Source organism: Flavobacteriales bacterium TMED191 (assembly GCA_002171975.2).
Classification (GTDB): domain Bacteria; phylum Bacteroidota; class Bacteroidia; order Flavobacteriales; family TMED113.
The window spans coordinates 1-43,039 of record NHIO02000033.1; the positions used below are offsets into that span (position 1 = coordinate 1).

The window sequence follows — 43,039 nt, forward strand, 5'->3', positions numbered from 1 at the left end:
AATGAAGGTGACGCTTCACGGTGGAGCAAAAATTTTATTGTATGACATTGGCTTAGGTTTTTTTCAAACTGGATTTTTTTCAAAATTTAATTTTCTAACTCCACACTTTATATTCCAGAAACAAGCTGAATCTGAACAAATTATTCTAGGAGCTCACATTGCTAGTAATGATTTTATGCTTGGTGCATCATATAGAAGAGGTTTTAACAACTCTGATGCAGTAATTCTTTTATTAGGATATGATTTAGAAAAATATAAAATTGGTTATAGTTATGACCTTACTGTATCACAACTAGGAATAAGCTCTGGTGGTGCACATGAAATTTCTCTACAAATCCAATTAGGATGTTTTTATAAAAATCCTTCACAAAATAATATACCTTGTCCAAATTTTTAATATATTAGTTAATTAATTAATTATCCTCTATAAATTATAGATCGGATTATATAAAATAAACACCAAACAGTTATGAAATTTTTATCATATTTAAAGTATTCTCTTTGTTTATCTTTAATTTTTGTTGTTGGATGTATCAACAATCCCCCTGAAGATTACTCTGTAACTACAGGATGGGCAACAAATTGGCAACAAAATGGAGGATTTGAAGCAAAGTTAAAAAATAGTAAAGGAGATAATGAAGAATTTATATACGATGGCATGGAGATTCCTTCAAACATGGTATTTGTTCAAGGTGGAACATTCGTTATGGGAAGAACTCAGGAGGATGTTATGCAAGATGGAAACAATATTCCTAAGGAAGTTACAGTGTCGTCATTTTGGATGGACCAAACAGAAATTACCAACCTCCAGTATCGTGAATACACTGATTGGGTGAAACGTGTATTTTGGGAGGAAGGAGAAGGCATGTATGCTTACCTCTACACTCATTCTCTTCCTGATAGTACAGTTTGGAGATCTCAACTTAGTTTTAATGAACCAATGGTTACTCAATACTATAGACATCCTGCATATCAGGATTATCCCGTTGTTGGTGTTAGTTGGCAACAAGCCGTTGAATACTGCGACTGGCGAACTGACAGAGTGAATGAAAGACGAATTATCGAATCAGGTGCATTGGGGAAACCTGAAAAAGCTTGGAAAAAATGGAAAGAAGGCTACTATGATATTGGTGATGATCAAGAAGGCTACTTTAGTACTCAAAAATACTTAAAATACAAAGAATATGATCTTGATAATTGGGAAAAGGGTAGCAAAGGTTTACGAAGAGGTGTTCCTGACTTATCAGCAACTCAAGAGGATGACCCAAATGCAAGAAGAAAACTTAGAAAAATCAAAATCGAAGATGGTCTATTTACAACCCCATATAGACTTCCAACTGAAGCAGAATGGGAGTTCGCTGCTGTAGCTGGGTACAACCATACCGTAACTCCTGATGGAAACATGCACGGAAAGTTTTATCCATGGAGAAGCGTTGATGCAGATAACCATATAAAGGATGGAAGTAAATCCGGAAGAATTTCGTTACGTCAACCATATAACAAAACAGCAAATATGCCTAACGTTTCTAGACAACAATATGGAACATTTAGAGATGCTGGTCTTATTCAAGCAATCACAGATGGTGCAACAAATGAAAACGAAACTAAAGATGGGACATATGGAGGCTACTCCTCTATTGGCTATGATCATTACATGAACACACCTTCATATAGATCTATCGCATTTGAAGAAATGAGAGCAGGTCAGTTTTTAGCAAATTTTAGACATGGACGAGGTGATTATGCTGGAGTGTCCCCTATAAATAATGATTTAGGTACAATGACAATGCCTGTCGGGTCATTCCCTCCAAATGATTGGGGATTATATGATATGGCTGGTAATGTCAATGAATGGGTAATGGATGTATATAGACCACTAACACCACTCAGCTCAAGTGATTTAAATCCATTTAGAGGCAATCTATATAAAGAAATTCCAAGAGGTGATGATGGATACGTAAGAATGTTGGAAGATTTAGAAGAAGAAGAAGCCCAAGCTCTAGGATTAATGGATGAAAATGGTGAATATATTTATCCTGCTGAACCAGGTTCGATGGTTCTAATCAATGAACAAATTGATGGAAGTGATGATCCTATAGGTGATGAAGATGGAGATGGATTTTCGGATGAAAATCCATATGCTATATATAAGGGACGTGATGTTCCAGGTAAGGAAAGTTACGAATATGAAAATGATAGATCTACGCAATCTGAATCAAGAAATGATGAAAATATAGATGCTTATGATTTTCTTAGTTCCGCAAAAGGAAGTAATCCAAGAACAAGCCCAAAAAGAAATTATAATAGAGCAAATAATATTGACTACAGAGATGGACAAGGATCATTACCATTAGCTCCAGAGTATGCTGGATGGGGGGTTTATGATTACGGAAAAGTTACTCTAATTAATAATTATACAAGAATCTATAAGGGTGGATCATGGCAAGATGATGCATATTGGTTAAGTCCTGGAAGTAAAAGATTCTTAAATGAAGACTTAGCAAGTAGTGATATAGGATTTAGATGTGTAGTTGATCACCTAGGATATGTTTCAGGTGGATATTATAAATTAGGAGAAGAAAAAGATGCAGAACGTACAAAGCAACTTTGGAAATATAAAGATGGTTCATACAATAACAACTTTAATCAATACCTTAATGATTAAAGTTATTACTGTACAATAATAAAAAACCCAAGTATAATAGCTTGGGTTTTTTTTATGCTAAAATGATGTAATGAGTCAAATAAACGAGATATATAAGCTATATAAAGAATGCGATCAAAAAATATCAATTAACTCCAGGTCTAATGATATAAAAAACTCTTTATTTTTTGGTATAAAAGGTGAGAAATTTGATGGTAATTTATTTGCAGAAAAAGCACTAGAAAATGGAGCAAAATATGCAATAAAGGAATCAAATAAAAACTCAGATAATCCTAAAATTATTCATGTAAAAGATACAATTAAAACTCTTCAACTTCTAGCTAAAAAGCATAGGGAAAATTTTAATGTACCAATTATTTCAATAACTGGCAGCAATGGAAAAACAACAACAAAAGACATACTAAATAATTTTTTATCTACAAGATATAACACATGTTGTACTCAAGGAAATTACAATAATCATATTGGAGTTCCATTAACCTTATTGTCATTAGATAATACTCATGATATTGGAATAATTGAAATGGGTGCAAATAGCTTAGGTGAAATAAAGTTACTTTGTCAAATTGCTCAACCTACTAGTGGAATAATTACTAGTATTGGGAAGGCACATCTTGAGGGTTTTGGTAACCTTGAAAATATTATAAAAGCAAAATCGGAACTTTATGAATTCATAATGAAAAAAAATGGCACCCTATTTGTTGACCAACAAAATAAAATACTACTAAAATTAACTAGTAATTACGAAAACAAATACTTTTATAATGCGGTACTAGAATCTAGGAATAAAAAGCAAACAAATGCATCATTATATTTTGAATGTAATCCCTTTATATCGATTCAATGGAAAAAAAATAAAATCAAAACTAAAATTATTGGAAATTACAATGCCAAGAATATTGCAGCAGCAATTAAAATTGCAAATTATTGTAATATAAATGATGAAGAAATATGTTATGTATTGAGAAAATTAGAATTACAAAACAATAGGTCTGAATTTATTAAGACTGACAAAAATGAAATTATTTTAGATGCATATAATGCTAACCCTACTAGTACAACTAAAGCAATAAAAAATTTTATAATTATTAAAGACGACTACCCACTTTTAAAACATACTGTAATAATAGGAGATATGCTGGAACTAGGTGAATATTCGATTAAATATCACCAAGAAATAGTAGATCTATTAATTAATTTAAAAATTAAAAAATGCTATTTAATCGGTCCTATTTTCCAAAAGACTAATTATCCAAAATATTTTAATCATTGTATTTCTGTAGAAGCATGTGAAAAGTTAATTGTAAAAAATAAGATTCTAAATTCATTAATTTTAATTAAAGGATCGCGAAAACTGAAATTAGAGAAATTGAAAAGTTTACTTTAATTAATACTTTTTAAATCTACCACCAGAACCTCTTTTTATATTTTTTTGTTGTGCTCTTTTTTGCTGTCTAGTGAGTTTTTGCTGATTTTGCGTATTTATAGCTTGATTTCTTGAGGGTGCTCGTTCTTCTTTACCCCTAGAGGCATGACCAATTAAATCTGAATTTCTTGAGATACTTTGTGGTTCTGATGAATTACCTTTAGGAAGGTTTGCTTTAAATAAAAATGAAACTGCATCTTTATTAATAATCTCTATCAATTCATTAAATAATTTAAAAGATTCAAATTTATAAATTAACAATGGATCTTTTTGTTCATAGACTGCTCCCTGTACAGACTGCTTTAAATCATCCATTGCTTTCAAATGCTCTTTCCAATTTTTATCTACACATGCTAAAATCACATCTCGAGTAAATGAAGTAATTAGAGAATCTCCTCCGGAATTAATAACCTCATCTATATTACAGACAATACCAATAGTATTTAAGCCATCTGAAAATGGAATTCTAACATTATTAAATTTTGTATTAGACTCGTGCATTCTTTTTATAACAGGGAAAGCCTCTTCTTTAATTCTTAATAGTTTGTCATTGAAAAGATTACGTATTTGATTTGTTAATAATAAACCTTGTTTTTCTATTGAATCATTAATTTTTTGCATATCAATAAAATTAATTACATCTTCATTGGAAAATGTAACAAGAAATTCTGATTTTAATTCATCAATATTTTTTTGGTCTAATTGTTTTTCTAATATAGAATATACAACATCATAAATCATATTTGAAACATCAAGAGATAATCGTTCACCAAAAAGAGCATTTTTTCTTCTTTTATATATTACCTCTCTTTGAGAATTCATAACATCGTCATATTCTAAAAGTCTTTTTCTAATTCCATAATTATTTTCCTCTATCTTTTTTTGGGCTCGCTCTATTGATTTAGTAATCATAGGATGTTGAATTACGTCTCCATCTTTAAATTCGCCTCCAAATCTTTTAGCAAAATTACTATCTATTATTTTTGCAATTCTATCAGAGCCCATAATTCGCATTAAATTATCTTCAAGAGAAACAAAGAATTGAGAAGAACCAGAATCCCCTTGTCTCCCAGATCTACCACGCAATTGCCTATCTACTCTTCTTGAGTCATGACGTTCTGTACCAATAATTGCTAAACCACCTGAACTAATAACTTGATTAGATAACTTGATATCCGTCCCTCTTCCAGCCATATTAGTAGCAATAGTCACAGTACCAGGAATACCGGCCTGAGCAACTATATCAGCTTCCTGCTGATGACGTTTAGCATTTAAAATATTATGTTTGATTTTTAAACCACTTAATAATCGACTTATTTTCTCTGAAATATCTACAGAAGTAGTCCCAACTAAAACCGGTCTGTTATTGTCTGTCAAGGCGACAATTTCGTCAATAACTGCTTTATATTTTTCTCTATTTGTTTTATAAACACAATCTTCTTTATCCTTTCTAATTACAGGCTTATTTGTAGGAATAGAAACAACATCCAGTTTATAAATATCCCATAACTCACCTGCCTCAGTTTCAGCAGTTCCAGTCATTCCAGAAAGCTTTTTATACATTCTAAAATAATTCTGCAAAGAAATAGATGCTAATGTTTGAGTTGCATCTTCTATTTTACAGTTTTCCTTAGCTTCGATAGCCTGATGAAGACCATCTGAATATCTCCTTCCTTCCATAATTCTACCAGTTTGCTCATCAACAATTTTGACTTTTTCATCTACCACAACATAATCAACATCCTTGTCAAATAAACTATAAGCCTTTAAAAGTTGTGTCATAGTATGCATACGCTCACTTTTTATTGCATAGTTTCTAATAATTTCATCTTTTGCATTTGCATCAGTAACTTCTCCTAACTCAACATTAATATCTGGTAATAGAAAAAAATCAGGATCTCCATATAAACCAGCTAAAAATTCTAACCCCTTATCACTTAGTTCTATTCCCTTTGTTTTTTCTTCGATAGTGAAATATAATTGATCATCAATAATATGCATATTTTTGCTTTGTTCTTGCATGTAAAAGTTTTCAGTTTTTTGCAATAAGGTTTTCATACCATCTTCACTCAAAAACTTTATTAGCGCAGGTGTTTTCGGAAGTCCTCTATGAGCACGGAATAAATTAACTCCACCATCTTTTTCATTATTATCTTTAATTTTTGATTTAGCTAAAATCAACTCACTATTAACAAGCTTCCTTTGTTCTTTGACTAATGCATCAACTGTTGACTTTAAACTTTGAAACTCCTGTTTAGTTTCTCGTTGCACTGCACCAGAAATAATAAGGGGAGTTCGAGCATCATCAATCAATACAGAGTCAACTTCATCAATAATTGCAAAATATGGATTCCTTTGAACTAAGTTTTTAACATCGTGAGACATATTATCCCGCAAATAATCAAAACCAAACTCATTGTTTGTTCCATATGTAACGTCACATTGATAAGCTTCTCTTCTATCATTAGAATTAGGTTGATACTTATCAATGCAATCAACAGTTAAGCCATGAAATTCAAATAATGGCCCCATCCATTCTGAGTCTCTTTTTGCTAAGTAGTCGTTAACTGTTACTACATGAACTCCGAGTCCTGTTAGAGCATTTAAATAAATCGGTAATGTTGCAACTAAAGTTTTACCTTCTCCTGTTTGCATTTCAGCAATTTTACCTTGATGTAAAACTAATCCACCTATCAATTGAACATCATAATGTATCATATCCCACTTCTTCATCACTCCACCAGAAACCCAGGATGTATTCCAGATAGCTTGATTTTTTTCAATCTTAATATGATCCGAATTCTGGCTTAGTAAAACATCATTGTCAGTTGCTTCTACCGTAATTGATTCATTTTCTGTAAAGCGTTTAGCAGTTTCCTTAATAACAGCAAAAGCCTCCTCCTTGATTGAATTTAAAACCTTTACAATTATTTCATCTTTTTCTACATTTAATTGATCTATCTGACTGTATATATCTTCTTTTATATCGGTATTTTCCTGCGCTTCTATTTCTTTTTTCAAGTCTTTTATTCTTAAATCAATAGGTTTCAACGAATCACTAATTGTAATTTTAAATTCAATTGTTTTTTTTCTTAAATCATCATAAGATAGAGATGTAAAATCATTTCCAAAGCTTAGTGTTTTATTTAAACCTGGAGACAACTCTTTCATATCTCTTTGAGATTTTGTACCAAAAAGGTTTAAGATGGTTGATAAAATGCTCATTTAAATTTTGTGTGAATAATATATACTAATACTCCTCTTCGTTCCAAAGAAAATCATCAGAGGACGGATAATCTGGCCAAACTTCTTCAATGGAATCATAACTTTCGCCTTCATCTTCCATTGACTGTAGGTTTTCAACCACTTCCAATGGTGCACCAGATCTTATTGCGTAATCAATCAATTCATCCTTGGTCGCTGGCCAAGGGGCATCACTTAAATAAGAAGCTAATTCTAAAGTCCAATATGACATATCTATTCAATATTCATTTAATATTGCAAATATAATTTTTTTAGTTAGAAATCAAAATTGTATTAACAATGCCATTTGATTTCTTTGATGTTTTTTATATTACCAATTTTTCTTGATAAAACAAATAAATAATCTGAAAGACGATTCATAAAAGTTATAATATTTGGGTCAACATTTATTGTTAAATTTAATTGTGTAATTCTTCGTTCAGCTCTTCTACAAACAGAACGTGCTATTTGCGCATAAGAACTCCAACGATCACCACCAGGTAATATAAAGGAAGTTAACGGCGGTAAATCTTTATCAATATTATCTATATATATTTCTATTTTTTCTATAGATTTATTAGTAATAGTCATATTAAGACGAGGCTGAGATTTAGATGCTAAAGAGGCGCCTATTATAAATAAATTGTTTTGAATATCAATTAATTCATCTTGATGTGTATTCATTTTAACATGATCGAATGATCTTAAAAGCCCTAAATAAGAATTTAACTCATCAACAGTACCATATGCCTCAATCCTCACATGGTGTTTGTCAATATTTTTTTCACCAATTATAGAGGTTTTACCTAAGTCTCCTTTTTTAGTATAAATTTTCATTACCTAGATAAATTTAAATTAAAAAATGGTGCGGATAGAGGGAGTCGAACCCACACACCTTTCGGCACTAGATCCTAAATCTAGCGTGTCTACCAGTTCCACCATATCCGCATTCATCATTTTATATATGCGAATATACAAAACTATATATACTAATTAATATATATAATTATTCAAAATGATTATTATTATATAGATTTGTTAAATCTTTATTCAAATTTGCGTTATTATGAACTTAGAAATTGAACCAAATAAAATTGCAACAAAAGACTTACACAAATACCTTCTTTCAAGTGTAGGCCCTAGACCAATTGCATTAGCCAGTACAATTGACTCAAATGGAATTAATAATGTTAGTCCATTTAGTTTTTTTAATGTATTCAGCGCAAAACCACCAATTGCAATTTTTTCTCCGGCAAGAAGAGTTAGAAATAATACAACAAAAGATACATTAGAAAATATTAAAGAGACTAAGGAGGTTGTAATCAATATTGTAAATGATAAAATAGTTGAAAAAGCCTCCATTTCCAGTACCGAATTTCCACCTGAGATTGATGAATTTAATGAATCAGGTCTAACACCAATTGCTTCAAAAAGAATTAAACCCTTTAGAGTAAAGGAGTCTCCTGTCCAAATGGAATGTAAAGTAAACCAAATAATTGAGCTTGGACAAAAAGGAGGCGCAGGAAATCTGATTATATGCGAAATTATTTTAATTCACATAAATTCAGAAATTCTAGATAAGAATAACCAAATTGATCAAAATAAAGTTAAACTCGTAGGACGGCTTGGAAATAACTGGTACTGTAAAGGTTTTGGTCAAAGTCTTTTTGAAATTCAAAAACCTAAATAAATTAAATAAAATGAGCAACTTATCAATAACAGGTACACTAACAAAAAAAAATCAAATAGAAAACATTGAAAACAAAGAGGGCAAAAAATGGATAAAACAAACATTTCTGATTGACATAGGTCAAGATTATAATAGTAAAATATGCTTTCAATTATTCGGGGAAGAAAAGGTGAAAATTCTTGAATCATATAACATAGGGGATAGAATTGAAGTTTTCTTTAACATATCTTCGAGAGAATATAATAATCGATACTATCACAATATAGATGCATGGAAGATTAATCCATCAAATAATTCAAATCTAAACCCAGATTCAGAAGAAAAAGAAGAATTACCTTTTTAAAGATGATTAAAAAATTAGAAAATACTATTAGAAAAACTCTACCAAGTCCTTTCTCAATTGCTGTTATTCTAACTATCATAATTATTTTTCTAGCCTTATTACTAACTGACTATAAACTATCATTTGTAATCACGGCATGGGAAAAGGGACTTTGGAATAATGCGCTAATGAATTTTGCAATGCAAATGATGTTAATGTTAGTATTAGGTTATGTTTTAGCATTAACAAATTTCTCAAAAAAAATTATAGAAAAAATCACACCTTTATGTAATAATTCAGCTAATGCAGCATTCTGGGTTTCTTTATCAACAATTCTTGTTAGTTTTTTTAATTGGGGATTGGGACTAATCTTTGGAGCTATTCTTGCGCGAAAAGTTGGGGAATACTCAGTCCAAAACAACTTACAACTAAACTACCCTTTAATTGGTGCTGCGGGATATTCTGGTTTAATGGTGTGGCATGGCGGACTTTCAGGCTCTATACCTTTGAAAATTGCAGAAGAAAATCACCTTCAAGATATTATTACTAATCCTACAATTCTTAAACAGATACCAGTTTCTGGAATAGACTTTTCTCAAACTGTTTTTTCTAACATGAATCTATCAGTTAGTTTATTACTAATAATCATTATACCCTTGATTTTATTTTTGCTTGGAATGAGAAATTCTAAAGGGTCAAAAATTAAATTTAAAAAGACTGAAATATTAAAAGAAAAAACACAAGCAATTGGAGCTGAAAAAATTGACCAGTCTAAAATTTTTTCTAAAATAATTGGACTATCAATTATACTTTTCGCTATTCAAAAGGTTTTTAATGCTGAATCATTAGCATTCATTAACCCGAATTTTATAAACTTGCTATTATTGGGGCTATGCCTATTTCTTCATAAAAACTTTAGTTATTTTATAAAATCTGTAAATACTGCTATTAGCAGTGCTAGTGGAATACTTATACAATTTCCTTTATATTTTGGAATTATGGGGATAATGAACTCGACAGGCCTAGTAGATATTTTTGCTGAATTCTTTATTAATATTTCAAATAAAAACACATATCCTATTTTTACTATGTTAAGTGGAGGCTTAGTAAATATTTTTGTTCCAAGTGGTGGTGGACAATGGGCAGTACAAGGAATAATTGTAATCCAATCTGCTCTCGAATTAGGGGTATCCATACCTAAAAGTATTATGGCACTAGTATATGGTGATCAATTAACAAATATGTTACAACCATTTTGGGCACTTCCATTATTAGGTATTACACAAATAAAAGCAAAGGAATTGTTACCTTATACACTAATAATCATGGTTATTGGAATAGTTATTTTTACAGTTAATTTAATTATTTTCTAGATTTTACACCTAACAAGTCCCTTAGTCTGTTACCTAAAAACATAAAGGATAATACTAACAAGACAATACATAAACCTGGTATTAAAGCAAGATATAATTTATCCATTATAATAAATCCATAATGATTTCTAATAATCATCCCCCAGGAAGGTATAGGCGGCTGAACTCCTATTCCTAAAAAACTTAATCCAGATTCTAATAAAATTGAGGTAGCAAAATTAGCAGCTGAAATTATGATAATTGGATTAATGATGTTGGGCAATATATGTTTGAACATTATATAAAAATCAGGAACACCAAATGACCTAATAGATTCTATATATGGCATCTGAGAAATTTTCAAAACCTCTCCTCTAGTTACACGCGCCACTTCAACCCACATTGTCAAACCAACCGCAACAAAAACTTGCCAAAATCCCTTACCTAAAACAACGCTGATAGCAATAACGAGCAATAATGTTGGAATTGACCACACAACATTAATTAACCAGCTAATAAAAACATCTAATTTACCGCCATAATAGCCTGATATCATCCCCAAAGAAATACCTATTAATAATGAAATAAATACCGATATAAAGCCTACTGAAAAGGATATTCTTGTTCCTAAGATAACTCTACTTAATAAGTCTCTACCATATCTATCCGTTCCTAATATATAAGTTTTATTAATTATGTGTTTGTTATTTTTATTATGATGTAATTTATCTAATGAAACTTTTTCTTTTCGAACATTATTAAAATTATACAACACATAAGATAATGTATCATCTTTGTAAGAGTAGCTATCAATTATTATCTCCTTGTAATGTTTTTTTTTACCAAAAAAAAACTGTGAAAAAATATTTTGAGAATTGTAAATAGAATCATTTTTTAACAACAAAACATTTGCACTAAAACCTGGAGACTTTTTTGCAATTGATAATTGAATATTATTTGCTAACGGAGTATTATCAGGCATAATTTGATAAGAGAATACTGCTAAAACAAAAAACAATACAACTAATAATAAAGCTAAGAGTGATGCTATATTAGATGAAAATAAATTAATTATAATACTTTTGAAATTCATTTAATTATTCAATATACTAAATATAGAATTGCTATTTATTATATTTATATAAAATGGAAAAAGATAAAATAATACTTGGTATTGATCCCGGAACTAATATAATGGGTTATGGACTTGTCAAAAAGTCAAAAAATAAAATAAAATTTTTATACCTGGATGTTGTTTTACTAAATAAAATTAAGTCTCATAATTTAAAGCTGAAAAAAATCTTTGAGACAACCAATAATATAATTCAAATGTACTCACCAGACGAAATTGCAATCGAAGCTCCATTCTTTGGGAAGAATGCTCAATCTATGCTAAAACTTGGAAGAGCACAAGGAGCTGCAATGGTAGCAAGTGCTGTAAATAAAATCCCCATTGTCGAATATGCGCCAAAAAAAATAAAGTTAGCAATTACAGGAAGTGGGACTGCATCAAAAGAAAAAGTAGCTGGAATGTTAATTAAGATGTTACAGATAGAAACTAAACCTAAATACCTAGATGCAACCGATGGTCTAGCCGCAGCTGTATGTCATGCACTTCAAAAGAGAATAATATTAAATAATAAAAAAGAAACTTGGAGTCAATTTATAAAAAATAACCCTAAAAGAATTAAATAAAGTCTAATAAATAATTTTTTTAGATATATCTCTAGACAATTTTGATAATTCTGTTTCATTGGAATTGAAACTTTTAGAAAAATTCATATCTTCTATATTGTTAATTGGCACTAAATGTACATGCGCATGTGGAACTTCAAAGCCTATAACACTAACTCCAATTCTATTGCAATTAATTGATTTTTTTAAACCTTTGGCGACGATGCGAACAAAAGCCCATAAACTTTGGTATTCTTCTTTTTTTAGATCAAATAAATAATTAACCTGTTTTTTAGGCACAACAAGAACATGACCTGTTTTTATTGGTCTAATATCCATAAATGCTATATTAAATTGATCTTCGGCAACTAAATGGCAACTATATTCTTTATTTATTATTTTTTTAAAAACAGAATCCATTTAATTTAAGACCTAGAAATACTTAAAATTTCAAAATTAATAACACCTGAAGGCACATTAATACTAGCTAATTCACCAACTTTTTTTCCTAGTAAGCCTTGACTTATTGGTGAAGAAATAGAAATTTTATTAACTGATATATCTGCCTCCGATTCTGGTACTAGAATATACTCAAGAATTGAACCTGTCAAATTATTTTTTATTCCAACCTTAGAATATAATAACACTTTATCTGTTGCTAGCTTTGAAGCATCAATGACCCGTGCTACAGATATTTTTGACTCTAGTTCAGATATACGCATTTCAAGTAATCCCTGTGCTTCTTTTGCGGCGTCATACTCTGCATTCTCAGATAAGTCACCTTTATCACGAGCTTCTGCAATCTGCTTTGATATGTTAGGTCTCTCAACTGTAGATAACTGATTCAACTCTGATTTTAATTTATCTAAAGCTTCTAAACTATAATATACAATCTTTGACATATACCAATACGTTTTAAATTAATATAATATGATTTTTCTAATTTATTATAAACTATAGTACAATTCTTGCACCAAAAGTATGAACAGACTGCAAAGGATCTGCGGGCCTATAAGAGTAATCTAATCCGAAATTTGTTTCATCTGAAAGAGGCAATTCTACACTAAAACCAGCTGACAAGCCTTTAAATGAGGTTGTTCTACCTTCATCAAAATCATCTAAAATACCACTCTCATAACCATAACCGCCTCTTAATGTAACCATCTCCTTCCAAGAAACTTCTAGACCAGTTAAAAATTGATCTTTAGAAAAGGAATTTGAAACAAATGTTTCTGAACATGTAATTCTAAACTCATCATTTAGTAAATAAAAATCATACGAACCACCTATATTAAGTAGAGAAGGTAATTCAAACGAGGCAGATCTGATTTCCATAGTCATATCATACCCATTTAATCCATTTACAGTAACATCATCTCCATCTCCGTTGAATTCCATTCTAGGACCAATGTTTTTTAATGTAATTCCAAATTTTGCCTCACCTCGTCTACCCGTTTCATAATGAACTCCTGCATCCAATGCAACACCGTTAGCAGATAATTCAGCAGCAGATTCAGAAATCATTTTTACAGTCAGACCTGCTGACATATTATAAGTGAATTTCTTAGCATATGACAAGGCTATATTCATAAATTGTGGAGAAAAAGTACCAATTCCACCATCAGGATTTTGATATGTTGTTCGTTCAATTTCACCGAAATCTAGAGACATAATAGATACTGACATTGCTCCAGTATCACCAATTTTCTGACCAAATCCAAAAGCATTAATTGAAATATCTGCAAACCAAGAGGCATGAGAAAATATTAATTCTGTACCCTCTATTCCAGTTAATCCTGCTACATTTAAAAAGGCACTTTCTAGTCCTCTGACAGAAGCAGTATTTGCTCCAGCCATTCCTGAGCTTTGCGCCCATGGATTTATTAATAGTTCAGAAGCACCAGCTTGTCCAGTTCTCTCGTCGCCCTCTGTTTGAGCGAAAAGTGCAAAAGATATTAAACTAAATAAGCAAATAAATACTAATTTTTGTGTTTTAATTTTCATAAATAATACTTTATTAATCTATATTATAATCCTAGAAACTATCTAAATCAGTTGGCCTAAGCGCACCAAACCATTTAAGTACCTTCTCTCCAATTTCACCTGCATCTACGTGTATGATATAAACACCTGATGCAATTGGAATACCATAATTATTTTTTAAATCCCACTCAAAAAAAGATATATCATTATCTTTTTTTACTTGTCTAATTAAATTTCCGTTAACTGTATAAATTGAGATCGTACATTCCCTAGGTAAATTTGTAATTTTTACTCTGTTATCTACCTGTCCTGTTTCATAGCCAGATGCACCATTATATGGATTAGGAACAATATTAACTTCCTTTAGACCTGCTTCTTTTGCATCCTTATTATCAATTAAAGTTAATATTTCAGATGAATTAAATGTATAGTAAGGATATCCTGAGTTTATTAAAGAATCTGAATTACTATTCGCAATTACACTTAAGTCTCTGTAACCATAATTTTCTTGAACACGAGCTCTAATCACTATTTCATTACCAAGAAATTCTTGATCTCGATTAGAGACCCAATTACCTACCCATTGTATATGTTCAATGACCTGTTTCTTTCTTAAAGAATTCCATGCATTTCCAGAAGTTGATCCAACATATGAATCATAATGTGGATTATCTTCATGATTATGACCTTGATATTCAGTATCTAGAACAAAAACAGCATGACCACCATTCATAGTAACAGAGTTAACCTCATCCCAGTTACTTTGGTCAATAAGATTAGGTTCACCTGCTCCATATATATATCCAGTGGGATTGTATAACATATCATCTCCATTGTGTTCTTCACCTAATGAAGAATTTTCTGAAAACATTAAATTTAATCTCCTACCAGATGAAACATCAATTGCATAGCCTGGAAACCATCCCCAGCCATTCTCAGAATTAAAACCTGATCCGGATAAATCTGGGTTTCCATCTTTATCAACATTACTATCTAATCTTAAATCCCACTTTTCTTCTCCATTTTCTCCTGTTCCAGAGCCTACATCCCATGAACCATAATCATCACCTGAAACCCAGTCATTACTGCTAATTTGATTATTATCTATTGCAGGTCCATTACCATTCCATGATAATTCTGTTTCAGACATATCTAAGACAGGACATCTTGTCCATAAGTCCTTATTAGGAGTTAGAACAACATCAACGTTATTTAAATTATTCAGGTCAGTCTCTGATTTCCATTCTTTCCAAGCTAATCCTCCACCAATTGTATCAATAGAATTGATTTCATTAGTTGTAGTTGAAGATGCTATATTACCCTTGTAATCAGTACTTACTAATTTATAAGGAACTAATGCTTGATTTTCATAAACACCATTTGGATCTAATGAAATATCACCAGACTCTAGCGGAGAACCATCTATACCAAGGTCACCAAAATCTTGGTATTGAAATAGCACTGCATCACTAGCTGTAAAAGAATTATTACCAGATCTAACCCAGTCTAAGGGCCTCAAAAAAGGAGCAAACTGCCATACATCGTCAACATCAGGAATAGGGGCTAACCATAGATTTTGAGTAGCAGAGGTATATTCTGTACCATTAAGAATATCATCTAAATCCTCGGAGGTGGTACCGTTTTCCATAGATGACCAAACTATCTCCTCCATTTGAGAGTTAGTTACAGTGAAACTAATCCAATCTGTACAACTCAAACATCCTAAGTTATCTACCTGTCCTGATTCTAGATCAGATATTTTCTGAAATTTTACTGCTAGACCCCACTCAGGAATAATTTGTTGAGCATTATCTTTTAAAGTGTTCTGTGACAATACCGAAATTGTATCACCGTCTTCTATTTTAGACATTTTCCATGTTACATCGTCAATATTACCTGAGTCGATATCAGTCATTTGAAAAATAAAATCAGCATCTGGGACAGACAATGGATCAATAACACTAATTAATGCAGGAGAACTATTGATCATATACGATAAGGTATCGGAAAAATAATTTTCAGCAATACTATTCCTAGAATTATCTGTTAATTCTAAAAAACCTCCACCATTACCACTTCCCGCTAAACCTGTCTGAGATGGAATTGTACCATAAGATGCAGTCGGAACATCTCCGAATGATTCAGTTTTGTGAGGAATAATTGTATAAGTTCTTATATTTTTTCTACCAGCTAAATATGGCTTCTTTTGTCCTAAAATACTAGGTGAGTAAGCAGATGCAGATGTAAATGGAATTTCTGTAGCATAAGGAATGTACTCATTATAAGCATATGCAATTGCCATATAATAATATGCTTTATTGTTAATTAGTCCAGGATCACCGGATGCAAATTTATCCTCAGTAATCAGAATTGAATTATTTATACCAGAATTCGAAGCACCTAATGTCATATTTTGAGGTAAATATACATTAGGGCCTATACTCTCATCAAGCGAATAATTAACTAAATTAGATATCGGTGTTGAATCATCAGTTGGTGTTGTAACAACATCTCCATCAGCTGTTCTATAATTTTCTATATCACATTGGTATATCATAAATGCCTTATCAGGATTATATAAATCATTCGATGTAACAGTGGCATCCTTAAGTTGAAAAACTTGATAACCTTCGAAAACATAATTTTTATTAATATCTAGGTTTTCAAATACGCCAGGGTTTATTTGTGATTCAACTAAAACATCCGAGATAAATGGATCTTCCTCTGTATACTGATTTGCATAATTATTAGAATTTTCAGCATTTGTTAAATTTATAATTATCTTTTGGTCTAATTCAACAAAATTAATATCTGGTGCACTTGGTCCGTCAATAACTTCAAAACAAATATCAAATAAAGTTTGGGCTTTGTTATCAGCAATCTTCATAAGTTCCACAGAGGCAAAATTATTACCTTCGGAAGCACGGGCCCAAACCACCCCAGTAGTAATATAATTAACAGCACCCGGTTCAAGTGTAAATGGACCAGCAGATTGTAAAAATCTTCTGTCTGCAGGATCATTACCAGCAGTTATTTCTGTCCACTCTTCAGTAAAAGAAGGGTCTGTATTACCAGGAAACATGAAATTGCATTCCGTATTTGAAGATTCCCATCCTGTCCCACCATATGTCATAGGCTGACCATTTTTCCATATTCCACGTAAATAACCATAGTAATGTGTGGCATTCTCTGGATTACCAAAATCAGAAAAATCATTATTGTAATAAACAAACTTGGACATTATAATTTGTTCTCCTGGTTCATCAATTTCACCATCCTTATCATTATCTATTCCATCTCCGATATCAGCTAATGGGCCTCTAAAAAAATCAACTCCAATCGCAGGCGGAGGATCATCAGAATCATAATTATAACCCGCCGTTCCATCATCATCTGCATCGCCATTGTAACAGTATCCCAATCCTAAACTTACATCACATCCAACATAATCATCTTGATAATTTCCAAGATCTGGATCTACCCATTGTCCAAAATAAGTTTCATTAAGAACTGATGTTGATCTATTCATTATTTTATAACTATAAAAAGTCATATTATTTATTTCATCATTGGTAGTAAAACCAAATGCTTGTGCCTGTATTTCAAGTCCAATAGCTGATTCTGAACCAGTTTCTGTGTGAATATTACCATTGTCATTAAAAACCCACCAAAGAGTTTGATCACCAAATAAAACGTCATCATTTTTACAATCTTTTGTCCCCTCTAAATCATATCCAGGATAATCAATCCCAACTGTATACATCCCATCAGCATTTACGTCTTCAAAAGGGGCTAAGTAATCAAATGTGCCATCTACATCAACTCTACTGGCTGGCCAATCAGAAATTACTTGTGCTTGAGAATAATTAGGATAAGAAGTAGCAACATCACAATTCGGATCAGATAAACATGTATTATATCCAACATAATCTTCTACCTCTTGTCGAGTAATGACAAAATGTTTGTCATACTCAGTACAAATATCCTGACCTACGGTACCATAGTCATCACTAGCTACATCAGCATTAAGTGGACCAGGCCAAAAATCATTTCCATCTTGTCTGTAAGTCATACCTGCAACCTTCAAATTTCCTTGATCATCTAGACCTCCAATCCATAAAGCACCAGCAAACATAGAATGTTTACCTCCGCCATTAGGAATCTCATATTTTCCATTATCTAAATCCCACCACATATCACCTCCAGCTAAAATAGTCGTCCTAACATTATTAATATTTAATTCTGTTTGAGCTGTGGCTGCTAAACAACCAGAAGCAATTATCCTATAATTATTATTGTTCGAATCATTTGGATTTGGAATATTTTCCTTTGCATTTAAGCTTGTAAAGCTTATAAAAATAACTAATATTGATACTAAATAATTTTTCATATATCTAAAAGTTTACTTGCATTCCTAATTTTATTAATCTCGGTCTAGTATAACTATCAGGACTATTTACCTTAACATCATATTGATCATAAAAAGCCATCGGATTTACCTGCTGTGAAACATATTGCTGACCTTCAGCAGAGGATAAATATCCATCATCATCTGGATTACCTGTGTACCTGTAAACACCCACAATATTATCTGTATTAAGAAGATTTTCAATTTGAACATATACCTCCATATTTAACTTTCTAGTATCGTTCATTTTAAACTGAAATGTTTTATCAAGTCTTACATCAGTTCTAAAAGTCCAAGGTTTTCGAGCTCCATTTACACTGCCTTCAAGAACGTCTCGTGTATTGACACCAAACATTGCTTGAGCCAAAATATTGGACTGTTGACTGTATGGTGTTCCAGAACCAGCAGCAAATACAAAATTTGCACCAAAATTTTCAAGAATATTTTTTCCAAATAAAACGGGTCCATCATAACGATTACCTGAACCATAACGATAATCAATATTTGCACTAATATTATGCCTTTGGTCAAAATCAAGAGGAAGTGTTGTTCTTAAATTTGGAAAACCATCATTAACTAACTGTTGAGCAGTAGTGGCAGAAGAACCTGATCCATCAGCAAACTGTAAAGTATAATTTGCCGTTAATGACATATTTTTAGTTCTTCTCAAATCATATCCAAATGAAAAACCTTTAACATTTCCAAAATCTATATTGTCAAAATGTGTATATGTCATAGGGTAAGCTTCTGTAACTCTTGCGGCCTGAATCATATCACTTAACTCTCTATAAAATGCCGAAAAAGTGATGGCTGAATGACCTGTTAATGCTTGAGTAAAACCAACTTCATAATCTGTTGTCTTTTCAGGTAATAAATTTGGATTCGCCACTTCAGTTGTATTAGCTTCTAAAAATAAATAGTCAAATGGGTTCATTATATTATTAGAGGGTGGTCGTTGTGTTAAGATATCATAATGTGCAAAAAACATAGCCTCATCTGAAATTGGAAAATTAAATGATATTCTTGGCATTACAGAAACCGCTGGTGTATAATCTTCAAATGCATCTCCAGTTAAACCTCTATTAGGATCTGATAAATGATCAGGGTTTTGTAAAAAAGGTATTACACCACTTCCAAGACTTAAGACAGAGGGGTCTGTTACTGGCAGACCTGTAGCATCATACCAATTATCACCATCTCTATATCCAGTAATCTGAGTTTGATCAGTTATTGAATTAGCATATACTACAAAATTATCACCGATATTGGATGGATGTGCTGGTGCACTTGCATCTACAGTTGGATTTAAACCAGGATTTACTTCAGCTGCTGTCCTAGTTGGATAAAGTGAATACTTATCTTTTAACACCTCCTGATTTGCATCATATCTATCTATTCTTAAACCAACATTAAATACAATGTCGTCAAAAGCAAATTTGTCTTGTATGTAGGCAGCTGAATATAAGGGCTCAAAAGGAGATATTCTTCTTGTATAATCACCATTATCATCCTTTTCATTTAAAAAATCATCAAAGGAAACACGCTCATTTATTTCACTCCCTGTATGATCATACCCATAATAATAAAGATTTAAATAGTCACCCTGAAGTAATTCATCAGCAGCAAACATATCTATGGAAAAAACACCTGGATCATACTGATCTATATATAAATAATCATTAACTCCAAGTCCAAGCTCCTCTCTTAAGTTTTGACCAAATGTAGTGTAATTTTCATTGTCTTCACTAACATCGTAGAATGTAGAAAATATTAATACATCTTCATCAAAATCCCATTGTACCTCATCATCTACATAGTACTGAGGATTTGTTAAGTGTTGATTTGCTAACTGTCTAGCAGTACTCCATAGTGCAGGTGTATAAACTCTATAATATCTTTCTTTCTTTTTTTCATATTCAAAACCAAAAAGAATTGAATGGTTACCTATATCAGCAGAAGCTGAACCAGAAAAGGTTTGCTTTTGTTCTGAGTAATCATATGAGAAGTAATTAGGGTATCCTGAATTCCACCATAAACCATAAACATCAGGCGGAGAATCACCATTCATTAATGCACTAAATTGTACATGTTCGCGAGTTGGATTTTGTCCTTCTTCCATAAAAGAGTGGAAAAAATCATAATAATCTTGAGTATAGTTAGCAAGTAGAGGATTAGCATCACTAGCTTCAAAATCTAAAGTCACATGCTCTTGCAAAAGCACACCTGTTTGTGTTTCCTGTTGCCATAATAAATTTCCGTTTTCATCTACATCTTGGAATCCATCCGAATTTAAAACCGGAACTTTATTACCGTTTTGATCTAACACATATACATCATATGAATCCCAAAAAAAAGGCGACGTATTTGTAAAAGTTGTGTCATCTATAGATGGAGTGAATTTTCCAACATAACCATATTTAAAATAATCAGTACCATGATTTGGGTTTTCTAGTTTTGCTTTGTAAGCAGAGTAATCAGCTTGTAACGTATAGAATACATTCTTAACTAAACCTTGTGCTTCATCACCACTTAATTTATGTTGGATTCTAGCGTAGAAATTATAATTATCCCTAATGTATTGTCTATTATTGTCAAAATTTAGTAATTGTTTTCTCCACCAAAGAGAGCTTCCCATATCAACATGATGTGAAAAATTACCACCAACAGTTAGATTGATATCTTTTGTAATTCTTGCATCTAATTTTCCCTGAAGTTGTAATTTTTCATCACTTAAGTTTTTTTTCACATCTTGAATTGTCCAATCGTCAGATGTCAATTGTTCTGCTGCATTTAAAGAATAACTAGATGCATAGTTTCCATAAGAGGGAGTTCCTATAAACTCTAAAGGATGATTTTGAATTTCCGATAACACACTATTTCTCAAAGCAGGAACACCAATTGCAGAGGGGTCAGGATCTAATTTATGATTATATTCCCCCGTAATTAAATAACCAAGTATTGGTGTCTTATCATCATCTTTTTTTCTCCAAATTGGACCAGACAAATTAAAACCAATTAAATTATGATTATAAGGGTCTGTAAGTTGAGATGAACCTATCTCAAATCCTCCTTTAGTAATTCTAGAGGGGCCCCTTGTTGTAATACTAATAATACCACCAGTTGCATCACCATATTGAGCAGGCAAGCCCCCAGTTACAACTGTCATTTGATCAATTGCAGACTGTGGCAAAACATTTGAATTACCAGTAATTTTTATCCCATCAATATAGTAAGATGTTGCATTACTTCTAGATCCACGCACATTAATAGAACCCTCAGTATCAGACTGATAAATACCAGCTGTTGTGGCAGCAACATTTTGCACATTTCTGGTTGGTAGGGACGTAATTTGCTCAGCAGTTTTGGTTGAACCAGACTTATCCGCATCAATTAGCGGAACATCATATTCAATCACCTGTACTTCAGTCAATTCATTTGTACTGACTTTTAATTCGTAATCACTAAATGTAATTTTATTTGGCGATATCAGTACATTATTTTGAATAATAGTATTATATCCAATAAAAGATATCTCTACAGAGTATGTTCCTGGGTTAATTGGTTTTATTGTAAAATTACCATCAAAATCAGATGCGCCTCCAATTATAGTTGCACCATCCATTTTAACCACAACATTTGCCATAGGTATAGTTTCGCCTGTCATCGCATCTGTTACTTTCCCTTTTAATGTTCCACTTTGAGCAAAAACATTTAAAGATGTAAAGAAAACAATGAGAAATAGTATAATATTTTTATGCATATAACTTTATTTATGAGATGTAAAATTATTATATTTTTTAATGCACCAAATATATAAGAAAATAACAGATTTACAAAATATAATTATTTATAATAAGTATATTTATATCATATGTTAATAAATAATCTTTCAAACCACAAATTATTCGCTTTCCTATCAATTATAATAATAGGTTGCAGTAATGACTATAACTTTCCTAATGTTGATGTAAATATTACAATCCCTGTGACAATGCCTCAATACAATAATATGTATGGCAATTTGTGGGGTTATGAGTATTTAAATGGCGGTTTAGGTGGAGTTATCATCGTACAAGGAATGGATGATTTTATTGCATATGATCGATCGTGTACATTTGAAGTTAACTCTGAGTGTATAGTTTCTGGTCAGTACACCAATGATCCTATTTTAACCTGTAACTGTTGCAATTCACAATTTATTATTACAGACGGATCCGTGACTGAGGGCCCTGCAAATCAAGCTTTAAAAAAATACAATACCTTTTTTGATGGAGAAATACTATATATTACCAATTAATATCTATAAGTGTCAGGCTTAAAAGGTCCCGTTTTCGAAACACTAATATATTTCGCCTGCTCATCTGTTAACTCTTCTAACTCTACATCTAGCTTCTCAAGATGAAGTCTAGCAACTAGCTCATCCAAATGTTTTGGTAACACATAAACCTTATTTTCATACGACTCAACATTTTTCCATAATTCTATTTGCGCTAGCACTTGATTTGTAAATGAATTAGACATTACGAATGAAGGGTGACCAGTTGCACAACCCAAATTAACCAACCTACCTTCAGCCAATAAAATAATTTGCTTACCATTATCCAAAGTATACAAATCAACCTGTGGTTTTATTTGTTCTTTAACAGCATTTGCATTTAACCAAGCAACATCTATTTCATTATCAAAATGACCAATATTACAAACAATAGCTTTATCTCTCATTAGTTCAAAATGCTCTTGAGAAACTACGTTTTTATTACCAGTAGCAGTTATAATAATATCACTTTTCTTAACTGCATCAATCATTTTTATTACTGGGAAACCATCCATTGATGCTTGAAGGGCACATATAGGGTCAATTTCTGTGACAATTACTCTTGCTCCCCCACCTACGAGTGACGCAACTGTTCCTTTACCCACATCGCCATAACCGGCAACTGTAGCGACCTTACCAGCTAACATAATATCTGTAGCTCTTCTAATTGAGTCAACAGCTGATTCACGACAACCATACTTATTATCGAATTTAGATTTTGTAACTGAGTCATTAACGTTAATAGCTGGGATTGGCAATGTGTTGTTTTTTTCTCTTTGATACAACCTTAGTACCCCAGTAGTAGTTTCCTCACTTAAACCATTAATATTACTGACAAGTTCTGGATATTGATCTAAAACCATATTAGTCAAATCTCCCCCATCATCAAGAATCATATTTAAAGGTTTTTTGTCCTTAAATGCAAATATTGTTTGCTCTATACACCAATCAAAATCATCTTCCGTCATTCCCTTCCAAGCAAAAACAGGAACATTAGCTTGAGCTATAGCGGCAGCAGCATGATCCTGGGTAGAAAAAATATTACATGATGACCATGATACTTCAGCACCAAGATCTATGAGCGTTTCAATTAATACAGCAGTTTGTATTGTCATATGAAGACAACCAGCGATTCTAGCACCCTTTAATGGCTTTTCAGATTGATATTTTTTTCTAAGCATCATTAATCCCGGCATTTCTGCTTCTGCTAACTTAATCTCTTTTCTTCCCCATTCTGCTAAAGAAATATCTTTAATTTTGTAATTCATATGTTGTAATTTTGTTTTCATAATTTACATTAATTGTTTTCATAATTTGCGTGAGTACAAAGTTAATACATATTTAAATTTTATAATCTTTATTATTAGAAATATTTATGCCAATAATTAAATTAGAAGAAACTAAAAATTATAATATTGCCTTGTGGTCTATTAATGAGAGCCTAGAGGATCTTATAAAAATTCTTAAGCCGACAAATAAAGAACTTGAAACAATTAAATATTACAAAAATATTCAGCGCAAAAAACAAAATATCGCTAGCAGAATTTTATTAAATAAATTATCTAAAAAAAAAGAAGAATTGTTATACATGCCACATGGTGCCCCATATTGCAATACATTTCAAAACATTTCCATAAGTCATTCAAAAAATTATTGCGGTGTTGTAACAAGCAATCAACCAGTTGGGTTAGACATTCAATTCAAAAAAGAAAATATACACGAGATAAGTAATCGTTTTCTCAATTTGATGGAAAAAAATATTACAAAAAATAAAAATGACAATATACATTTTGTTTGGTGTACAAAAGAAGCAATATATAAAACCTTAAACGGTAGCACGTGTTCTTTTAAAGAAAATATTATTATTAATAATATAAACAAAAACAATATAAAAGCGACCTTTGTAAAAAAAGATATTTTAATTAAATACAATGTAAACTGTCAAAAAATTGACAATTATTTTATAACAATTGCAACTATAAAAAAATGATTGAAATATATAGCTATTTGATTGACAACATATTTCAGTTTTTAGGTGTTGTACTGAGCATCGTATATGTTGTATTCTCAATAAAACAAAACATATTATGTTGGGCTGCATTATTTGCGGCTTCATTATGCAATATATTTGCATACAATCAAATTAATCTTCCTTTACAGGTTAGTATGCAGTTTTTTTTTATTGGGACTGCTTTTTACGGCTGGTATCAGTGGAAAAATACAAAAAACAATTTGCCGTTAAAAGTATCAAAATGGACAATTAGACAACATCTTTTTTGGTTGCTATTTGGTTTCATATTTACATTAATACTAAGTCTATTCTTAAAAAAACTTAATATAAGTAGCTATCCTTTTCTAGACTCTTTAATGTTCACTTTTAATTTAATACCAATGTATATGACTGGTAAAAAAATTATTGAATCCTGGTTATACTTTATAGCTATTGATATAATAAGTGGTATATTTTATTTAAATACTGGAGAATACTTTTTTAGCTTTTTGTTTTTCTGCTATATTGGTTTTGCAACATATGGATTTTTGACATGGAAAAAAGATCTTACATGAAAAAAATTATTTTTACTGGCCCAGAATGTTCTGGTAAAACTCAATTAAGCAAACAAATCGCAAAACACTTCGGCCTTATTTGGGTAAAAGAATATGCAAGACAGTACCTAAATAATTTAGGCAGATTATATAATTACTCAGACTTGAAAAAAATTGCTCAAGGCCAATTAAATTTGGAAAAACAATACTCAAATAATGATTTTTTAATTTGTGACACTAACTTACAAGTAATTAAATTATGGAGTATTATTAAATTTTCTAAATGCGATCCTTTTATTTTAAATAATCAAGACCATCAAGCTCTATATGTTTTATGTAAACCAGATTTTGAATGGGTATTTGACCCATTAAGAGAAGATCCAAAAAAAAGAGATCAAATATTTAATTACTATAAAAAAGAATTGAAAGAAAATGGAATGGATTTTATAACCGTTGAAGGAAGCAATAATAAAAGATTTGAGCTTTTAAAGAAAAAAATAAGCAACATGTTAATAAAGTAAGCTTGAATATTGATAATTTCTAATTATATTTATTATGCCTCTTAATAATACTATTAATAAAATGAAAAACTTTACAATTATTCTTATACTATCTTGTTTTATAAATATTCAAGCAAAAGAAAATAATTCATACACAAATACTAACAATGATGCTCATAAACGAATGCTAGGGGGAGGATGCTTAGACCCTTCATCTGAAGCCGAATTAAATATTGGAAATGTGAGAGCTAATATTTTAGGTGGTGGTGATATGTGGTGGAACCTAAGTGAAGCAAGATATGAAATCCCCAAAGATGAGGGAGTTCACTCATTATTTGCAGGATCTTTATGGATTGGTGGTATGGACAATCAAAATAATTTAAAAATTGCTGCCATGACATATCGTCAAACCGGAAGTGATTTTTATCCCGGTCCTTTAAATGCCGATACTGAAAGTACAGAATATGGATCAATTACGTTTGATGACTGTAACAACTACAATCAACATTGGGTAATTTCTAAAAATGAAGTAGAAGCATATGTAACTTATATGGATTGTGTCAATGATGTTAATTGTGATGCAAACATTTCTTTCCCTGATTATACTACGCCTGATGTTATTACAAATTGGCCAGCTAGTCATTTTTCCTTTGACGGAACAAGTGAATACTTAGCTCCATTCATTGATGTTGATGGAGATGGAGAGTATAACAATTCTGACTATCCTGGATATGATTTAGATGCGGTTGGAAATTGCGCTGAAGAAGATTATTTGTTTGGCGATCAAAGTATTTGGTGGGTATTTAATGATGCAGGAAATTTTCACGGCGAAACTGGTGGAACACCGATTGGATTAGAAATACAAGCCCAAGCTTTCGCATATAAAACTAATGACGCATTATCTGATATGACTTTTTATAATTATAAAATAATTAACCGTTCAAATGAAACACTGAATGACACATATTTTGGCCAATGGGTTGACCCAGATATAGGTAATTATGAAGACGATTATGTCGGATGCGATGTTAATTTAGGACTTGGATATTGTTATAATGGAGATGATGATGATGATGGATTACAAGGAAGTGCTGGTTATGGCATAAACCCTCCTGCAATTGGAGTAGACTTTTTCAAAGGACCACTCGCAGATGCAAAGGATGGAATAGATAATGACCGCGATGGAGAAATTGATGAACTAGGAGAACAAATAATTATGTCAAAATTTGTTTATTATAACAATGCTGCTTGGGATACTGATGGGAACGACTGGAATAATGATCCCGCTTTAGACATGGACTATTATAATTATCTGAGAGGAGTATGGACCAATGGTCAACCAATGACATATGGCGGAAATGGAGGAGACACAAATAACCCTGAATGTGATTTTATGTTCCCTGGCGACACCGATCCCAATTTTGATACAGATTGGGATGAAACAACTGCAGGCAACATGCCATCTGATAGAAGATTTTTACAATCTGCAGGGCCTTTTACTTTAGATCCAGGAGCCGTAAATTATATCACGGTTGGAGTTGTATGGGCAAGAGGGGAAAGCGGACCTTTATCATCTGTAGAAGCAATGAAAGAAGCAGATATAATGGCTCAAGATTTATTTGATAATTGCTTTGATATTAATTACTTTATTTATGGCTGCACATGTGAATTTGCAACAAATTTTAACTCTAATGCAAATGCTGATGATGGATCCTGTAATTATCCTGATGATCTCTACATTGACTGTGACGGAGATTGTATACTAGGTGACACTGATGGCGATAGTTACTGTGATGGCATTGACAACTGTCCTGAAGACAGTAATTTTAGTCAATCTGATAGTGATGGAGATGGCGTAGGAAACTCATGTGATAATTGCCTAACCGTTTATAACCCCGACCAACAAGATAGTGACGGAGATGGTGAAGGAGATGAATGTGACCTTACACCAATATCATTAAATGAAGAAAATATTTTTATCAATATTTACCCTAATCCAGCAATTAATTATCTTCAGATTCATTCTAATTCAATAATTGAACAAATTTCAATTTTAGACATTAAGGGAACAATAATACTTGACCAATATAATGATAAAGAAATAAATACATCTGATTGGGGAGCTGGTAATTATATTGTAAAAATAAAAACTAAAAATAAAATATTTCAAGAAAATATTATTATTCAATAATAATTAAGACCTGTAAATAGAGGGCAAAATAAATAAACTATTAACGCCCTCTATTTATATTATAATAAAGTATTAATAGTAGCGATTTTATCTGCATGAAGCTGTTTTTTTAAATCCTCAACACTTGAAAATCTTATTTCGTTCCTAATTCGCCTTACAAACTCAACAGAAATGTACTGACCATATATATCTTTATTAAAATCAAATATATGAACTTCAATAGAAGAAGTTAAATTAGCAAAAGTGGGATTTTTACCAATATTAAGCATGCCTTTAAATTTTTTTTTGTCATAAATAATATTTACTGCATAAACACCGTCAGATGGAATTATTTTATTTTTATTTTTGACACTTATATTAGCCGTTGGAAAACCAAGGTCTCGTCCTATTCCCTTTCCCTTTACTATAACTCCAGATAAACTAAAAGTGTAACCTAAGTAACTATTGGCTAAAATCATATTACCCTTACTAATACTATCCCTTATTTTAGTAGAACTAATTGATTTATTATTTAAAAGACATGGACCAACAGAATGAATTTCAAAATTGTATAATTCTGACAACTCATTTAAGTTGTCAACAGAACCTTCTCTATTTCTTCCAAAGTGGTGATTATATCCAATAACCATATATTTTAAGCCAATTTTTTTAATTAAAACATCTCTAATATATTCTAATGATGACATCCTAGAAAAACTTTTGTTAAAATTTTGAAAAATCAAATGGTCAACTCCATAGGTTTCAAATAATTTAATATTTTCTTCGGCTGTATTAATTAGTTTTAATTCATTATCTGGATAAAGAAAAATTCTAGGATGCGGTGAAAAAGTTAATAAAACAGTTTCGGCTTTATTTGTTTTACCTAAATTAACTAACTGACTCAATAATTGTTTATGACCTAAATGAACACCGTCAAAAGTGCCAGTTGTAATTACTGCACGAGATAGTTTTGGAAATGAATCAACACCATAGTGTATTTTCATGAAAGATTTAAATTGAATAATTTATATAGTCAAAATTAGTAAAATAAATTACATTTTTACTATAGGTATTTAAATATAAATAGGTATTTTTGGGTCAATTTAATTTCACTTATTTTGAACTACATAAAACACTTATAATGTCAGAAAACATAGGAAAAATATCACAAATCATAGGTCCAGTAATTGATATAATTTTTGAAAAATCAGGCCAAGAATTACCAAAAATATACGATGCTTTGGAAATTATAAAAGACAACAATGAGAAAGTAATAGTAGAGTGTCAACAACACATAGGAGAAAATACTATCCGTGCAGTTGCAATGGACTCTACTGATGGTTTAAAAAGAGGTCTTCAGGTTAAATCTACAGGCAACCCTATTCTAATGCCAATTGGTGACGACATAAAAGGGAGATTATTTAATGTTGTTGGAGATGCTATCGATGGAATCGGGACTGTCACAAAAGATGGTGGGTACCCAATCCACAGACCTGCACCAGATTTTGCAGACCTATCTACTAGCACTGAAGTACTATTTACGGGAATTAAGGTGATTGATCTAATTGAACCATATGCCAAAGGAGGTAAAATTGGTTTGTTTGGAGGTGCTGGTGTTGGAAAAACAGTTTTAATTATGGAACTGATAAACAATATTGCTAAAGGGCATGACGGACTATCTGTTTTTGCAGGTGTCGGTGAGAGAACAAGAGAGGGAAATGACCTGCTGAGAGAAATGATTGAATCTGGAGTAATTAAATATGGAGAGGCTTTTGAAAAAGCCCTAGAAGAAGGTAAATGGGATCTAAGTAAAGTAGACAAAAATGAATTAAAAAAATCGCAAGCCACTTTGGTATTTGGACAAATGAATGAACCTCCAGGTGCAAGAGCAAGAGTAGCATTATCTGGACTGACACTTGCAGAGTACTTTAGAGACGGAGGTGCTGATGGTGATGGTGATGGTGAAAAAGATGGGAAAGATATATTATTTTTTATAGACAATATATTTAGATTTACACAAGCCGGATCTGAAGTGTCAGCTTTACTAGGTAGAATGCCTTCTGCAGTAGGATACCAACCAACACTCGCTTCTGAGATGGGAGCAATGCAAGAACGTATTACATCAACTAAAAAGGGATCCATAACATCTGTACAAGCCGTTTACGTTCCTGCAGATGATTTAACAGACCCTGCACCAGCTACCACCTTTGCACATTTAGATGCTACAACAGTGTTATCACGAAAGATTGCAGAACTGGGTATTTACCCAGCTGTCGACCCATTAGATTCAACTTCTAGAATATTAAATCCTGAAGTATTAGGTGACGAACATTACAATTGTGCACAAAGAGTAAAAGAAATTCTACAAAGATATAAAGAGCTACAAGATATTATTGCAATTCTAGGTATGGATGAATTATCAGAAGACGATAAATCTACTGTACATAGAGCAAGAAGAGTTGCAAGATTTTTATCACAACCTTTTCATGTGGCAGAACAATTTACTGGTATACCTGGTGTATTAGTTAGTATAGAAGATACTATAAAAGGTTTTAATATGATAATGGATGGAGAATTAGATCATCTTCCTGAAGCAGCGTTTAATTTAGTAGGAACAATTGAAGAGGCAATTGAAAAAGGTGAAAAGATGATCAAAGACGCAAAATAATGAATATAGAAATATTAACATTAGAAAAAAAAATCTTGTCTATAGAAGCTAAATCAGTAATTGTACCGGGAAAAAACGGGAAGTTTGAAATGCTAAATAATCACGCACCTATTATTTCTATATTAGATAAAGGGACAATAAAAGTAACTGATATAAACAAAAAAGAACAATTTGTTGATATTCTTGGAGGCAGTATTGAAATGTTCAATAATAAAATTACCATTCTTGCGGAAACTGAGTAATATTTTTTCTTTTTTAATTATCATTCTAACAACAACTATCAGCTGTATAAAAACAGAAAAGTTTAACATTCAAAATGGTGACCTCTTATTTCAAGACCTAGATTCTAGTCCACTATGTGAAGGCATAGAAAAGGTAACAATTGGCTTTAGTGATATGAAATTTTCTCATATTGGCATTTACACCAATATAAATAATGAAGATTATGTATTAGAAGCTTTTGATGGTGTTGATACAGTCAAATTAGATGAGTTTCTCAATCGAAGTTTAAACAAAAAAAAACAACCAAAAGTAGTTGTCGGAAGATTACAAAAAAAATATCAAAACCTAATACCCAACAGCTTAAAACATGGAATGAGTCTCATAAATTTAGAGTATGATGAGGAATTTAAAATTGATAATGGAAAATACTATTGTTCAGAACTAATATATGAGATGTTTTTAATTTCTAATAATAACGAAGAATTTTTTGAACTACAACCAATGACATATAAATTCAAAGGTCAAACATTAGATGTGTGGAAGGATTATTTTGAGAAACTAAATAAAATAATTCCTGAAAATGAACCAGGTATCAATCCTGGTGGGATTTCACTATCCAAAAAAATTAAAATAATTTATAATTATCAAGACAATACTTATTAAATTATTCTCTTTGTTTAGTATCTAAACTTAAAGTAAACGGACCATCATTAATAGATTCGACTAGCATATGGGCTCCAAAAATACCTGTTTTAATATTAGTAGTATTTAATTTTTCAGTACACAAAGTAAGAAAATCATTATATAATTTTTTTGCTAAAGCAGGATTTGCTGCTTTACTAAATGACGGTCTATTTCCTTTCTTCAAACTAGCAAATAAAGTAAATTGACTCACAATTAATAATTCTCCACTTTTCTCAATTAAAGACATGTTGTTTTTAAAAATCTTCATTTTAGATAATTTATTAATAGACCATTCATAATCTGAAGTTGAATCAGTACTAGAAAATGCAACATAACAAATTAAACCCTCATTAATTCGTGTTGAATAATTATTTTCTACACTTAGAGATGCACTTTTAACTCTTTGAATAACCAGTCTCATAATTATTTATAATTATTTTTTCTATAATTAGTATTTTTATCTAACATCGACAAATAACTATCATATCTTGATTGTACTATTTCCTTTTTATTTAATGCATTTAATACTCCACAGTAAGGTTCATTGACGTGAATACAATTTTTAAATTTACAATGCTGACTATGTAATAACATTTCTGGGAAGTATTTTGACAATTGATTCATATCAATATCAATTAGGCCTAAACCTTTAATTCCAGGAGTATCAATAATAAAACCACCAAACGATAAAGGATACATCTCAGCATATGTTGTGGTATGAACCCCCTGTTTATGATAATTAGAAATGGTCTTTGTTTTCAAATCCAATTTTGGTTCAATTAAATTTACCAGACTACTTTTACCAACTCCAGAATGACCTGTCAAAACTGTTACTTTATTTTTTAGTAGGTTCTTGATTTTCTTTATATTTTTTTTTTGCGGAACTGATGAAGATATAACTTCATATCCTATCTCTTTATAAATTTTTTGATAAAATTCTAATTTATTATTTGTTGATTTATTAATTAAATCAATTTTATTGAACACTAATTTCGACTCAATCCCATAAGCTGCAGATTGTACTAAGAATCTATCAATGAAATTTAATGAAGTTACAGGATTGTCAATAGTAATTATTAATAATGCTAGATCAATATTAGATGCAATTAATTGACTTCTGTGGGAAAGATTAACAGATTTTCTTATAATATAATTTTTACGCTTATGTATATGTTCTATAAAACCAATATTGTTTTTTTTATTAAATTGAAAATCTACATAATCACCAACAGCAATAGGATTAGTAAAGTCAATTTTTTGCAATCTTGTTTTTCCTTTTATTTTACAATCAAAAATCAAATTTTCATCTGACAAAACCTTACATAATGTTCCTGTTGTTTTTATCACCAAGCCTTTCATTGTAATAAAGTTAAACTTCATTAAGCATAAAAACTACATTAACAAATTAAAATTTATAAATTAGATAATATTATGAGTATAAAAGTTAATAACATATCAAAAAAAATTGGTCAACAGACAATTATTTCAAAAATTAACTTTGAAGCCAATCCAGGTGATATTGTTGGCATTTTGGGACCTAATGGAGCTGGAAAATCCACTATTATGAAGACAATAACTGGTTTATATACACAAACATCGGGGGATATATATATATGCGATAAAGAGACTATTTCGAATCGAATTTTTACGCAATCAAAAATTGGATATTTATCGGAAGAAAATCCTCTATATAAGGACATGTATGTCATTGAGTTTTTAGAATTTATCTGTGATATACACAAAATAAAATATCACAATTGTAATCCTATTATGGAACTCACTGGTTTACAAAAAGTGAAAAATCAAAAAATAAGCACGTTATCTAAAGGCTTTAAGCAAAGAGTTGGAATTGCTCAAGCATTAATACACAATCCAGATGTAATTGTTTTAGATGAACCAACATCAGGACTTGACCCACAACAATTGATAGAAATTCGTAATATTATTAAAAATCTTGGTAGAGATAAAACAATTTTATTATCTACGCATATTATTCAAGAAATTGAAGCAATGTGTAATAGAATTATTATAGTTAATAAAGGAAAATTGCTAGCTAATAAAAAAATTGAAAAATTCAACAACAATATTATGAATGAATTTTTACAATTAATAAAATAATGAAATTAGTAAAATTGTATATTTGACAACAATGCCTAAACTATATACAAAATAAAATGTGTGCAGTTATATTACATAAAGTAGGTTTTAATTTGCAGTAATAATTTAAATAATAAATTAAAAAATGTCATATTTTTTTACATCTGAATCTGTCTCCGAAGGACATCCTGATAAAATTGCTGATCAAATTTCGGATGCTATATTAGACAAGTACTTATCTGCCGATCCAAATGCAAAAGTAGCTTGTGAGACATTAGTAACTACAAACAAAGTTATTATAAGTGGTGAAGTAAAATCAAAACTAAATGATGTAAATATTGAACAAATCGCAAGAGAAGTCATTGCTGATATAGGCTACACTAAATCTGAGTATTTATTTGACTTTAAAAGCTGTGAAATTGATATATATATTCATGAGCAATCACCAGACATTAACCAAGGAGTAGAAGAAAGTCAAGGGCTACACAAAGTACAAGGAGCTGGTGACCAAGGGATTATGTTTGGCTATGCAACTAATGAGTCTGAAAACTATATGCCGCTTTCATTAAGCCTTTCTCATATGATACTAGAAGAATTAAGCCTTATTAGAAAAACTGAATCACACATAATTAATTATTTGAGACCAGATGCTAAATCACAAGTAACTATAGAATATACTGAAAAAAATGTACCTAAAAGAATAGATAGTATTGTTATATCTACTCAACATGACCCATTTGACAAGGAAGCAGAAATGCTAAATACTATTAAAAATGATATGACGCAAATTGTTATTCCTAGGGTAAAAAATCGATTATCGATTAAAACACAAAGTTTATTTAATAATGACATTAACATTCATATAAACCCAACTGGAAAATTTGTAATTGGTGGTCCACATGGTGACACAGGATTAACAGGAAGAAAAATTATTGTAGATACATATGGAGGTAAAGGAGCCCACGGTGGAGGTGCTTTTTCTGGAAAAGACGCATCAAAAGTTGATAGATCCGCTGCTTATGCCACTAGACACATTGCTAAAAATATGGTAGCAGCGGGATTGGCCGATGAAATTCTAGTACAAATTGCTTACGCAATTGGAGTTGCTAATCCGATTAGTATATATATTAATACTTATGGTACTTCAAAAATACACTTATCTGACGCTGAAATTAGTCTCGAAATAAATAAAATATTTAGTCTTACGCCTTCTGAAATCACTAATAGATTTAACTTATTAGATCCAATTTATAGACCTACTGCATCATATGGACACATGGGAAGAAAATCTCAAATTATTTCCTCGAAATTAAACAATAAAAAAATTGAACTATTTCCATGGGAAAAATTAAATTATGTTGAAAAGATAAAATCCCATTTTAACTTAAAATAAGTATATTTTATTCAAAAAAATATACAATTTATTTTTTTCTAAAAAACAATTGAATTGGAACCCCCGTGAAATGATATTTAGATCTAATACGGTTTTCTAAAAACCTCTTATAACTCTCCTTAACATACTGCGGCAGATTACAGAAAAATACAAATGTTGGCTTTTTACTTGGTAATTGTGTAATATATTTAATTTTTACATATTTCCCTTTAACTGATGGTGGTGGAGTAGATGAAATAACATCTAATAAATATCTGTTCAACTCACCTGTTGAAATTCTAAAATTAATTCTCTTGTAGACAGCCATTGCTTCTTCAATAACCTTTAAAATTCGTTGTTTTTCTGTTACAGAGATAAATAAAATATTAACATCTACAAATGGAGCAATTTTTTCTTTTATTACTTCAGAGTAATCCTTGGTGTTATTTTTGGATTTATCAACCAAATCCCATTTATTTACTATCAATACTACCCCTTTATTGTTTTTTTGAATTAAGTCAAATATTTTTTGATCTTGGGCTTCAAAACCTCTATTCGCATCAATTAATAACAATACAACATCCGAATTTTCAATGGACCTAATAGCCCTTAAAACAGAATAATACTCAATATCTTCGTTAACCTTATTTTTTTTTCGAATACCAGCAGTATCAACAATATTTAAATCATGTCCAAATTTATTGAATCTTGAGTCAATTGCATCTCTAGTAGTACCAGCAATATTTGTAACAATATTTTGCTCTTCCCCTAACAGCGCATTTATTAATGATGACTTACCGACATTAGGACGGCCTGAAACAGAAATTCTGGGTAATGTATTATTATCCTCGTCTTCTTCATGATNATCTAGATGAGTCACCATTTCATCTAACAAATCTCCTGTNCCACTACCACTAATTGATGAAATAGGAAAATAATCTCCAAATCCTAATTTATAAAAAATAGAAGCATCTGCTAAATGTAATCCATCATCTACCTTGTTGACAACCAAAATAACTTTCTTAGAAACTTTCTTTAACATCTTAGAAATAAAATGATCTAAGTCTGTTATTGCTGTTTGAACATCTACTAAAAATAGTATTAAGCTAGATTCTGCAATTGCAGAATTAACATGTCGTTTTATCTCTTTTTCGAATGTATCATCAGAATTCTGAGTATATCCTCCGGTATCAACTAATGAAAATTTAATTCCATTCCAATCAGTTCTTGCGTAATGACGATCTCTTGTGACACCGCTTTCATTATCAACTATAGCTTGCTTCTTTTGAATCAATCTATTAAACAAAGTCGATTTACCAACATTAGGTCTTCCAACTATAACAACTATATTACTCATTTTTCTATTTAATTATATCCAAACTTTTTTAATTGCGACTTTTTACTTCTCCAATCTTTANCGACTTTAACAAATAAACCTAAGAATATTTTTTTTTTGAAAAAATTTTGCATTGTTTTTCTAGCTATAGTACCAACTGCATTTATAGCAACACCCTTTTTACCTAATAAAATCCCTTTTTGAGATTCTCGCTCAACATAGATAGTCGCATCAATAACTATTAACTTGCCTTTTTCTCTAAAGGAATCAACTACCACTTCGACTGAATAAGGTATTTCCTGCTTATATCTTTCTAATATTTTTTCTCTTATAATTTCAGAAACTATAAATCTTTCAGATTTATCNGTAAGAGTGTCTTTAGGAAAATATGCAGGACTTTTTGGCAAAAAACCAATTATCTCTTCTTTTATTCTATCTACATTAAACTTTTTTAATGCAGATATGGGCAGAATCATAGCCTTAGGTATTTTATTTGACCAATAGTTAATTAAAGAATTAACTTCATCTTGATCAATTAAATCAATTTTATTAATAAGTAAAATGATTGGGGTTTCAAAGGAATTTATCTTTTCTAAAAACTTAGTGTCTTTTAAATCTTCCTTACTACAATCAACCATATATAATATAACATCTGCATCTTCTAGAGAATTGTTTACAAAGTTCATCATTGCTTCATGAAGATTATGATGAGGATTAATAANTCCTGGNGTATCNGAAAAAACAATTTGATAATCTTCNTCNCTNANAACNCCTANNATCCTGTGTCTNGTNGTTTGTGCTTTNTGNGTAATTATAGAAAGTCTTTCNCCCATNAGTTCATTCATNAAAGTNGANTTTCCAACATTNGGNTTTCCTAANATTGTAACAAANCCTGCTTTATGCATNTATATAANTTATTAATTAGNACAAATATAGATAAAGAACTTCGATAGANNCATTAATTTGTTTCATTAAAAAAATATGTGTTATATTTGCCCTGCGGGGTGGAGCAGTTGGTAGCTCGTTGGGCTCATAACCCAAAGGTCGCAGGTTCAAGTCCTGTCCCCGCAACTAAAAAATTAAAGCCTCATCAATGAGGCTTTTTTATTTATGCAAATAATGCTTAAAATATACTTGTCAAGAAATAGTACGGTGCCAATAAATGGAACTATTTTTTTCAAAAAAAATTTATTACACTATTTAATTAAATTATATTTTTTTTCTATTGAACCATCATCATAAATTTCTAAATAGAAACTATTGGTATTATAATCTCGTCCAAGAATATCAATTTTTTTCATTAATGATCTAATCCAATCATTCTCTAATAAGCTACTATTATTTGGACAATAATTACCATCTGGTGCTAATTGTGGTATTTTGTGTTCTGGATTTGTAATAACAGCATGCATTAAAACATCTGTGGCCTCAAATTCTTCCGCAGTACACAACTCCCATTCATCAGATATTCCTGAGCATATCATATTATTATCAAGTAATCCCATGTTAGCAACAATGCACCAATAAAGATACTCCATGGCCATGCACTGATAATCACATGTCGAATCATCATAATGATACCAACTTTGTTCAGGATAATTACTTGGAATTGTTAAGAATTGACCTCCCCTAGCAACATCCATAGCATCTGACATCAGAGATAAATTTGGGTCAAGCCCAAAGACATCGGGATAAATTTCAATATGACTACACGAATTAATAGTATGAAGCACTTCTTCCACACTTGCATCATAACCCCAAAAACCAGGACTTGAAGGGTCAATTTCATTATTATATAAAACAGCACCAGCACAAAAATTATTGTCATCCATTAATTCATCAAAACTATCAAAAAGTAGATCTTCAGCACTAGAGCCCTCAAATGCAAATACTGGCATAATAGTATACTTTGAAAGTAATTCGTTTTTTATATCATCATCATCTACCACTCCATCCTCATTATTATCCAATAATTCTGCTGCAATAGCAGCTACATGTAAAACCTTTTCATCTGAAATAGATGATTCAGCATAAATATGTAAACAATTAAAAACATTTATATACTTTGAAAACTGAGCAATTGCCTGTATGTCAGAGTTTGGATTTTGTTCAATTTGAAAACAAACATTATTTTGGCAAAGCATAAATAATGGCAAAAATAATATGAGATTAAATTGATTAATCAAGTTCATTTTTTTTTTGAACGAAAACGCTCTAATAATTCGAATGCTAAAAAAATAATCATTATAGAAAACAAAGGTAACATTAACCACCAATTAACATTCTCTTGATTAAAAACTACTCCCAATAAAGGAATTAAGACACATAAAGCAAATAATCCAAAAACAAAAAAATGCTGTTTTTTTTCAACTACTTGCACTACCCTGTCAGCATGTTCGGTCCTCACTAACCTTCTAATTGCATCTTGCATATCCTTACCATAACTTGGATGTTTTGATACAGTTCCATCAACATCTTCAACTGTAACAATATATTTAAAATAACCTTCATAAGAAGTAGACTCCTTAAGGAGTTTACAGTCAATTGCTTTTCTTCTTTTTGATGTTTTCATTGTGTATGAATCAATTTCTATTTTAGAATAAGTTATTAATTTTTTTTTAAGAAACCAATTTGTTGAATTTTAAAAAATTAAAACGCATATATTTTTTTAACTTGACCATCAGAATAAATTTTAATTGAGAAACCACTAGATTTTTGAGCGTTAATTATCCTGCCATATATGTCATAGCTTTCTATAACAGAACTATTTGTGAAATTTTGATTTAAATCTAAACCATCATCAGAATCACATGCATCTCCTTGACCATCTCCATCATAATCTGACTGATCTGGGTTAAAAATAGAAGTGCAATTATCACATGCATTACCAACCCCATCACCATCACTGTCTGATTGACTAGTATTAATATTATCCGGGCAATTATCTTCTTCATCACATAATCCGTCTCCGTCAGCATTGTTAATACAATCTCCCTCACAATTATAAATAGGATCATTTGAATATACACATCCTGTATTGGTTTCAGCAGACGGATCATAATTACACGCCATTTCATCCATACATCCTGGATTTATTATTGAAGCATCACAAGCCGTACTTATATTTGCATTAATACATCCATCAGTATTTGTATTAATCCAATTTATATAATTAGAAACTTTTGTGTAAACACCAGGCCTACCGTCTTGTGCACAGCCCAACCCCCAACTTGTGATCCCAACTAATAACCAATCAGTATCTTCTATATTCCTAACTACTAATGGACCACCACTGTCTCCTTGACAAGAATCCATACCACCATCAATAGCTCCAGCAATAATTTCAGTATTAGAATTAACACCATTGCTTAATTGCCATGAAAGCCCAGGGTCATTATAAGCTATAATAGGTACTTCAATGAATTGCAGAACATCAGAACCTTGACCATTTTGAGATGTATTTCCCCAACCAGTAACAGTAGTTATTACACCAGGTTCTTGAGCTCCAGAGTTGATTTGAGACTGACAAATAAGAGATATAGGTTGTACATCATTATTAAATTCTATAGGTTGTTTTGTACGCAATAAAGCAATATCATTTCCATTTCCACCATAATTTGGATGAGATATCACCTCAGCCACTTCATACTCATCACCTCCTGCACTAAATAAGCCTGCATATTCATTACTACTACCTACACCAATAGTAATACTTTCGGCATCAAAAACTTGATTGCCCTCTTCAACACAATGAGCAGCAGTAATTACCCAATATTGATGAATTACAGATGCGCCACATAAATAACCATCTGCATAAATAGCTGCTTGCCAGGGGTATTCTGAAATATCACAATCCTCACCTCCAACAATTTCGGCCTGAGAATAAACATTTATAAAACCTAAAAACAAAAACGACAATAATAATTTTCTCATAATTTCTCAATTTATTTGCTTATGGTAAAGATAAGGAAATATCACTAATTTCTATTTATTTATATTTGTAAACAAAATAAAATATAATTTTCTATGGTAGAAAAAAATATAAAAAAAGCTAAAACATTTCCTTCAAAATTATATTTCGATGATGAGCAATTTACTAAATTAAGAGAAAGTATTTTTATTAAAAATTGGCAATTCGTTGGTGACAAAACTCAAATAAATGATGATGGAGATGCAATACCATATGAATTTATGGAAGGTTATATTCCCGAGCCCTTAATAATAGTAAACAACAATAAAAAAATACAGTCTTTTTCAAATGTGTGTACCCATAGAGGCAATATATTATTGGAAAAACCTAAAAATATAAAAAATGGATTCGTATGTAGATATCATGGAAGACAGTTTAATTCTTGTGGTAAATTTAAATTTATGCCAATGTTTCAAAATGTAGAAAATTTTCCATCCAACGATGATAATTTAAAAATGATTCCAACTGAAACGTGGAAACAATTTATATTTAGCTCAATCAATCCATCTATAAGCTTTAAAAGTCTGATCAACGATATGGATCAGCGTATTGGATGGATGCCAATAGAAAAATTTGTATTTTCAAAATCAAGATCTAAGGAATATATTGTCAATGCGAATTGGGCACTATATTGTGATAATTATTTAGAAGGTTTTCACATTCCCTTTGTTCACAAAGATCTTGCACAGAATTTAAATTACTCGGAATATAACACCGAAATATTCCCATTCTCAAACTTACAAATTGGAGTAGGTAAGGAAAATGACATATGTTTTGAATTACCAAAAGAATCAACTGATTATGGCAAAAAAATTGCAGCATATTATTTTTGGCTATTTCCTAATATTATGTTTAACTTTTATCCATGGGGACTATCAATTAATATTATTAAACCAATCAAACCTGAACAAACAAAAGTAAAATTTTTAAGCTATATATGGGATGAGTCAAAATTGAACTTTGGAGCAGGCGCAGAACTTGATAAAGTAGAAAAAGAAGACGAAGCCATTGTAGAGCATGTTCAAAAGGGTGTAAAATCAAGATTTTATGACAGAGGGAAATTTTCACCATCAATGGAAACAGGAGTTCATCATTTCCATTTATTATTGTCACAATTTATGCAAAGCTAATTAATTTAGTTTTGATGCTGTAAATTCATTGTAACCCCACGCATTTCCATCAAGCTCATTATATTCCCATTCTGTATACATATATAGACTGTCTGAATTAATAAAATAACTTTCGAAATCTACAATATTTTGCATACTAACATCTAATGTTAAATTGCCATTTTCATCAACAATTAAATAATACTTTTGTCCTTCTGAATTATATGATATAGATAATTGATTTGTAACATCCGTTGCTATTATACTATCAGAGTAAAAGTATGTTCCCGCAGAAGTCCCACCAATATGTAAACTCGCCATAAACCAGTCAACTTTAAAACTCCACAATCCTAAATATTGTGCACGAAAATCCGAAGGATTTCCATTGCAGTCATATGCATTTTCTGGGTATATACATATATCTAAATTTTCTGTAGCCTGACAATTATAATTGCAAGCTGCTAAATCCATACAACCCTCAACTTCGGGACTACAGCTAATTAAGCTGATAAAAAAAATCAAGAAAATATATCTCATATTTATTTCCACTTGATGTTACAGCCTAATGAAGGTTTTTGTATAATATCTATTTGTGTACCATTAAGAATAGAACCCAACACTCTTTTTATATCTAAACCATTAACTGGGTGATTATTACCAGGGCGAGAATCATCAAACTGTCCACGATAAACACATTTCATATTAGCATCAAAAATATTGAAATCCGGAGTACACGCAGCCTGATAAGCCCTTGCAACTTCCTGTGTTTCATCAAAAAGATAAGGAAAAGGTATGTTATTATTTTTAACTAATTCCACCATTTTTTCTGGCGAATCATCAGGATACTTTAATATATCATTAGAATTTATTCCAATGAATGAGATAGATTTTGCTAAATAATCATTAGATAATTGTACTAACACATCTAATATATGAACTACATAAGGGCAATGATTACACATGAAGATAATTACAGTAGCTTTTTGTGACTTTAACTGACCTAATGACTGCACCCTACCAATTAGAGGATTTAATAATTTAAATCTAGGAGCATCATAACCTAATGGAATTTGTGTAGTTGGAGTAAGTACCATATACATAAAGATATTATAAAATTTTATATCATATAATATTTTAATGATTATTATAAGTTTGGCACGGCATTTGATTTATTCATCATGTGTTATATAAAATTAATGTTTAACTAAAATTGAATACTATGAAAAATTTGACCCAATTAATTGCTGTAGGAATAATAGTACTATTTGCAACATCAATCTCTAATGCTC

General features: G+C 31.0%; 38 protein-coding genes and 2 tRNA genes. 19 read left to right on the forward strand and 21 right to left on the reverse strand.

All coding sequences use genetic code 11. From position 1 onward, the window contains the following. The 3 genes from CBD51_003365 to CBD51_003375 all read left to right on the forward strand — a co-directional run. Positions 1-397, forward strand: a 397-nt coding sequence (locus CBD51_003365) for a type IX secretion system membrane protein PorP/SprF (protein RPG59265.1), incomplete at its 5' end; no start/stop codon positions are given. Between the two features lie 72 nt (positions 398-469). Next, positions 470-2,665, forward strand: a complete 2,196-nt coding sequence (locus CBD51_003370; protein RPG59266.1) for a hypothetical protein — start codon at positions 470-472, stop codon at positions 2,663-2,665. A 70-nt stretch (positions 2,666-2,735) separates the two neighbouring features. Further along, positions 2,736-4,052: a UDP-N-acetylmuramoyl-tripeptide--D-alanyl-D-alanine ligase gene (locus tag CBD51_003375; GenBank protein ID RPG59267.1), complete on the forward strand. Its 1,317-nt coding sequence runs from the start codon at positions 2,736-2,738 to the stop codon at positions 4,050-4,052. On the opposite strand, the gene secA is transcribed toward CBD51_003375, so the two are convergent. From secA to CBD51_003395, 4 genes are all read right to left on the reverse strand, one after another. Next, complete coding sequence (gene secA / locus CBD51_003380; protein ID RPG59268.1) at positions 4,053-7,316, reverse strand: preprotein translocase subunit SecA; 3,264 nt, start codon at positions 7,314-7,316, stop codon at positions 4,053-4,055. Between the two features lie 25 nt (positions 7,317-7,341). Next, the gene (locus CBD51_003385; GenBank protein RPG59269.1) at positions 7,342-7,566 is read right to left on the reverse strand and encodes a DUF2795 domain-containing protein; all 225 of its coding nucleotides are present in this window, start codon (positions 7,564-7,566) and stop codon (positions 7,342-7,344) included. Positions 7,567-7,628: 62 nt separating this feature from the next. Next, complete coding sequence (locus tag CBD51_003390) at positions 7,629-8,171, reverse strand: cob(I)yrinic acid a,c-diamide adenosyltransferase (GenBank protein ID RPG59270.1); 543 nt, start codon at positions 8,169-8,171, stop codon at positions 7,629-7,631. Positions 8,172-8,197: 26 nt separating this feature from the next. Further along, positions 8,198-8,282 (reverse strand) — tRNA-Leu (locus tag CBD51_003395). 118 nt (positions 8,283-8,400) lie between these two features. On the opposite strand from CBD51_003395, the gene CBD51_003400 reads away from it, so the two are divergent. From CBD51_003400 to CBD51_003410, 3 genes are read left to right on the forward strand one after another with little or no spacing between them, the layout of a single operon-like run. Continuing rightward, the gene (locus tag CBD51_003400; GenBank protein RPG59271.1) at positions 8,401-9,024 is read left to right on the forward strand and encodes a flavin reductase family protein; all 624 of its coding nucleotides are present in this window, start codon (positions 8,401-8,403) and stop codon (positions 9,022-9,024) included. Positions 9,025-9,034: 10 nt separating this feature from the next. Beyond that, positions 9,035-9,367 carry a DUF3127 domain-containing protein gene (locus CBD51_003405; GenBank protein ID RPG59272.1) on the forward strand — a complete coding sequence of 111 codons (333 nt, stop codon included), beginning with the start codon at positions 9,035-9,037 and terminating at the stop codon, positions 9,365-9,367. Between the two features lie 2 nt (positions 9,368-9,369). Continuing rightward, positions 9,370-10,719, forward strand: coding sequence for a short-chain fatty acid transporter (locus CBD51_003410; GenBank protein RPG59273.1), 1,350 nt, complete (start codon positions 9,370-9,372; stop codon positions 10,717-10,719). On the opposite strand, the gene CBD51_003415 is transcribed toward CBD51_003410, so the two are convergent. Next, the gene (locus CBD51_003415; protein RPG59274.1) at positions 10,709-11,791 is read right to left on the reverse strand and encodes an ABC transporter permease; all 1,083 of its coding nucleotides are present in this window, start codon (positions 11,789-11,791) and stop codon (positions 10,709-10,711) included. The genes CBD51_003410 and CBD51_003415 overlap by 11 nt on opposite strands. A 53-nt stretch (positions 11,792-11,844) precedes the next feature. On the opposite strand from CBD51_003415, the gene ruvC reads away from it, so the two are divergent. Beyond that, positions 11,845-12,393, forward strand: a complete 549-nt coding sequence (ruvC, locus tag CBD51_003420) for a crossover junction endodeoxyribonuclease RuvC (protein RPG59275.1) — start codon at positions 11,845-11,847, stop codon at positions 12,391-12,393. Between the two features lie 3 nt (positions 12,394-12,396). Here ruvC and CBD51_003425 read toward each other — a convergent pair whose 3' ends face one another. Genes CBD51_003425 through CBD51_003445 form a run of 5 tightly spaced genes read right to left on the reverse strand, consistent with a single transcriptional unit; the run spans position 12,397 to position 22,523 of the window. Further along, positions 12,397-12,792 carry an HIT family protein gene (locus CBD51_003425; protein RPG59276.1) on the reverse strand — a complete coding sequence of 132 codons (396 nt, stop codon included), beginning with the start codon at positions 12,790-12,792 and terminating at the stop codon, positions 12,397-12,399. A 5-nt stretch (positions 12,793-12,797) separates the two neighbouring features. Further along, complete coding sequence (gene greA / locus CBD51_003430; GenBank protein RPG59277.1) at positions 12,798-13,274, reverse strand: transcription elongation factor GreA; 477 nt, start codon at positions 13,272-13,274, stop codon at positions 12,798-12,800. 52 nt (positions 13,275-13,326) lie between these two features. Beyond that, on the reverse strand, positions 13,327-14,376 hold the full coding sequence (locus CBD51_003435) for a PorV/PorQ family protein (protein ID RPG59278.1): 1,050 nt from the start codon (positions 14,374-14,376) through the stop codon (positions 13,327-13,329). A 31-nt stretch (positions 14,377-14,407) separates the two neighbouring features. After that, entirely contained in the window at positions 14,408-18,745 is a 4,338-nt protein-coding gene (locus tag CBD51_003440) for a hypothetical protein (protein ID RPG59279.1), read from the reverse strand. A gap of 4 nt (positions 18,746-18,749) precedes the next feature. Further along, on the reverse strand, positions 18,750-22,523 hold the full coding sequence (locus CBD51_003445) for a hypothetical protein (GenBank protein RPG59280.1): 3,774 nt from the start codon (positions 22,521-22,523) through the stop codon (positions 18,750-18,752). Between the two features lie 111 nt (positions 22,524-22,634). Between CBD51_003445 and CBD51_003450 the strand changes: the two genes are divergently transcribed. Continuing rightward, complete coding sequence (locus tag CBD51_003450) at positions 22,635-23,060, forward strand: hypothetical protein (protein ID RPG59281.1); 426 nt, start codon at positions 22,635-22,637, stop codon at positions 23,058-23,060. Here the strand turns inward: CBD51_003450 and CBD51_003455 are convergent. Further along, positions 23,057-24,367: an adenosylhomocysteinase gene (locus tag CBD51_003455; GenBank protein RPG59282.1), complete on the reverse strand. Its 1,311-nt coding sequence runs from the start codon at positions 24,365-24,367 to the stop codon at positions 23,057-23,059. The two genes, CBD51_003450 and CBD51_003455, sit on opposite strands and share 4 nt — an antisense overlap. Positions 24,368-24,453: 86 nt before the next feature. Here CBD51_003455 and CBD51_003460 point away from each other — a divergent pair, with 86 nt between their 5' ends. From CBD51_003460 to CBD51_003475, 4 genes are all read left to right on the forward strand, one after another. Next, on the forward strand, positions 24,454-25,068 hold the full coding sequence (locus tag CBD51_003460) for a 4'-phosphopantetheinyl transferase superfamily protein (GenBank protein ID RPG59283.1): 615 nt from the start codon (positions 24,454-24,456) through the stop codon (positions 25,066-25,068). Continuing rightward, complete coding sequence (locus tag CBD51_003465; protein ID RPG59284.1) at positions 25,065-25,643, forward strand: hypothetical protein; 579 nt, start codon at positions 25,065-25,067, stop codon at positions 25,641-25,643. Before CBD51_003460 ends, CBD51_003465 begins: the two co-directional genes overlap by 4 nt. Continuing rightward, positions 25,622-26,143 carry an ATPase gene (locus CBD51_003470; protein RPG59285.1) on the forward strand — a complete coding sequence of 174 codons (522 nt, stop codon included), beginning with the start codon at positions 25,622-25,624 and terminating at the stop codon, positions 26,141-26,143. Before CBD51_003465 ends, CBD51_003470 begins: the two co-directional genes overlap by 22 nt. A gap of 61 nt (positions 26,144-26,204) precedes the next feature. Continuing rightward, positions 26,205-28,313, forward strand: a complete 2,109-nt coding sequence (locus CBD51_003475; GenBank protein ID RPG59286.1) for a T9SS C-terminal target domain-containing protein — start codon at positions 26,205-26,207, stop codon at positions 28,311-28,313. A gap of 59 nt (positions 28,314-28,372) precedes the next feature. On the opposite strand, the gene CBD51_003480 is transcribed toward CBD51_003475, so the two are convergent. Next, on the reverse strand, positions 28,373-29,296 hold the full coding sequence (locus tag CBD51_003480; GenBank protein RPG59287.1) for a bifunctional riboflavin kinase/FAD synthetase: 924 nt from the start codon (positions 29,294-29,296) through the stop codon (positions 28,373-28,375). A 137-nt stretch (positions 29,297-29,433) separates the two neighbouring features. Here CBD51_003480 and CBD51_003485 point away from each other — a divergent pair, with 137 nt between their 5' ends. Genes CBD51_003485 through CBD51_003495 form a run of 3 tightly spaced genes read left to right on the forward strand, consistent with a single transcriptional unit; the run spans position 29,434 to position 31,845 of the window. After that, complete coding sequence (locus tag CBD51_003485) at positions 29,434-30,960, forward strand: F0F1 ATP synthase subunit beta (GenBank protein ID RPG59288.1); 1,527 nt, start codon at positions 29,434-29,436, stop codon at positions 30,958-30,960. Continuing rightward, positions 30,960-31,202, forward strand: coding sequence for an ATP synthase F1 subunit epsilon (gene atpC, locus CBD51_003490; GenBank protein ID RPG59289.1), 243 nt, complete (start codon positions 30,960-30,962; stop codon positions 31,200-31,202). Before CBD51_003485 ends, atpC begins: the two co-directional genes overlap by 1 nt. Further along, on the forward strand, positions 31,132-31,845 hold the full coding sequence (locus CBD51_003495; GenBank protein ID RPG59290.1) for a hypothetical protein: 714 nt from the start codon (positions 31,132-31,134) through the stop codon (positions 31,843-31,845). The genes atpC and CBD51_003495 overlap by 71 nt, the downstream gene beginning before the upstream one ends. Position 31,846: 1 nt before the next feature. Here the strand turns inward: CBD51_003495 and CBD51_003500 are convergent, their stop codons facing one another. Then, positions 31,847-32,287 carry a D-tyrosyl-tRNA(Tyr) deacylase gene (locus CBD51_003500; GenBank protein ID RPG59291.1) on the reverse strand — a complete coding sequence of 147 codons (441 nt, stop codon included), beginning with the start codon at positions 32,285-32,287 and terminating at the stop codon, positions 31,847-31,849. A 2-nt stretch (positions 32,288-32,289) separates the two neighbouring features. Continuing rightward, the gene (rsgA, locus tag CBD51_003505) at positions 32,290-33,225 is read right to left on the reverse strand and encodes a ribosome small subunit-dependent GTPase A (protein RPG59292.1); all 936 of its coding nucleotides are present in this window, start codon (positions 33,223-33,225) and stop codon (positions 32,290-32,292) included. A 72-nt stretch (positions 33,226-33,297) separates the two neighbouring features. Here rsgA and CBD51_003510 point away from each other — a divergent pair, with 72 nt between their 5' ends. Together CBD51_003510 and CBD51_003515 are read left to right on the forward strand one after the other, a co-directional pair. Beyond that, complete coding sequence (locus CBD51_003510; protein RPG59293.1) at positions 33,298-33,984, forward strand: ATP-binding cassette domain-containing protein; 687 nt, start codon at positions 33,298-33,300, stop codon at positions 33,982-33,984. Positions 33,985-34,108: 124 nt separating this feature from the next. Further along, the gene (locus tag CBD51_003515; GenBank protein RPG59294.1) at positions 34,109-35,356 is read left to right on the forward strand and encodes a methionine adenosyltransferase; all 1,248 of its coding nucleotides are present in this window, start codon (positions 34,109-34,111) and stop codon (positions 35,354-35,356) included. A 28-nt stretch (positions 35,357-35,384) separates the two neighbouring features. Here CBD51_003515 and CBD51_003520 read toward each other — a convergent pair whose 3' ends face one another. Further along, complete coding sequence (locus tag CBD51_003520; protein RPG59295.1) at positions 35,385-36,692, reverse strand: ribosome biogenesis GTPase Der; 1,308 nt, start codon at positions 36,690-36,692, stop codon at positions 35,385-35,387. Between the two features lie 8 nt (positions 36,693-36,700). Then, complete coding sequence (locus CBD51_003525; protein ID RPG59296.1) at positions 36,701-37,576, reverse strand: GTPase Era; 876 nt, start codon at positions 37,574-37,576, stop codon at positions 36,701-36,703. Between the two features lie 93 nt (positions 37,577-37,669). Between CBD51_003525 and CBD51_003530 the strand changes: the two genes are divergently transcribed. Continuing rightward, positions 37,670-37,745: transfer RNA gene (locus tag CBD51_003530), tRNA-Met, on the forward strand. Between the two features lie 122 nt (positions 37,746-37,867). On the opposite strand, the gene CBD51_003535 is transcribed toward CBD51_003530, so the two are convergent. The 3 genes from CBD51_003535 to CBD51_003545 all read right to left on the reverse strand — a co-directional run bounded on the left by CBD51_003535 (position 37,868) and on the right by CBD51_003545 (position 40,604). Further along, entirely contained in the window at positions 37,868-38,863 is a 996-nt protein-coding gene (locus CBD51_003535; protein ID RPG59297.1) for a hypothetical protein, read from the reverse strand. Continuing rightward, positions 38,860-39,243 (reverse strand): hypothetical protein, encoded by a 384-nt coding sequence (locus CBD51_003540; protein RPG59298.1) that lies wholly within the window; start codon positions 39,241-39,243, stop codon positions 38,860-38,862. The genes CBD51_003535 and CBD51_003540 overlap by 4 nt, the downstream gene beginning before the upstream one ends. Before the next feature lie 77 nt (positions 39,244-39,320). Then, positions 39,321-40,604 carry a serine protease gene (locus CBD51_003545; protein ID RPG59299.1) on the reverse strand — a complete coding sequence of 428 codons (1,284 nt, stop codon included), beginning with the start codon at positions 40,602-40,604 and terminating at the stop codon, positions 39,321-39,323. A 93-nt stretch (positions 40,605-40,697) separates the two neighbouring features. Here CBD51_003545 and CBD51_003550 point away from each other — a divergent pair, with 93 nt between their 5' ends. Further along, entirely contained in the window at positions 40,698-41,771 is a 1,074-nt protein-coding gene (locus CBD51_003550) for an aromatic ring-hydroxylating dioxygenase subunit alpha (protein RPG59300.1), read from the forward strand. Here CBD51_003550 and CBD51_003555 read toward each other — a convergent pair whose 3' ends face one another. Further along, positions 41,772-42,287 carry a hypothetical protein gene (locus CBD51_003555; protein ID RPG59301.1) on the reverse strand — a complete coding sequence of 172 codons (516 nt, stop codon included), beginning with the start codon at positions 42,285-42,287 and terminating at the stop codon, positions 41,772-41,774. Positions 42,288-42,289: 2 nt separating this feature from the next. Then, the gene (locus tag CBD51_003560; protein ID RPG59302.1) at positions 42,290-42,844 is read right to left on the reverse strand and encodes a thioredoxin family protein; all 555 of its coding nucleotides are present in this window, start codon (positions 42,842-42,844) and stop codon (positions 42,290-42,292) included. Positions 42,845-43,039: the final 195 nt, after the last annotated feature.

Coding starts and splice junctions, on each gene's coding strand:
- CBD51_003370 (RPG59266.1), top strand. CDS start 470: ATGAAATTTTTATCATATTTAAAGTATTCTCTTTGTTTATCTTTAATT.
- CBD51_003375 (RPG59267.1), top strand. CDS start 2,736: ATGAGTCAAATAAACGAGATATATAAGCTATATAAAGAATGCGATCAA.
- secA (RPG59268.1), bottom strand. CDS start 7,316: ATGAGCATTTTATCAACCATCTTAAACCTTTTTGGTACAAAATCTCAA.
- CBD51_003385 (RPG59269.1), bottom strand. CDS start 7,566: ATGTCATATTGGACTTTAGAATTAGCTTCTTATTTAAGTGATGCCCCT.
- CBD51_003390 (RPG59270.1), bottom strand. CDS start 8,171: ATGAAAATTTATACTAAAAAAGGAGACTTAGGTAAAACCTCTATAATT.
- CBD51_003400 (RPG59271.1), top strand. CDS start 8,401: ATGAACTTAGAAATTGAACCAAATAAAATTGCAACAAAAGACTTACAC.
- CBD51_003405 (RPG59272.1), top strand. CDS start 9,035: ATGAGCAACTTATCAATAACAGGTACACTAACAAAAAAAAATCAAATA.
- CBD51_003410 (RPG59273.1), top strand. CDS start 9,370: ATGATTAAAAAATTAGAAAATACTATTAGAAAAACTCTACCAAGTCCT.
- CBD51_003415 (RPG59274.1), bottom strand. CDS start 11,791: ATGAATTTCAAAAGTATTATAATTAATTTATTTTCATCTAATATAGCA.
- ruvC (RPG59275.1), top strand. CDS start 11,845: ATGGAAAAAGATAAAATAATACTTGGTATTGATCCCGGAACTAATATA.
- CBD51_003425 (RPG59276.1), bottom strand. CDS start 12,792: ATGGATTCTGTTTTTAAAAAAATAATAAATAAAGAATATAGTTGCCAT.
- greA (RPG59277.1), bottom strand. CDS start 13,274: ATGTCAAAGATTGTATATTATAGTTTAGAAGCTTTAGATAAATTAAAA.
- CBD51_003435 (RPG59278.1), bottom strand. CDS start 14,376: ATGAAAATTAAAACACAAAAATTAGTATTTATTTGCTTATTTAGTTTA.
- CBD51_003440 (RPG59279.1), bottom strand. CDS start 18,745: ATGAAAAATTATTTAGTATCAATATTAGTTATTTTTATAAGCTTTACA.
- CBD51_003445 (RPG59280.1), bottom strand. CDS start 22,523: ATGCATAAAAATATTATACTATTTCTCATTGTTTTCTTTACATCTTTA.
- CBD51_003450 (RPG59281.1), top strand. CDS start 22,635: ATGTTAATAAATAATCTTTCAAACCACAAATTATTCGCTTTCCTATCA.
- CBD51_003455 (RPG59282.1), bottom strand. CDS start 24,367: ATGAAAACAAAATTACAACATATGAATTACAAAATTAAAGATATTTCT.
- CBD51_003460 (RPG59283.1), top strand. CDS start 24,454: ATGCCAATAATTAAATTAGAAGAAACTAAAAATTATAATATTGCCTTG.
- CBD51_003465 (RPG59284.1), top strand. CDS start 25,065: ATGATTGAAATATATAGCTATTTGATTGACAACATATTTCAGTTTTTA.
- CBD51_003470 (RPG59285.1), top strand. CDS start 25,622: ATGGAAAAAAGATCTTACATGAAAAAAATTATTTTTACTGGCCCAGAA.
- CBD51_003475 (RPG59286.1), top strand. CDS start 26,205: ATGAAAAACTTTACAATTATTCTTATACTATCTTGTTTTATAAATATT.
- CBD51_003480 (RPG59287.1), bottom strand. CDS start 29,296: ATGAAAATACACTATGGTGTTGATTCATTTCCAAAACTATCTCGTGCA.
- CBD51_003485 (RPG59288.1), top strand. CDS start 29,434: ATGTCAGAAAACATAGGAAAAATATCACAAATCATAGGTCCAGTAATT.
- atpC (RPG59289.1), top strand. CDS start 30,960: ATGAATATAGAAATATTAACATTAGAAAAAAAAATCTTGTCTATAGAA.
- CBD51_003500 (RPG59291.1), bottom strand. CDS start 32,287: ATGAGACTGGTTATTCAAAGAGTTAAAAGTGCATCTCTAAGTGTAGAA.
- rsgA (RPG59292.1), bottom strand. CDS start 33,225: ATGAAAGGCTTGGTGATAAAAACAACAGGAACATTATGTAAGGTTTTG.
- CBD51_003510 (RPG59293.1), top strand. CDS start 33,298: ATGAGTATAAAAGTTAATAACATATCAAAAAAAATTGGTCAACAGACA.
- CBD51_003515 (RPG59294.1), top strand. CDS start 34,109: ATGTCATATTTTTTTACATCTGAATCTGTCTCCGAAGGACATCCTGAT.
- CBD51_003535 (RPG59297.1), bottom strand. CDS start 38,863: ATGAACTTGATTAATCAATTTAATCTCATATTATTTTTGCCATTATTT.
- CBD51_003540 (RPG59298.1), bottom strand. CDS start 39,243: ATGAAAACATCAAAAAGAAGAAAAGCAATTGACTGTAAACTCCTTAAG.
- CBD51_003545 (RPG59299.1), bottom strand. CDS start 40,604: ATGAGAAAATTATTATTGTCGTTTTTGTTTTTAGGTTTTATAAATGTT.
- CBD51_003550 (RPG59300.1), top strand. CDS start 40,698: ATGGTAGAAAAAAATATAAAAAAAGCTAAAACATTTCCTTCAAAATTA.
- CBD51_003555 (RPG59301.1), bottom strand. CDS start 42,287: ATGAGATATATTTTCTTGATTTTTTTTATCAGCTTAATTAGCTGTAGT.
- CBD51_003560 (RPG59302.1), bottom strand. CDS start 42,844: ATGGTACTTACTCCAACTACACAAATTCCATTAGGTTATGATGCTCCT.